The organism is Elusimicrobiota bacterium (genome assembly GCA_026388095.1).
GTDB lineage: Bacteria > Elusimicrobiota > Elusimicrobia > UBA1565 > UBA9628 > UBA9628.
The window spans coordinates 1-57,671 of sequence record JAPLKL010000064.1 but is presented as its reverse complement, the minus strand read 5'-3'; the positions used below and the strand labels follow the sequence as shown (position 1 = coordinate 57,671).

Sequence of the window (57,671 nt, the reverse complement as noted above, 5' to 3'; positions counted from 1 at the left end):
AGCGGGGAGGCGGCCCAGTACGAGCTCGGCCTGCACCGCCTGCCGCGCATGATCGGGACGCAATGGCGCCCGCTCTGGGTCCAGCTCGCGCCCGCGGCTCCCGAGGACAGCGCGCGCGCGGCGGCCGAAGGCGCGCCCGCGGCCGTCCTGCTGCACGTCCACCGCACCCAGGCGGCCGACGCCCTGGCCTTCGCCAACGCCTTGGGCCGGCTCCGGCCCGGACTGCCGCTGATCATGTGCGGCTGGCCGGCGCATCCCCCTTACGTGGACGCCGTGGCCGCGGCCACCGGCGGGCTGACCAGCCCGAGCTTCGCTTTGCTCTGCGGCGAGGTGGAGGCGGTGATGCCGCGGGCGCTGGAGAAGCTCGCGGATGGCGGAGGCATGGACGCCCTGGCCGGCGTGGCCGGCATCGTGGTCTGGGACCAGCGCCGGCGCGCGTGGCGCGGCTCCCAGGAGTACGCGGTCGTCGAGGACCTCGACGCGCTGCCCGACGCCGCGCTGGCGCACATCCCCAAGGCCTGGAAGGACAGCAAGGCCGGCTGGCTGGAGCTGGCCCGCGGCTGCAAATACCGCTGCGCCTTCTGCCTCTGCTGCGCCTTCCCCCGCCCGCGGCTGCGCCGCTTCGGCCCGGAGCGCATCCGCGCGGCGGCGCGCGCCGCGGTCGCGCGGGGCGTGGAGGTGCTGGGCCTGCTCGCGACGAGCAACAGCTTCGACGTCGAGCTGCTGCGCTCGGTGACGGGCGCCCTGCGGGAGCTGGGGCTCGGCCAGCTCAAGGTCGCGGGCCCGGTGCACGCCCGTCACGCCCGGGGCGAGGCGCTCGAGCTGCTGGCGTCCTTGAACTGGGACCTCATGACCATCGGCCTGCAGACGCTCACGCCCGAGGCCCAGCGCCTGCTCAGGCGCAAAGAGGACCCCGAAGACTTCGCCCGCACCATGGAGAGCATCGCAAGCTTCGCCACGCCCGAGGTGGAGATCGTCCTGGGCCTGCCCGGCGACACGCCCGAGGGCTTCCGGAAGACGGTGCGCTTCGTGCTCGGCCTGCCCGTTAAGGTCACCGTGCAGTCGCTCCGGCTCGACCCGTGGTCGGACTTCCTCGCGGACCGGGGGAAGCTCGGGCTCAAGGCCGACTTCGCCCGCGCCGGCGTCATCCGGAGCAGCCCGACTTTCCCGGCCGCGGCGCTGGAGGACTGCCGGGACTGGCTGCGCCGGCTGGGCCGGGCGCCCTGGACCCATCGCGCCCGGACCTTGGCGCTCGACGGCGAGCATCTCAACGCGCGCCCGGCGGGGGGGCCGCGCGCATGAGGACCAAGGCCAGGACCTTGGCCATCGGCTTCTTCCCGCGCAAGTTCTGCGGCGAGGCGGCGCAATTCGAGCTCGGCCTGCACCGCATCCCCTTGCTGGTCGAGGGCTGGGAGGTGGCCTGGGTCCAGCTCGACCACGACGACCAGCAGGCCAACGTCCGCGCCCTGCGCCAGGCCGCGCCCGACCTGGTGCTCCTGCATTCCAACCGGGCCCAGATCGTGGAGACCGTGGACCTCATCGACGCTCTGACCGAGGAGCTCCCGGAGCTGCCCCTCTTCCTGTGCGGCTGGGTGGCTCATCCGCCCTATGTCACCGCCGCCTTCGCGGCCGCCAAGGGCTTGCGCCACCCGAACTTCGCCCTGCTCTGCGGCGAGATCGAGGCGATCGTGCCCGCGCTGCTGGACCGCCTGGCCTCGGGTGGGGCTAGCCTCGCCGGCCTGCCGGGAGTGGTGCCCTGGGACCCGCGCTCGCGCAGGTGGCGGGGGCGGTCCGATTTCGTCCTGGTCGAGGATGTCGGGAGCCTGCCGCCGGTCACCATCGACCACATCCCCAAGCAGCACCGCCAGTCCCAGGCGGGCTGGGTGGACCTCTCGCGGGGCTGCCTGTACCGCTGCGCCTTCTGCTTCCTGTGCTGCTACCGCCGGCCGCGCATGCGCCGCTTGAGCAAGCAGAGCGTGCGCGAGGGCATCCGCGCGGCCGCGGAGAAAGGGGTGAAGGTCCTGGGGCTCTACACCGCCAGCGTGAGCCTCGACATCGAGCTGATGGCCACGGTGGTGGACACCTTCCGCGAGCTGCGGCTCGATGACGTCTCCGTGGTGGGGGCCGTGGGCCCCATCGGCAGGCGCTTCCTCGGCCGGGACCAGCTGGAGCTGCTGGCCCGGCTCAAGTGGAGCGTGATGACGGTGGGGCTGCAGAGCATCACCCCGCAGGCCATCCGCCTGGGCCGCCGGCCGGACGACCCGGAGACCGTGGCCCGGACCATGGAGTTCATCTCCACCTTCGCCACCCCGGAGGTCGAGCTGATCCTGGGCCTGCCCGGAGACACCCCCGAGGGCTTCCGGCGCACCATCGCCTTCGTCCTCAGCCTGCCGGTCAACATCACGGTGCAGACCTTCCGGCTCGACGCCTGGTCGAGCTTCTTCATCGAGCGCAAGAAGTTCGGGCTCAAGGCGGACTTCCGCGACGTGGGGCGCGTGTACGAGAGCGACTCCTTCCCCAAGGGCGCCATCGAGGACTGCCGGCAGTGGCTGCGCCGCTTGGGCCGCGCGCGCTGGCCGTATCGGGCCAAGTCCCTGGCGCTCGACGGCGAGCAGATCAACGACACCCGGGCCGCGGCCGGCCCGGCGGAGGGCGGATGAAGGACTATTGCGTCGGGTGCCCGGTGCTCAAAGCGAGCTTCTTCGCGGCCCTGCGTCCGGAGACGAAGAAGCTGGCCGTCTGCCTGATGGCCTACGGCAGGTACAAGAAGCGGCAGGTCATCTACCAGCAGGGCAATCCCGCCACGCGCATCTTCGCGATCAAGTCCGGACTGCTGAAGTCCTACAAGGCCGGGCCCAACGGCAGGACCCAGCTCATCACGCTCTACGGCCCCGGCTCCGTGTTCGCTCTGGAGAGCCTGGCCTCGGGGGAATACGACGAGACGGTCGAGGTGGTGGCCGACGCGGAGCTCTGCTTCCTGGAGGCCGCGCGCTTCAAGGAGATGCTCGAGGGCAACCGCGCCCTCTCCTTCGAGGTCATCCAGATCCTGTCCAGCGCTTTGGCGGCTTCCCGCAACGCCCTGCTGGACTCCGGGACCAAGAGCGCGGCCGGCCGGCTGGCCGCCTTCCTGCTGCGCCTGCTGCCCGCGCCGGCCGGCGAAGGCGTCCTGCCCCTCTCCCGCGTGGAGATCGGCAGCCTCATCGGCACCAGCATCGAGACCGTGTCGCGCCAGTTCCGCGCTCTGCGCGAGGGCCGCGTCATCGAGCTCAGGGGCCAGCGCCTGCGGGTCCTGGACCGCAGGAAGCTGGAGTCCTTGGCGGCCTAGCAGGCTGCTGATAAAGTCCGTTCTGCGAGCGCCCGGCGGCCGTCTGCCGGGCGCAACCGCCCCGCGCTCCTGCCCGTAAGGAAGGCGGGCAGGTGCCGTGCGGCAAAAGCGCACGGAAGCGGGGCGGCAGAACCCATTCGATAAGTCGCACGAAGGATGGCGCCTTCGGCGCGACTGGCGAGCCTTCGGCTCGCCAGTTCGGGGACGGACTGGTGCCCGCTACCGAAAGGACTGTGTCCGGACACAGTCCTTTCCGCTGGAGGGTTTATCAGCAGCCTGCTGGGCCGCCTCATGACATTTGTCAAGGCCGGTCTTGACCGGCGCCATTCCCCGTCCGAGGCCAGACCGGTACAATCTTCGTGCCCGTCCCCGGGAGGAGATAACATGGCTATCGATTTCACGCTCACCAAGGAACAGAAGGAACTGCAGAAGACGGTGCGCAATTTCGCCCAGAAGGTGCTCAAGCCCATCGTCCAAGAGGCCGATGCCTGCACCGACCCCTGGAAGGGATTCCTCATGACCAAGAAGGCCTATGAGAAGGCTTACGAGCTGGGGCTGGCCTTCTCCTTCGTCCCCAAGGAATACGGCGGCGCCGGAGCCAGCAACCTGGACAGCCAGATCGCCAGCGAGGAGATCTGCGCCGTGGACCCGGGCTTCGGCTGCACCTTGCTGGTCAACGGCCTGGGCCTCATGCCGCTCATCTGGTGGGGCAGCGAGAAGCAGAAGAAGAAGTGGCTGACCATGGCGACCTCGGACCCGCAGAAGGATTTCATCGTGGGCTGGGTGGTCAGCGAGCCGGAAGGCACGGCCGGCTTCGACCATCCGGGCGCGCACCCCTGCGGCATCCAGGTCACCGCGGACTACGACAAGGCCCGGGACGAGTACGTGCTCAACGGCCGCAAGATGTGGAACTCGAACGCCACGGGCTGGGACCAGAAGGGCGCGGACATCAACATCGTGGTGGCCAGGACCGACCGCTCCAAGGGCGGCAAGGAGGGGCTGTCCTGCTTCATCGTCCCCCGGGGGAGCAAGGGCTTCCGCGTGGAGAGCATCCTGGACAAGCTGGGGCACCGCCTCACCGTGCAGCCCCGCATCATCTTCGAGAACTGCCGCGTGCCGGCCGAGAACCTCATCGAGGGGACCAAGGGCAACGGGGACCTGGCCATCACCAAGGCCTTCACCTGGTCCGGCCCGGTGGCCGGCATCGCGGCCGTGGGCGTCATGCGCGCGGCCTTCGACACGGCCCTGGACTGGGCCCGCAGCTACACGGCGGGCGGCCGGCACCCCATCCTCCAGCACCAGAACGTGGGCTATCTCCTCGCCAACATGAAGATGCGCATCGAGGCGGCCCGCTACCTCTCCTGGCGCGCGGCCCACTATCTGGACCAGTACGACTGCGACGGCATGGAGGCCGGCGCCCTCTCCAAGATCTACTGCGGGGAGCTCTCCATCGAGGTCATCAGCGACGCCATGCGCCTGATGGGGATCAACAGCTACATCAAGGATTACCCGCTGGAGAAGCACATGCGCGACGCCCTGTGCTTCCCCATCTACGACGCCGGAAACATGGGCATGCAGCGCCGGCGCCTGCACGGGATCATGGCTCACGCGAGCTACCAGCCCATGGCCCTGGCGCAGAACCTGCGCCAGGAGTTCGTCAAGGCCATGCACGGGTTCGACAGCGACGCCGGCCATGACGTCGCCGGGGCGCCCCGCAAGGCCAAGGGCCGGGAATGCGCGCCTGTGTCCTCCTAAAGCAGGTCCCCGACACCTCGGTGCGGCTCCAGGTCTCCCCGGGAGGCCTGGAGCCCCGCGGCTCGGGCTACCTGCCGGTGGCCAACCCCTACGACGAGTTCGCTCTGGAGGCCGCCCTGCGCCTGCGCGAGGCGGCCGGAAAGGGGGAGGTGATCCTCCTGACCGCCAGCGACGAGCCCGCAGACGAGACCGTGTTCCACGGCCTGGCCATGGGCGCGGACCGGGCCGTCATCTGCGGCTTGCCGGCCGCCCCCGCTCTGGCCGCGCTGGTCCGGTCGCTGTCCGCGGACCTGGTCTGCTGCGGCGAGCGCGCGGTCGATGACGAGGCGGCGCAGGTCGGCGCCTTCGTGGCCGAGGCTCTGGGCTGGCCGCAGGTCTGCGGCGTGGAAACCGCGCAGTGGGAGCCCGGACGCCGCGGCCTGCGCCTGCGCTGCCGGCGCAGCGGCGGCACGCATGTAGTGACCTGCTCTTTGCCCTGCCTGGTCTCTTTCGTGCGCGGGCCGGAGCTGCCGCGCTATCCCTCCATGGCCGACATCTTCGCCGTCAAGTCCAAGCCCGTGGCCCGGGCCGCGGCGGCCGCGCCGGCCGGCGCGGCAAGGCCGCGGCGGCTGCGCCTTTGGCCGCCGAGCGAGGAGCGCGCGCGGAAGATGATACCGGCCGGGCCCGGCGCCGCCGAGTCCTTGCTCGGAGAGATCTTCAAGGCCGTGTCCTGGGACGAGGCATGAGCTCGGTCTGGGCGGTCCTGGAGTTGAGCGCAGGCCGGCCGAGCCCGGCCTCTCTGGAGGCGGTCGGGCAGGCCGCGGCCTTGGCCGGCCGCCTGGGCGCACAGGCCTGGGCCGTGGCTCTGGAGGAAGAAGCCGTCTCCGCCGCCGCTTTGCTCGGGCGCTGCGGCGCCAGCCGGCTTTTGGTCTGCTCAAGCGCCGGGCTGGCCCGCTCCGGGGCCTTCGCGTTCGCCGACGCGCTCGAGCCCGCGGCGCGCGAGGAAAAGCCCCTGGCCGTCCTGGCGGCCGCCACGCCCTGGGGCCAGGAGCGCGCCGCGCGCCTGGCCGCCCGGCTGGGCGCGGACATGGCCAGCTCCATAACGGGCTGGCAGCTGGCTGAATCCGGGATGCTGCGCGTCACGCGCTCGGTCTACGGCGGACGGCTGTGCGAGGAAGTGGAGCTCGGGCCGCGCCGGCCCTGGGTGCTGACCTTGCGGCCGCACCTCTTCCCCATCGCTGTCCGCGCCGGCGGCCGCCCCGCCGAGTGCGAGGTGCGCAAGCTCCAGCCCCTCGGCGCCCTGTGCTGCCGACTGGCGCAGGTCATCGAGGCCCGGAAAGGAGAGCCGCCCCTGGCCGAAGCCTCGGTCGTGGTGTCCGGAGGCCGCGGGCTGGGCGGCAGCCGGCCCTTCGCCATGCTGCGCGAGCTGGCCGAGGCTTTGGGCGGCACGGTCGGCGCGTCCCGGGCCGCGGTGGACGCGGGCTGGATGCCTCCCGAGCGCCAGGTGGGCCAGACCGGCACGGTGGTCTGCCCCAAGCTCTACCTCGCCTGCGGCATCTCCGGCGCCATGCAGCATCGCGCGGGGATACGGGACTCCCGCTTCATCGCGGCCATCAACACGGACCCGCAGGCCCCGATCTTCCGCTGCGCGGACGCGGGCATCGTGGGCGACCTCTTCGAGCTCGTGCCCCGCCTGACCGAGGCCGTGCGCCGCAGGGCCTCCCGATGAGCCTTGCCTTCGACGTGGTGGTGGTGGGCGCCGGCCTGGCCGGCTGCAGCGCGGCCCTGACCGCGGCCCGCCAGGGCCTCAAGGTGGCGGTCATCGACCGGGGCCGCCGGGCGGGGTCCAAGAACGTCATCGGAGGCATCCTCTATTCCCCGGTGCTGGAGCGCCTGCTGCCCGGCTTTTCCGCCCAAGCGCCGGTCGAGCGCCATGTCGTGTCCAAGACCTTGGGGTTCTTGACCGCGACGGCGCAGGCCTCCTTGGAGCTCCGCGCCGAGGAGTTCAACGCGCCGCCGGACTACAACCACAGCTACACGGTCCGGCGCACGGCCTTCGACCCGTGGCTGCTCGACCAGGCGAGGCAGGCCGGGGCCGAGGTCGTGCTGGCCACGACGGTGGAGGCCCTGCTCCACGAAGGCCGCGCCGTGACCGGGGTGCGCTGCGGACGCGAGGGGGGAGAGCTCTTCGGCCGGGTGGTCATCCTGGCCGAGGGGGCCAACGCCTTGCTCGCCGAAGAAGAAGGCCTGCGCCCCCGCACCACCCCGGACCAGGCCATGCTGGGGGTCAAGGAGATCCTGAGCCTCGACCGGGGCCTATTGGAGGACCGCTTCGCCCTCGAAGGGGGGGAGGGGAAGGCTTTCGAGTTCTTCGGCGACCCGGTCCAGGACGGCTTCGGCTCCGGCTTCATCTACACCAACAAGGACAGCCTCTCCGTGGGCCTGGCCATGAGCCTCTCGCACCTGTCGCGGTCTTCCCTGCGGCCGCACGAGCTGCTCGACCGGTTCAAGGCGCACCCCTCGGTGCGCCGCCTCATCCGCGGGGCGGTTCCGGTGGAGTATTGCGCGCACCTGCTGCCCACCAGCAGCGGCCGGGACATGCCCGAGCTGGTCCATGACGGCCTGCTCCTGGCCGGGGACGCCGCGCGCCTGGCCAACATGTCGCATTACAAGGAGCTCACCAACCTGGCCACGGCCTCCGGCCTGGCCGCGGGCGAGACGGCCGTCGAGGCGGTGCGCTCCGGGGACGCGAGCCGCGCGGGCCTGGCCGGCTACCCGGCCCGCCTGGCCGCGGGCTTCGTGCTCAAGGACGTCAGGAAATACGCGCGCCTGGCCGACCTCCTGGAGCGCTGTCCGGAGCTCATCAAGCGCTACCCGCGGCGCGTGGTCGAGTCCTTGGTCGAGCATTTCACCATCTCGGAGAAGCCCAAGGAGGAGGTGGAGCGGGACATCCTGCGCGCCTGGAACCGCGCCGCCAAGCCCGCGGAGCTGCGGCGCGACCTCCTCGACGTCCTGGAGGCCTGCGGCTTCCCTCTGGTGCCGCTCATGCGGGGGGTGCTCCAGCCTTCGCTGCGCGGCGGCTGGGACTGGCTGAAGGCGCTGCGGCTCAAGGGGAAAGGATGAAGGCCGAGCCCATAGACGAGAAGCTCTCCCGGGTGACCTTCGTCAAGGCCCCGGAGCCGCACATCAGCCTCGACGAGGCCGTGTGCGCGCGCTGCCCCGTCGGTTATGCCTGCCTGGCCTGCTGCCCGGCGGGGAACTTCAAGCGCGACGAGAAGTCCGGGCAGGTCAGCGTCTCGACCGAGAGCTGCATGGAGTGCGGGGCCTGCCGCGTCGTGTGCGCGCCGGGCGCCGTGCGCTGGGCTTGGCCCAAGGGCGGGTTCGGGGTGTGCTATCTCCAGGGTTAGGACTACGCTGCTTGCCTCGGAGAATATCTATTACCTAGAATAACGGACCTAGAATAGCGTCTGCACAGAGGTGAAACCATGACCGATACCAACACGACGCTGCGGCGGCACGGCGGGGAACGCAGCCGCACCTACTTCGCCGGCCTGCTCGGGCTCGACCGCGCGGACGACTACCAGGTCCGGGCGGTGGATCTGGGCGGGAAGGAATTCGAGGTCGCGGTGAAGCCCCGCGACGGGCAGGACCTCCGCCTGGCGATCGCGTCGAGGCAGCAGATGCGGCAAGCCTACCTCAGCTCGCTGCATCTGGCCCTGAGCTTCAAGGCCGGGGAATCGCCCATCCCTTCGCAATTCGAGAAGATCCTCCAGCAGAGCGTTCCCTCGCGTTTCGGCAAGCTCACCTTCCAGGTCCTCGAGCAGGTCATGGACAACGACCCGGACACCTGGAGCGACCCTTCTCCCAAGGCTCCGAAACCCGTGCTGCGCCCCGCCAAGAAGCCGGCGCAGGCCAAGCTCCAGCCCGTTGCCGGCCCCGATTTCAGCAACTTCCTAGCCCGAGAGGACATCCTGTGCCAGAAGATCATCTCTCTCTGGGGGTTCAACCCGGTCACCCTCATCCAGCTCGGCGACCGCGAATGCTTCGGGCTGCCCCACCTGGGCCTCTCCATGGTCATGGTCATCAACGCGCCCTGGGACAACCATCTGCGCGACCGGCGCCGCCCGGCCGACGCCCCCGCCCGGTACACCGAGCCGACCCCGGACAACCTCAAGTTCTACTTCTCCGACCTGCGCGAGCAGGACGTCATCGCCGGCTCGGACGCCAAGGAGCGGGCGGTCTGCGACTACGCGTTCCGCCAGAAGCCGGGAGTGGTCATCTTCTTCCATGCCTGCGTCAGCGTGGTGACCGGCTCCAACCTCCAGCGCGTGTATGAACACTACAAGAAGAAGCACAACATGCCCGTCCTCTACTTCCGGGGCGGGGACAACCAGAACCTGAAGGATTTCTTCCGCGAGCTCCTGGTCGACCTGCGCTTGAAGACCAAGCGCTCCGGCGCCGCCGGCTCGCGCCCCGTGAACCTGGTCGGCTACACCGGGATGATGACCGCCGACCTCCTCGCGAGCTTGAAGGCTCTGGGCATCGAGGTCAACGGGCTGCTGCTGCCCACCATCGACGTGGGGGCCATCACCCGCTTCGAGCAGGGGGGCCTCAGCGTCATGCTCCCGAACACCGATTTCCAGAGCTACTACGAGCAGCTCGTCCAGGATTCCCGCGTCCCGCTCGCCATCGCCCCCGACGCGCCTTACGGCTGGGAAGGGACGAAACGCTGGCTGGCGCTCCTGGCCGAGAAGACCGGCAAGACCGCGAGGCTGAAAGCGTCTTTGGCCGCGGTCATGGCCGGCCGGCAGGAGCGCTGGAGAGAGCTGGCGAAGCGGGCCGGGTCCTATACTTTGGGCATCGTGGTGCGCGACTCGGAGGCGGAGCAGTTCGTGGACTCCGCCTACACCTACGGCGTGCCGGTCCTCTCGGCTCTGCAGGAGATGGGCTTCGGCCTGGAGATCTTCATACACTCAGCCAACGAGCAGTCCGCGGCCAAGGCCCGGGCCGTGCTGGAGACCCGTCTCAAGAAGAGCGCCCGGGTCTCCTATTCACGCTTCAATTCGTTCGAGTCGATGATGAGATGCCTCTGCGCGAGCAAGTGCCGGGCCGTCTTCTCGAACTACTTCTTCGACTGGCGGGTCACGAGCGCCGGGAAGGCCATCTTCTCCCTGCAGCACTTCGAGGCCGGATTCGACGGCGCGATCCGGACCGTCGAGCGCCTCATCCAGGCGTGCGAGACCGGGTACTATCGCCGATACGGCCGGTTCCTGCAAAGGGACAAAAATGGCGAACCCCGCTGGATGGCCAAGGCCTTCTGAGGACAATGACCATGAAAACACTCCCGGACGCCGCAGCTCGGACCCCGATCAAGGAAGAGGATTACAGCAGCGTCATCACCCCGCCCTATCTGCTCGGGGCGTACCTGGCGATCAACGCCATCCCCGATGCCGTCATCCTGATGGACAGTCCGCCCTGCTTCCCGCTGAAGACTCCGGCCATCCAGGGCAACCACGATTGGTTCTCCACGCTGAGCACCGTGGCCGGGCAGCAGCGCTGCGTCACCACCGGCGCCCATCCCGACACCGTGGTCTTCTCCCGCCGCAAGGTGATGCTCTCCCAGATCGAGACCCTGGCCAAGTGGAAGGGTTCCGGGGGGATCTTCGTCACCGCCCGTCCCATGGCCGCCTGCGCCGGCGAGGATTACCCGCGCATCCTGCGCGAGGCTCGGGAGAGCACCGCCAAGAAGCTCTTCTTCATCCCGGCCAAATCCCTGAGGAGCAGCTGGCTGGGCGGCTACGAAGAGACGCTGCTGGCCCTGGCCCAGGGACTGGACCTGAAAGCGCCGGCCCCGGCCAAGGACAAGGTGGCCGTGGTCGGCTACCTCTTCGACCGTCATGAGGGCGATCATTCCGGGAACCTGGCCGAGCTGCGCCGGTACCTGGGCGCCCTGGGCTTGAAGCTCGAGACGGTCTGGCTGAGCGGGCAGAAGCTCGCGGACCTGTCCCGGGTCAAGAACGCCGGCTTGATCGTGTCTTTGCCCTATGGGCGCAAGGCGGCCCGCGTCCTGGCCGAAAGGCTCAAGGTGCCGCTGGTCGAGACCTGCCTGCCCTTCGGCTTCTCGGCGACCGAGCAGTTCCTCCGTGACGTGGGGAAGGCTTCGGGCCGGCAGGCCAAGGCCGAGCGCCTCATCGAAGCCGAGCTGTCCCGGACCGCCCCTTTGCTCGAGTGGGTGATCCCCTTCGTGTTCCAGGACGCGGCCATCGGGTTCGTGGGCGACCCCAATCACCTGGCCGGGCTCAAGGATATCGCGCGGATGCTCGGCGCGCGGCTCAGCTTCGCCTTCCTGACCGGATTGGCGTCGCAGTGGCCTCGGAGCGAAGCCGTCGAGGATCCCGTCCCCGAGTTCGACCCGAAGCAGAAGGCGGTGCTCAAGCGGCTGGCCCAGGAGCAGCACGAGGCGGGGTTGGACCTGCTCGTCGCCTGCAACATCGGCACCAGGCTGCCGCGCATGCCGGTCTGCGAGTTCGGCTACCCCTCGTACTTCACTCACGCCCTGGCGCCCTATCCGTTCCTCGGCTTCAACGGCTGCGTGGCCTTCGTCAACTCCATGGCCAACACGATCCGTCACGCCCAGCTCTTCTGAACCGACCTCTCCGGAAGGCTGGCGTCCGCAAGGCCCGCGCGTCCGCGCGGCGCGTGTCGCCTCCGTCCAAAGCGGAGTGGATAGCGACCCTGCGCTGCAACCTGCGCTGCGCGCACTGCCTCGCGGGGGCCGGGCGCAAGGCCGCGGGCGAGCTCGACACCCGCGAGTCGCTCAAGCTCCTGGGAGAACTCGCCGAGCTCGGCGTCCGGGACCTGTGCATCAGCGGCGGCGAGTTCACGCTCCGGCCGGACTGGGAGGAGCTCCTGGCCTGCGCGCTGGCGCGCTTCCCCCGCACGACCGTCATCACCAACGGCTTCCTGGGCCGCAGGCTCGTCGACGCGGCGGCCGCGCTGCGCGGGGGCGAACTCTCCATCACGGTGAGCCTCGACGGCGGGCGCCAGGCTCATGACGCACGCCGCGGGGCCGGGTCGTTCGACAAGGCCGTCGAGGTCCTGGGCGCGCGCACGCGGCGGCGCATGAGCGTGCTGACGGCGGTGGACCGGTCCAACCTCGGCGAGCTCGAGCGCATCGCGGAGATCAACCGCAGCCTCGGCGTGCAGGAGTGGTTCATCCAGCCCTGCCTGCCGCTCGGCCGGATGGCCCCCGAGGGCTTCGTGGGAGAGGCGGGGCTCAAGACCATCGCCGGCTTCGTGCGCCTGGCGCAGCAGCGCTTCGGCTTCAAGGTCGAGCTGGGCCCGAACTGCTGGTTCGGCTACTTCCACCCGATCCGGCAGGGCAGGCCGTGGCGCGGCTGTCCGGCGGGCGTCGACCAGCTCGTGGTCATGCCCGCGGGCGAGCTGCTGGCCTGCACGCTGGTCCCGGCCTGGACCTTCGGCAACGTCCGCTCGCGAGCCCTGCGCGACGCGCGGTACAGCCCGGAGCTGGACGCGGTCCGCCGGTCGCGTCCGTCGGGCTGCGCGTCGTGCTCGCGGTGCCCTAGAGGGTGCGAGGTCATGCAGAGGCTGTTCGGCAGACACTTCTGCGCTATCGCGTGAGCGTCCGGCGGTAGGGTGTCGGGAAACCCGAAGGATAGCCACAGCTGCATGGCGAGTCCGTAAGGACTATGTCCGGACACAGTCGATTCTGCGATTTGTAGCCGGCTGCAGTCCGTCCTTGAACTGGCCCGGACAGGCGCAGCCTGTCTGGGCCAGTCGCGCCGAAGGCGCCATCTTCCGCTCGACCTGACGACGCGCTTCTTCCGCCCCGCTTCCGTGCGTCGGTTGCGGGCGAGCTATCGCTCGCCCGCGCGCAAGACGGACTTCGAGAGCGCCCGGCCGGCCTTCCAGACCCGCGTCTTCCGTCGGGCCCCGCGCAGCCAAAGCGCTCTGAGGTAGGGCTCATGGCTGCGCACGCCCCGCGCCAGGTCCAGCGCGCGCAGCAGGTAGCGGCGCAGGCGTCCGCCTCGCCGATCTCGCGGCCGCGCGGGCCCGAGCCTGGCGCCGAGCAGGTCCCAGTCGCGGCGGCGCACCGCGCGCAGGTCCGCGGCCGCGCCCGGGGCGTCGCCGGCGTCGAGCCTGGCCAGGGCGCGCTCCAGCCGCCCCAGGAGGCAGTCGGGGGCGAAGGCGACGAACACGTCGAGGTCGCGCAGCGCCCGGGCGTGCCGGCCGAGGACCCGGTTGGCCGCCCCCCGCCAGATGTAGGCCTCAAAGTCCCTGGGATCGGCCGCGATAGCGGCGTCGAGGTCGCGCAGGGCTTGGCGGGGCTCGCCGAGCTTGAGCCGCGCGGCGCCGCGGCAGCGCAGGACGAAGGAGCGGCTGCCCCGGCGCCAAGCCTCGTCGAGCTTGGCCAGCGCCGCGCGGTAGCGGCCGAGCCAGAGCAGGGCCTCGGCGTGCGCGGTGAGGACGTCCCCGAGGTCCTCGGCGGCGGCGCCAGCCTCGGCGCGCCGGAACTGCCGCCAGCCGGAGGTGCGGTCCCTTTCGAGCAGATGGACCTGGGCCAGCCGGCAGCGCGCCCACCAGTGCTCCGGGAAGCGGCGCAGGATCCCGCGGCAGAGTCCGCGCGCCGCGGCGAAGTCCCCGGCTTCGAGCTTGAGCTGGACGAAGGCCTGCCGCATCCAGGCGTAGCGGCCGGGGTCAACGGCCGCGACGCGTCGGGACTCGGCCAGCGTGTCCGCAGGGCGCCCGAGGTTGAAGGAGAGCAGGGCGCGCAGGTACGCTGCCCACGGCCCGGTGCGCGCGCCGGGGGGCGCGCGGCGCAGCCGCGCCAGCTCGCGGGAGCAGAACGTCCGGTCGTTGACTGAGCCCCCCTTGAGCAGCCACCAGGGCCAGCGGAAGGCGTGGGAGGCCGCCGCGCCCCAGGGCCGGTCGAGGACGAACTCCCCGAGACGGAACGCCGCGGCGTAGCGGCGCGCGCAGACCAGCGCCGAGAAGAGCCGACGCCAGTCGAGCTGCGCGTCTTCGGGGGCGGCGCAGCGGCCCAGATGGGCCAGGACGGCCCGCTCCGCCGCCCCCTCGTAGCGGCCTTTCTCGACGATGGTGAGGAGGTCGCGCAGGCGGTCCTGGGCAGGGGTCATGTCATTGCCGACGGTGGCGGGGATAGTGTCCCAAATCCGGCCCAGGCCGGACAAGGGGCGCGCTCCCGAGGCCGCCCCGCAGTTGCTATCATAGGAACGACATGGAAGCGCGCGTCCTCCGCTGGCCCGTCACCGACGCGTTCGGCACGAGGCTGTCGCCCGACTATCTGACCAAGGGGCTCTCCGAGGTCCTGCGGGCCGAGTTCCGCCTGGTCCTGCGCGACGACGTGGTGGTGCTGGAGGCCCGGCCCGGCCCGCGGCTGGAACCGGCTCTGGCCTGGCTCAAGGACCGCTTCATCTGGATCCCCATAGACCACGGAGTCCTCAAGGCCTCGGGCAAGAGCATCCGCGACGAGCGCCGGATCCCGCTGAAGACGATACTCCTCCAAGAGCTGCCTCCGCAGGCGCAGACCGAGCCCGCCTTGGACGAGCGCAGACTCACCCTCGCCTGGGGCCGGACCGCATCGCCCGTGGGACGCGCGGCGAGCTTCGTCGCCAGCGCCCAAGGACTTCCCGAACTCCTCTGGCTGGCAGAGGCGCTCAAGGACGATTCAGCAGCGGCACCCAAGGGTTTCCGCGTCCTGCTCGACGGACTCGAATGGGGAGTGCTGCGCCGGCCTATCGTGGCCGCCAAGGCCTCCGGCCCGGCGCAGATCGCGGTAGAGCCGAAGCTCTGCTCCCGCTGCGGCCTCTGCGCCGTGGTCTGCCCCGCGGGCCTGGCCCAGCGCGGGGCCAAGGGCTGCCTGCGCTGTTTCGAGTGCGTGGAGGCTTGTCCCCAGGACGCTTTGCGGCCGGTGTACACGCACACCAGCGCTATGCGCGCGGAGAAGCTGCGGCCCGGCTGGCTCTCCAGGCTCAAGGGCCGGCCCGGGCCGGCCCTGCCCGCCCCGCAGCCGCCGTCCTATCTCCTGCCCAAGCCGGGGCCGCGCCGCAAGCCCCGCTACATCCTCGGTCTCGCTGTCGCGACCATGCAGGAGCACGCGGCCGCGCTGCTCAAGGACGGCCGGCTCGTGGGAGCCGTGGAAGAGGAGAAGCTCGCGCGGGTGCGCCACTACGGCTGGCCGCCTCCGGACGCCCCGCCCTACGTCTATCCCATCGAGGAGTCTTTCTGCCGCCGGGCCATCCGGGGCCTGCTCTCCAAGGAAGGCATCACCCTCGACGACGTGGACCTCATCGCCATCAACGGCCTGCCCGCGCGCTACGCCTTGGCCTATGTCAACGCCCCTCCGGGACGGCCTCTGCCCATCATGCGCAGCGGCCGGCTGATGTTCATCCCCCACCACCTCTGCCACGCCGCGTCCGCCTACCGGCCCAGCGGCATGACCGACGCCTGGGTCCTGACCATGGACGGCCGGGGCGAGCGGGAGACCGCGGCCGTGTTCCGCGCCAAGGGCTCGCGCATCAAGCAGGTCTACGAGCTGCGCTCCTTGATGTGGCGCTCCATCGGAGGCGTCTACGAGTCCGTGACCAGGCTGCTCGGCTTCGGCTCGCACGGCCAGGGCATCGTCATGGCGCTGGCCAGCCTGGGCAAGCCCCGCGTCCCCATGGCGCGCTACCTCTCTTGGAAGAGCCCGCAATCTCTGTCCGTCAGCGAAACTGTATCTTCGGACCTGCGCCGGCTCTCCCGCCACGAGGACGCCCCTCTCAAGCCCGCGCATCGCGACCTGGCCGCCTCCTTGCAGGCGGCGCTGGAGCGCGTGGCGCGGAACATCCTGGCCCGCTTCGTCAGGCCCCGTCCCCAAGGCCTCTGCCTGTCGGGCGGCGTGGCCTTGAACTGCCGGATGAACCAGCTCCTCAAAGACCGTTTCCAGCCGAAAGGCATGTTCATCCAGCCCGCGGCCAACGACGCGGGCACGGCTCTAGGCGCCGCTCTGGAGGCTTGCGCCCTCCTCGACCCGAGGTCCAGGCCCGCCGTCATGGAGGACGCCTTGCTTGGCCCGGAGTTCTCCGACGCTGACATCGCGGCCGCCCTGGAGAAAGCGGGCCTCGATGTCCGAAAGCCCAAGGACCTCTGCGCCGAGGCCGCTGGCCTTCTCGCGGAAGGCAAAGTCCTGGGCTGGTTCCAAGGCCGTCTGGAGTTCGGCCCGCGGGCCCTGGGCGCGCGGAGCATACTCGCGGACCCGCGTCCCGCGGGCATGCACGACCGGGTCAACCGGGTCAAGAGCAGGCACCCCTGGCGGCCCTTCGGGCCTTCGATCCTGGCCGGCCGGGAGGGCGAGTGGTTCGCAGACGGCTTCGACTCGCGCTTCATGCTCTTCACAATGCCGGTGCTCAAGGACCGGGCCCCTGCCATCCCGGCCGTGCTCCACGTAGACGGCACCACCCGGCCGCAGTCCGTGCACCGGGAGCGCCAGCCCCTCTACCACCGCCTCATCTCCGAGTTCGAGCGCCTGACCGGCGTGCCCATGGTCCTCAACACCTCGTTCAACCGCAAGGGCGAGCCTATCGTGTGCACGCCGCGGGACGCGGCCGTGGCGTTCGGCGCCATGGACCTCGACGCCTTGGTCATCGGCCCCTTCATCGCGATCAAGCGCATAAAGCCGCGTCCGATGGCGGCGCTCCCGCCCGGCCTGCCCGGCGGCCGCCGCTTGGCGCTGCGGGTCACCACGGACTGCGACTGCGACTGCGGCCACTGCACCATGCGGGAGCTGCGCGGCCTGCCGGCCCGGAGCCTCGCAGACGCCCTGAGCGCCGCGGCCGAGGGCCGGCGGGCCGGCTGCGACGAACTCGTGCTCCTGCGCGGAGAGCCCGCGCTCTGGCCGCACTTGGAGGAGTTCTCGGCGCGCGCGCGAGCCATGGGCTACCGGTTCATCCAAGTCCAGACCAGCGGCCGGGCCTTCTCGCGGCCCGGCTTGCGCGAGCGCCTGCTCAAAGCCGTGGACGCCGCGGAGGTGACTCTGCTGGGAGCGGACGCCGACACCCACGACAGCCTATCCGGCGCGCCCGGCTCCTTCCGCGAGACCTTGATGGGCATGAAGGTCCTCCTGGCCGCGGGCAAGGAAGTCCTGCCCAGCGTCGCGGTCCTGCGCCGCAACCTCGACGGGCTCGCGGCCGTGGCGCCCCTGCTGCGCAAGCTCGGCGCGCGCCGCGTCCAGTTCAATTTCCCCCGGCCGGTGCAGATGCCGCGCGACGTGGTCACGGGGCCCCTGGCGCGGCTGTCCGAGGCCGGTCCAGCCGTGGCGCGCGCCGCGCAGGCCGCGGCTGCCTTGGGCCTGTCGGTCTCCACGGAGGGCTTGCCCTGGTGCCACCTGCCGCGGGCCCTGCGCCAAGGCAGCGAGAGCGCGGCGCAGTGGGACCGCTTCCGGGTGGACGACCTGCAGCTGCTCCAGGACGCATTCGGCTCCCAGATCCGCGAGGGCAGGCCGGAGGCTCCTCCCTGCCGCCGCTGCGCCGCCCGCGCGGCTTGCCCGCGCACCTGGGCGCTCTACCTCGAGATCTTCGGCTCCTCCGAGCTGAGGCCCATCCGCCATGGCTGAGCTGGCCTATCTGCAGGTCTCCCGGGTCTGCAACCAGAAGTGCGTGTTCTGCTCCAACCCGGAGAACGGCCGGGTCATCCCCTGGCTCGAGGCCAAGAAGCTGATCGACCGCTTCAAGGTCCAGAAGGCCGCGGGCGTCATCATGACCGGCGGAGAGCCGACCATGAACCCGCGCCTGTCCCGGCTCATCGCCTATTCCCTGTCCCAGGGCCTGCCCGTGCGGCTCATCACCAACGGCCAGAAGACCGCCGACCTGAGATACTTCAAGTCCCTCCATGCGGCCGGCCTGCGGCACATGCACGTCTCCGTGCACTCGCCCCGCGCCGAGGTGCAGGCCGGCTTCTCCCAGAACCCGGACTCCTTGCCGAACATCATGCGCACCTTGGACAACGCGGGCCGGCTCGGCGTCCGGGTGGACATCAACACCACCATCAACCGCAAGAACGCCCCGGAGCTCTGCCTCCTGGCGCGCTGGATCGTGGAGCGCTGGCCCTTCGTGCGCCACTATGTCTGGAACAATTTCGACCCGCGCATGAACCCGGTCTCGCTCAACCCGGAGCTGGTGCCGCGCCTGCGCGACTTCGAGGTCAGCCTGCACCAGGCCATGACCTATCTGGATTCGGTCGGCCGCACCTTCCGTGCCGAGCGCGTGCCCCTCTGCTTCATGTCCGAGTTCCCGCACCGTTCCACGGAGACGCGCAAGTTCGTCAAGAAGGAGGCGCGCAGCATCTACTTCCTCGACGAGAAGGGCCTGCGGGACCAGGACCGGACCTCCTGGACCTACGGCAAGTGCGCTCGCTGCCGGCAGTGCCGCCTCGACCCGATCTGCGCCGGTCTCTACGAGATGGACGTCTACTACTCGTCGAACGAGCTGTGCCCGTCGCTGCGCGACCCGAAAGAGGTGGCGCGCCTGGTGCTGGAGGACCGGGATGGCTGAAGCGCGCTCGCCCATGAAGAAAGCGCTCGATCTGGACTTATCCACGGACTTGCCCCGGGGCGAGTCCGTGGATGACTCATCGCGGCCCATGACGCCAGAACGGAACGCGCCTGGGCGGACAGTGCCTCACGTCACCGCTGGACCGGCCGCACTTTCCTCCTTGTCGCGCCTCCTGCGCATCCCGCTCAAGGGCGCCTGCGCTCAGGCCCGGGAGAATGTGCGATTCGACTTCGGGAAGCTGGCCGTGGTCCTCGACCGGTCCGGCCTCAAGGTCGAGGAAAGTCCGACTGGGCCGGCCGCAGAGAGACTGTTGGCAGTCATGCGAAAACGGCTAGGCGGCCGAGGGCTTGCCGAGGTCTTAGGCCTCATCGCGGCGGACCCCCGATCCTTCCGCGAGGAGATCGATCCCGGCCAGGAAGGCGACCAGCTGCGCGTGCCCTGCGTGGGGCAGCCCATCGGGCTCCAGGAAGCCGGCTGGCGCAACTTCTTCGCGGACCAGGACTTCGAGATCATTTTGGGCGTGCCGGAATGCGTGGCCGCCGGCACGGTCACCATCCAGTACTGCGACATGGAGTGCTACTACGCCCGGCCCCGGCGCAGCTTCCGCAAGTGGACCTTCCTGGACTGGCCCGAGATCGGGCTCGACGAGCTGCCCCGCGGCAAGGCCGAGACCGCGCCCGCGCTTCTGGTCACCGAGCTTGAGGAGCGGGACATGATCCTGGGCACCGGCGAGCGCGCCGACCGCCTGGTGGAGGAGGCCAAGCGGCTCTCGGCCGAGGGCAAGTTCCTCATCTTCACGCACCTGTGCACGCCCATCATCATGGGAGAGGACTTCCAGGGCCTGGCGCGCCGTTGCGAGAAGGAGATCGGAGGCACCAGCGTGAGCTGGAGCCAGAAGGACCGCGACGAGAACAACAACTTCGGGGCCTTTCTCAAGTCTTTGCTCGGCCGCCCCGGCTTCTTCAAGTCCCCGGCCCGGCCGGCCGCGGTGAATCTCTTTCATTTCCCCATGGGCTTGCGCGACGAGGAGCTCAAGCCCTTCCTTAGGAGCGTCGGCATCGAGACCAATATCAGCGTGTTCCCGGACGTGGACTTCCCGGCTCTGGAAGGTCTGGCCAAGGCCGCCTGCCAGGTCTTCTGCGAGCGCAGCTCGTATCCGAGCAAGGCCCGGGAGCTTCTGGCCGCCTCGCCGCGCAAGGTCATAACCGTGCCCGCTCCTTACGGGCTTGAGAGGACCAAGCAGTGCCTGCAGGCCATCGCCGCGGCCTTGGGCAAGCAGCGGCGCTTCAAAGACGCTTGGAGCCGGAAGATGGCGGCCTTCTTGCCCGACTGGGAGGCCATGCGCAAGCAGGCGGCCGCCTATCGCCTGGCTTTCGTGGTGTCGGAGGCCACCTTGCCCAGGCTCCTGGAGCTGCGCTACGGGCACGGCGCCCCGTTGGCCGCCATGGTCAAGGAGATGGGCTTCGGCATAGACCTGCTCTACTACGACCGGCACGGCCAGGCCCCGCGGCTCCCCGAGCCCCTGCGCCACGCGCGCGTGAGCGTGGTGCGCAGTCCCTGGGAGCTGGAGCAGGCGCTCAAGGCCGGCGATTTTGCGGCCGTGTTCTCGGACATCTTCCTCGACTGGCGCATCAGCCGGGCCGGCAAGGCCCGGTTCTCCAGCCGGGATTTCGAGATGGGCCTGGAGGGCGCGCGGCGCACCTTCCGCCGCCTGCTCCAAGTCTGCAGCTTGCGTTTCTACCAGCGCTACGGCGCTCACCTGGCCCCCCATGCAGAATAAGATCGGCGTGCGCATCAACATCCCCTACCTCCAGGGCGCTTACCTGGCCTTCAACGCCATCCCGGACGCCTACTTCCTGGGCGACGGGCCCAGCTGCATCTTCGCCAAGGGCGAGCACATCGTGGGCCGCCACGACCTCTTCTCCACGCTCTTGTCCTGCGACAACAACCACCGGGTCCAGCACACCGGGGTCAACGTCTTCAACATCGCCGGGGACTGCGAGGGGAAGATCGCCCAGGGCCTCAAGCGTCTGGCCGCCAGCCCGGGCTGCGGCGCGGTCTTTTTGGGCTGCATGCCCATGTGCGCGATCGCGGGCACGGACTACGAGAGGGTGCTGCGCGAGGCCATGGCCAAGGCCGGCCTGCGCCTGCCCCATTTCGCGCTGCCGCGCAAGTCGGCCATATCCGGCGACTGGCTGGACGGCTACGCCGCGGTCCTGGAGACGCTGGCCGCGGGCATGGACCTGCGCGGCGCCGCGCCCAGGCCGGATACCGCGGCGGTCGTGGGCTACCTCATGGACCGCAACGAAGGGGAGCACCAGGGCAACCTCAAGGAGCTCGAGCGCATGCTGGCCGCGCTCGGGCTCAAGACGGCTTCGATCTGGCTCTCGGGCCGGCCCTACGAGGAGCTCCGCAAGGTCCGCCGCGCCGGGGCCGTCATCTCGCTGGCGCACGGCCGCAAGGCCGGCAAGGTGCTGGCGCGGCGGCTGGGCGTCAAGCTCGTGGAGGCGGAGCTGCCCTTCGGGCTCGAAGCCAGCCGGCGCTTCATGGAGCAGCTCGGCCGCGAGTTCGGCCGGCAAGCGCAGGCCGCCCGCTTCATCGCGCGCGAGCTCGACGCGGTCGCGCCGAAGCTGGAATGGGTGGTGCCGCACTCGTTCTTGCACCGGCGCTTCGCGTATGCCGGCGACCCGCACTACGCCCCCGGTTTCGTGGAGCAGCTGGAGGACCTGGGCGCCGAGGTGAGCGGCCTGGTCCTCATGGGCGGGCCGCACCATCTGCCCGAGGCGCAGCGCACGGCCTTGCAGAAACGGCCCGGGGCCGCCTTCGAGCCGGTGCAGGGCGAAATGCTCAAGCTCGCGCAAGAGCGGTTCGTAGGCGCGGACCTCATCGTGGGCAACGGCTTCCTGTTCCGCGAGTTCAAGCTGGGCTGCAAGCGCATGGAGTTCGGCTTCCCCTCGGAGTTCACGCACTTCCTCAGGGAAGAGCCGTTCTTGGGCTTCCAGGGCGCCTTGGCCTTCCTGGCGCGCATGTCCAACGACGTGGTCAGGGGAATGTCTTTGGAAGTGGACAGCTGACGGGCCCGATGATATCCAGCAGGGCTTGGGCGAAGGCCAGAGGCGTGACGCGGGACCTGGCGTAGAAGCGGCTGACGCGGCGGAATTCTCGGTCGCCCCGGAAGAAGGGGCAGGCGGCGCCCTCCCGGTCCGCGGCGCAGAGGCGCACGAGCAGGGCGAAGAAGTCGGCGACCCGCGGCGACTGGAAGCGCCAGGGGACCATGGGCCCCGCCTCCCCCTGGTTCTTGTAGAGCCCGTAGCCCATGCCCCGGTCCGGCCAGCGCCCGGCCAGGAGCCCGTCCCGACGGGCCAGCAGGTAGATGGGCGCGTTGGAGTGGACGTGCAGAGTCGAGTACAGCCAGTCGCCCCGTTCCGGGAAGCCGCGCTCCCGCGCCCGGGCCAGGTTGAGCCGCAGGTCCGCGAGCGTAGTCCAGGGCGTGAACAGGATGAGCCCCAATTCGACCTTGTCGTGTCCCGCCTTGAAGGGTTTGAACACGCCGGGATAGGAGGCGTCCCATTCCTTGGTCAGGGCCAGGAACTCGTCCACCTGGGCCAAAGAGATGCCTTTGTTGAGCCGCGCGTTCTCGCGCTCCGAGAAGTTCTCGATGCCCATGCTCAGGCAGCGCACCTCGTGTCCGGCCCGGGCCAGCGCGGGCAGCGTCTTGCGGATGCGGCGGCGCGCGCGCAGGACCTCGTCGAGCCTGGGGTTGAACAGGAAGACCGACGGCGGCATCTTCAGGCGCAGGACGAGGGCGAAGACCTCGTCGAAGCGCCGCATGGCCTGGAAGTCGTAGAACTCGAAGATGCGCTTGTCCCGGCCCGCGGGCCCGGCCGTGTCCAGGACGCCCCGCAGCTGGCTCTCCACGACCGCCAGCATGTCCTTGCCGGGCGGGGTCAGCGACGGGGTGGACGGGCTGCGGCAGAAGGAGCAGCCGCGGTGCTCCCGGACCGCGCGGGCGTCCAGGCCGCGGAAGCAAAGATTGCGCGCGAGCGTGCGCCGGTTGCCGCAGAGCCGGCCGCTGACGATGGTGATCTGCTGGGCCGCGCTGCGCGCCTCGGGGTTGGCCAGCAGGGCGGCGTAGTCGGGGCGGGCTCCCACGACCAGGTACTTGCGGGCCAGCGCCGGAGCCGCGACGCCCAGCCAGTCGAGGAACCAGGCGCACCGGCCGAAGTAGTCGCGGCGCCGCGGGTCGCCCGAGACCAGGGCCAGATGCCGTCCCATCTCGGTGCCGGCAGGCGCGCCCCGGGCCGCCTCCTGCAGCATGGGCATCACCAGGAGCTTGGGCGGCGGCGTCCGGTCGCGCAGGACGGCCTTCACCTCGGGGGCCAGGACCTCGCTGGACACCACGTGGGAAGGGCGGAACCGGCCCAAATGGGCGGAGAGGACGCGCAGGTCCGCCGGGCTCAGGCGGGCCTGGCTGGTCCGTCCGGACGGCTTGCCCGAGGCCGGCGCGAGCGCGCCTGCGAAGCAGAGCCAGGACGTCTGGAAGCCGCCGGCGCGGGCCAGGCCCTTGAGGAACGGGAAGAGCATGGTGTTCTCGCCGTAGCGCAGGGCCTTCGGGAAGAACTCGACGAGCAGCAGGCGCATCGGATCAGAGGGAGGCCATCCGGCGCGCGCGGATGAAGGCCCAGAACTCGTCGTTGCGCATGGGCGTGGCCGGCTTGTCCGCCGGCGCCCGCACGCGCCGCTCGATGGCCGCGGCCACGGCGGCGAACTGGCCGGCGGCGCGGGAGCGCGGCGCATGGGCGATGACCGTCAGCCCCTTCTCCTCGGCTTCCATGATGAGCCGGTCCCGCTCGATGACCCCGGTGATCTTGATGTTCAGGCGCGCCGCGAACTCCCGCAGCAGGCGCTGCGGCGCCTTGTTGTCGCGCAGGTTCAGGATGATGCCTCCGACTCCCACGGGAGGGCCGAACGGCCGCGCCGCCATGCGGGCGATGTTGTTGGCGGCGAACAGGGACGCGGCTTCCTCCGACGAGACGATGAACAGGCAGTTGCCCGAGCCGAACCTCAGGGGCGCGACGAAGCCGCCGCAGACCAGGTCCCCCAGGACGTCGAAGATGATGACGTCGTAGCCGCTCAGCTCCAGGGTATGCGCCTCGAGGAATTGGCACAGGGTCGCCACGCCCCGGCCGCCGCAGCCCACGCCGGGCTCGGGTCCCCCGGTCTCCATGACGTCGACCCCCGCCGCGGTCCGGGTGAGCAGGTCCTCGAACTTCTTCTCGATCTTGCCGCCCACCATGTCGACGATGGTCGGCGGCCTGCGGCCGGACAGGAAGCGCGTGGAGGTGTCCGCCTTGGGGTCGCAGCCGAGCAGCAGGACCTTCTTGCCGCCCTTGGCGTAGTGCGCGGCCAGATGCGAGGAGACCGTGGTCTTCCCGATGCCCCCCTTGCCGTAGAGGATGATGGTCATCTTGCGCGGACGGCGCCCGGTCTTCATCCGCGGTCTCCTTGTCCCGGCAGGCCCGCCGGCGCCTGCGGCGCGGCCTCGCATTGCAGCGCCGCCGCGGAGATGCGGTCCACCCAATGGCGGAACCCGGCGAAACCCAGGAAGGGCTTTTCCAGGACCGGATGGTCGATGAAGTTGGGGAATCCGAAATGGATGGGGACGAAGGCCGCGCGCGGGTGCTGTTCGAGCAGCGAGCCGATGAGCAGCGGCGCCTGGGCCCCGGACGTCTGCGCGCCGGGAGCCTCCAATGAATCGACCACGGCGACCCCCAGGTCCGCGCAGAGCCCGGCCACGGCGCCGCGCAAGTGGGGGTCCTGCAGCGGCTGCAGACAGGCCGAGCGGCCGCGGATCACCCGCCACACATGGGTCTGCGTGTCCCGGATGGCCGCGGCGAGCTCGCGGCGGATGAAGCGGCTGGCCGCCTCCCGGCGTTTCAACGCGGCGCCCAACGTGGTCAGGAACCGTTCCGTGCCGGTCAAGCCCAGCGGCAGCTCGGCTTCTATGACCCGCGCGCCCAGGCGCGCGCCCAGCACGCGGGCGGCTTCCCGCGCGTAGGGGAAGGATAGGATGACGGAGGCGCGCTCCACGGCCTTAAGCTGAGGCAGTCCCTTGCCCTCCAGCCAGACCGAGCCCAGCTTCAGACCCAGGGCCTTGAGCAGGCGCTTAAGCTCGCGGAGGTTCCCGGCGTGGTCCGGCTCCCGGCGGTCGCAGAGATAGCCCACGATGGCGACATTGTTTTTCTCGGCCTTGCCGCGGGACAGGGGGAGCTGTTTCGCCAAGGCCTCGCAGGCGCGGGCATAGCCATCCAGCCAGTCGCCGGTCAAAGACGCGGAAGGGATATGGCAGACCGGCTTGCCGGACTTGGCGGCGTACTCGCGCGCGATCTCCGGCAGGGGGAAGTTCAGCAGCTGGTGGAAATCGAACGTGGTCGTGAACACGACCTTGGCCTCGGCGTACCCGCAGACCTCGGCGAAGAGCTTCGCCACGCTCGCGCGGCGGTCGAGGGAGAGGCTGGTCACCTCCTCCATCCCGGTCTTGACCGCCGTATGCACGACGCGGGAGCGTCCCAGAGGGGGGATGAGCCGGCAGTGGATGTCGTGCCCGTACTGCATCTCGGCCTTGGTGAAGACGCAATAGGGCCCGTCCACGATGAGGAAGGCCCCGTCCACCGCGTCGACGGCGATGTAGACCCCGTTGAGGAAGGGGAGCCGGGCGGCTTCGGGGCGGCGCTCCATGCTCACGGCCGAAGACCCAGGTAGGCGCGCTGGCCCGGGAAAGGGCGCGTCCGGCAGAGATGCAGCAGGCGTTCGGCGCTCTGCTGGAAGCCCGAGACCCCGATGTCGAAAGCGGTCTCGCAGAACCCGGCGATCCCGAGGGCGGCCAGGCGGGGGTCATGGTTGAAATGCGTGAACGCCAAGTCGATCCCGTCGCGCAGCAGGCCGTCGAGCTCGGCGCGCGCGCGGAAGGGGCGGAACTCGATGTCGCCCGGACCGGCGGGCTCGGCCGGCCGCAGCGCGTCGTCCGCCGGCCCCGGGGAGTAGACCAGGCACTTCACGCTGAACCCCATCTCGCAGAGCAGCCTCCCGATCGAGAAGCCCAGCGGCGTGCGGGAGGCCAGCGCCGAAAGATCGGCGCGGTCCCCGATGAGCGCCACCTTCCGTCCGCGGCAGCCGCGGCGCAGGGAGGCTAGGGCGGCTCTCTGGTCCGCGGAGAAGCCCAGCGGGCGGGCCTTCCGGAGTCCGAGCACGGAGCGGATGCGCTCCAGCCAGGCCCGGGTCCCCTCGAGGCCGAAGGGCGGGTGGGACCGGACGATGGCGAGTCCCTTGGCGATGAAATGCTCGTCGCCCAGCCTCTCCCAGCCGGCGGGATTGACCCAGATCAAAGCGCTGGCCGAACCGGCTTGCGGCATGCTGCGCAGGTCGAGCTTCGGGTAGAGGAAGCCGACGGACCGCAGGCCGAGCCCGGCCACGAGCCGCTCCGCCTCATGCTGGGCCTCCGGGGAGACCGCGCCCGCGAGGATCACCGCTTTGGGGTCGCGCCTGGCGGAGAACTTGATCCTGCCGAGCATCAGCCGGAGCATGGTCTGGATGGACTCTCCCGCGTCCCGGGTCTTCGCGGTCCAGAAGACCGGGATCTTGAACTCCTTCTCGACGGCCGCGATGAGCGGCCGCGGGTCTTCGCCCAGCAGTTCGGGCAGGCAGGTGGAATTGAGGTGGATGCTCTCGGGGTGATGCTTCTGCGCCGCCTCGCGCAGGGCCGCGCGCAGGGCCTCGAGCGTCTTGCCGCCCAAGACCTCCTTTTCGCCCAAGCCCGTGTGGATCTCCTTGATGCCGCCCCCGCGGTCTGCGCCGCAGTCGTCCGCGAAGAAGCGCAGCGCCGCCAGGCGGTGGTCCACGCTGTTGAAGCGGCATTCCCAGCTGCCGTGGTTGACCTTCACGCATCTCGCGCCCAGGCGCATCTCCTGGTCGAGGAAATTGTTCTTGCGGTAGAAGAACTTCCACCAGTCGGGAGTGTGGTCGGCGATGCGGTAGTAGCGCTCCAGCCGCGACTCCGGCTGCGTCCCGCTGCAGTCCGAATAAAGGAGCGCGTCCCGCATGAGCCGGCGCAGCAGCTCCGGGAAGGATGCGCCGGCCAGCGCTTGGAACACGGCCTGTGCGGCCCGGATGTCCTCGGGCGGCAGGCCCCGGTCGCCGCCGTGGAAGCGCAGGCCCAGGCCGCGGTTGGAGAAGAGGCAGCGCCGCTCTTGCGGGCGGGGCAGGACGGCCTCCAGACGCAGCCGCTTGGCGTCCTTGACCAAGGAGAATTCCAGGGCTTCGACGCTGAAGCGGAGCGACTCCAGGCGCCACGGCCGGGCTCCGGTCTCGACGAGCTTCCTGAAGAAATCGAGCCCCGCCTTGCCGGGCTTGCATTTCATCATCTATGGGGAATTCTACCAATATTGCCCGGGCGAGCGGGCGAGCTTTGCTCGCCCGCCACCGGCCGGACACGAAGTTTCCGGCCGGCAGATGCTGTCTGGCTGGCCTAGTTCCCCAGAGACCAGCTTATCCCGACTGCAATCTGCGCGACCCAGTACATCCGCAGCGTAAGCTGTCAAAATGCCCCTTGCCAATCCGGCGTCCGGGGGCTATACTATCGCTATACCGATACTTTATCGGTTAACCGATATGACGACCATAGCGCCACAGACCAAGCTCCGCATCTCCATCGGCCAGAAAGTGCGCCAGCTGCGGCAAGACCGTCGCTGGACCCAGACCCAACTGGCCGAGCTGCTTGGTTTGTCTCAGAACAGGCTCTCCGAGATAGAACACGGGAAGGGCTCTTTGACCGCCGAGCAACTGCTGACCATCCTTAAGACCTTCAACGTCTCTCTGGATCAGTTCGTGCCCGCGAAAACAGAGACCGTAGGCGAGCTGCAGAACGCCCTGGCCCGTCTGGGCGCCGCCCACCTTGTGGAGAGCCATGATGTTCTGCCTACGGAGCGGCTGAAGGACGCGCTGGACGTCATCCGGGAGACGCTGGCCTCCTACGAATCCCCTCGCCAGATCGTCGCCCTGGCTCCGGTCCTCGCCAACCATGCCGAAGGACTCAATCTCGCGAAGCTGAAGTTCGATCTCGATCAAGTCGGCCTGGGCCTTCGCCTGGGTTGGGTCCTCGAAAACACCCTTGCAGCGCTCAAGGCCGAGTTGGCAGGCAAGCCTACAGCCGAATGGGCCAGGAAGTATGGGACCGCGGGCTTCCTGCTGTCCGATTTCTTGTCGGACGCATGGCCCAAGGCCGGGCCCTCCCGACCCGGCGCGGGGAAAGCCGACAAGATCATCGACCGCGGCATTGCCAGCGAGAAGACATTGGAGGAAGTCCGCGCCGCCGCATCGAGCATCTCGCGGAGATGGGGGATCGTCAGCCGGATACATGTGGCTGATTTCGTGGAAGCATTGAGGGCAGCGCGTGGCATTCATTGAACGGTTCCTGACGGAGATCGACCGCCGCTGGACCCCGATAGCGCCCGGCAGGATACCGCTGCGTGTGATCGGCTCCGCGGCCTTGATGCTGCAGGCACAATACGAGCGCGGGACCAAGGACGGCGATGTGCTTGAGACTCAGGCCATCACGCCGTTGGTCAAAGAACGGCTGCTGGCCTTGGCCGGGAAGAACACGGATTTCCACAAACGGTTCGGGATGTACCTGGATGTCGTCACCCATTCCCTGCCATTCATGCCTCAGCGCGCCCTCTTCCATGAGGTCGGGACGCTCCATGGCCTAAAGCATTTCTCCGTGCAGGCGCTCGACATCGTGGACGTGGTGGTCAGCAAGCTCAAGCGCTTCAACATGAGCGATGTCGCCGACATCCGCGAGATGGTCAGCCGCGGGCTGGTGGACCACCGGCGGCTCATCAAGCGCTTCGAGGAGGCTGTTGACCGGTTTTCCATCGATGCCCGGATCGAAGATGTGCCGAAGGTCATCAAGAATCTGCATGCCGTCGAACGGGACTACCTGCGTGTCCCCGAGTCAAAAATCGACCTGCCAGATTGGATGGACGACCGATGAGTCTTTTTGGGGCTGTGGAGCTATCGACATCATGACGGCACCGGAAGCCCGCCGGCTCCGGGGCCGCATTTTACTACTATAGGTCCTGCGGGGCCCGGCGCAAAACCGATGACAAGAGAGAAGATGGTCGCTTACCTGCGCAAGCACATCCCCATCCACGGCTTGCAGGCCGTCAAGGACGACCTCGTCAACCGGCAGGGCTACCCCCGGCTCGAGGTCGAGGCGGCGTGCGTCGAGGCGCTCAGGCCCCAGCCTACGTTCCTCAGGCGCAAGCCCGCCTTGATCGTCGAAGTGACGGCATGCCTGCTCACCGCCGGCATCCTCATGAGCATACGCCGGGGGCACCGGCCTGTGGACGCCGCCCCCCGTGCCGAGCTTCCGGCTTTTCCCCTCGTCGCCCCCGCGAGCATGGCTGTGCCGGCCGCGCCCGCGGCCTCAGCGGCCGACCAGCTCTGCCAGCGCGGCCTGGCGCAGCTGCGCCTCTGGCGCGGCCAGAAGGCCCCCGTCGAACAGGGCGCGCTGGCCGGCGCGGCCGGCGCGCAGTTCATGAAAGGCAGGCAGGATCTGGCCGACTGCGCGGCGCTCGACGCCAAGCTCGGCCGCGAGACGGCGCGCGCGCTGGCCGTCGACGGCGCCGACTGGGTCCGGCGCGAGCAGGGGGCCGGCCATCGGCCGATCGACACCAGTTTCATCACCCTGGCCCTGGATCTCGCGGGCAACGACCCTCAGGTGCTCACCGAGTCCGCCGCGGCCTTCTTGCGCCTGGGCCGGCACGCCGACGCCCTGGCCGCCCTGACCGCCGCCGAGAAGCTCGATCCGTCCCGGCCCGAGATCAAGCAGCTGCGGGCGCAGATCGGCGCCTCTCTGCCGCCTTGAATCCCTTGTCCCCTTCCGGCCCGCTCGTTGCGGGATACTGAAATGCTAAGTTATGCGGGATGCGGCGCGCCCTGCTCTGCCTGCTGCTGGCGGCGGGCGGTTTCCAGGTCTGGATGGCCTGGCACGCCCCGGTGGGGCTGTACAACGACGACGCCCTGAACATCCTGCTGGCCCGCTCGCTCGCCAGCGGCGCCTTCGCTCTTCCGGACGGCGCGCCGGCTACCGAGCCGCTGCCCGGCTTCGCCCTCCTGCTCGCCCTCCCCGTCCGGCTCGTGGATCCGCGCTGGGGCCTGCTGCGCTGGCTGTGCCTGGCGGCGGGCTGGGCCGCGGTCTGGCTGACCTGGCGCCTGGCCCGGCGGGTCCTGGCTGAGGAAGCCGCTTTGGCCGCCGCCCTCTTGGTCGCCCTCAACCCGGTCTTCCTGCGCAACGCCGGCCTGGTGCGGCCGGACGTCGCCTTCCTCGCGGCTTCCCTGGCGGTCCTTGAGTGCCTGGCCCTGGGCAGGCTCTGGCCGGCGGCTTTGCTGGCCGCCGGGGCCGCGCTCCTGCGGCCGCACGGGGCGCTGCTCGCCGCGGCCGCGGGCCTGGCCCTGTGGCGGCGTCAGGGCTGGAGGCCGGCGCTGGGCTTCGTCGCGACGGCTCTGCTGCCTTCGTGCCTCTGGGCGGCGCGCAACCTGCTGGTCGCGGGCACGGTCACGGGCTACGCCTCCTGCTGGCTCTGGCGCAGCGCGCCGCTGCGCGAGCCGGCCGGACTGGCGCGCCATCTGGCGCGGCTGACGGGAACGCTCTTCGGCCACGGCCTGGCCGGGCTGCGCGGCGGGCCGGGCGTCCTGGTCCCGGCCGGCGCCGCCGTCCTGGGACTGGCCGCGGCGGGCGCCGTCCGGCTCTGGCGGCGGGAGGCCGGGGCTTGGGCCCAGGCCGCGGCCGTGTACTCCGCCGCGGTCCTGGCCCTGCACGCGGCCTGGGGCTCGGTCGACTCCAGATATCTCCTGCCGCTGCTGCCTCTGGCATGTCTCTTCATGCTCAGCGCGGGGCGGGCGGCGGGGCTCGTCCTGGCCGCGGGCTTGCTCATGCTCGGGGCGCGGGAGGACCTGGTCTACGCGCGGGAGCGGCGGCAGCAGCCCCCCGAGCTCTGGCCGCGGACCATGGCCTGGATACGCCGGGAGACCCCGCCCCAGGCGCGCTTCCAGAGCATGTTCAGCCCCGCGCTGACCCTGCTGACCGGCCGCCGCGCCGAGCCGCTGCCGGCCGCGGAGGACCGGGATTCCTGGCTGGCCGACTGCCAGCGGCGCGGCGTCGATTATCTCCACCTGGACCGGCAGACCGGGCGGTGGAGCGCTTTGCCCCCGGCGCGCCTCGCCGCGCTCCTGCGTCTGCCGGACTGGGCCGCGTCAACGCCCTACGTCCGGCGGGTCTACAGCGACCCGGAGGAGGGCAGCACGATCTGGCGCATCTCCCGCGGGGCCCGCTCCAGCGGCTCACTCTGACGCAGAGTGTCTGGGCTGACTTTTTCATGGTCCATCTCTAAAACGTCTTGACTTTTTCAAGTTGCTATTATAAATTAGTCATATGCTGAAGCGCGGCCTTTATCGCGGCATATGGGATGCCCTGTCCCGCGACAAGCAGATGATCTTCCTTTCCGGCCCTCGGCAGACAGGCAAGACGACCTTCGCCCGCCAGATCGCCGACTCGTTTCCCAACAACTTCTACTTCAATTGGGACTACCTCTCCCATAAGCGCCTGATCCATGAGAAGCCCGCCTTCTTCACGGAGATCAACAGGAAAGACGCCTCGCAGCCGCTCGTCATATTGGACGAGATACACAAATACTCCGGCTGGAAGAACTATCTCAAGGGCGTCTATGACGAGTTCTCCGGCGCCTACAAGTTCCTGGTCTCCGGAAGCGGGAGGCTGGACGTCTATCAGAAGGGAGGCGATTCTCTCGCCGGCAGATATTTCCATCTGCACATGTTTCCCCTGACCATCGCCGAGCTCAGCGGGCAGCGGCGGGCATTCAAGGAATTCACTCGCGATCCGCTTTCAGAATTCGATCTCAACGACAAGACCGTCACGGCCGGTCTGTGGCGCACGCTTTTCAACGCCAGCGGGTTTCCCGAGCCCTACCTCAAGGGGGAAAGCGCGTTCTGGACGCGCTGGTCCGCCAATTATCTGAAACAGCTCATACGCGAAGATATCCGCGACCTCAGCGGCCTCAAGAAGATGGATGCGGTCGAAGCCCTGTTCTCCCTCCTGCCGTCCCGGGTGGGGAGTCCGGTCTCCGTCAACAACCTCGCCGGCGACTTGCGGACCAATTTCGACACCGTCAACCGCTGGCTCTCGCTTTTCGATTCCTTCTTCCTCACCTTCAGGATCTCGCCGTGGACCCGCAAGATATCCAGGGCCATACTCAAAGAGAAGAAGATATACCTCTACGACTATCCGGAGATCGGCGACCGGGCCGCCAGGGTCGAGAACATGGCGGCGCTCGAGCTTTTCCGCGCGGTCCGCAACTGGAATGAGCTCGGCCTGGGCAGGTTCTCCCTGAATTACCTGCGCAACAAGGAGAAGGAGGAGGTCGATTTCCTGGTCGCCGAGGGCAACAGGCCGCTGCTGCTGGTCGAAGTCAAATCATCGGACGACGCTCCGGCGCCGAGCCTGATGAAGTTCCAGCGGATGCTCGGTGTTCCCGCGGTGCAGTTGGTCGACCGCGACGGCGTCTTCAAATACCACCAGAACGGGAACCACAGGATCCTCATCGCGACGGCCAGCCGCTGGCTCTCATCCCTGCCCTGAACGCGCTCTCCCTTGTAGGAATCTAAAGCATGACTCGGCTTAGACTATAGGTAAGCTATTGCAATCCCGAGGGTCTAAGCAGCCCGCCGGCTCCGGGGCTGGCGGGTCCGCGGCGCGCGCGCGCGCAGCGCCTGCAGGCGGCCTTCGATCAAGGCGACCAGCAGGCGCAGCCGCCGCGTCTGCTCCGGCGTCCGCGGCGGGGTCTCGCTCCAATAGATGACCTTGAAGAGCCGCGACGTGAAGAACGCGGACTCCGGGCTCCTGCGCCCCAGCAGGCTGATGACCATCTCCCGCCCGTCCATGAGCAAGGACAGGCGCAGCCCCGAGCCGGGCAGGCTCCCCGCGGCGGTGATGGCGAGCCGGCCCAGCTGCGGAGCCCCGCGGGTCTTGAGCAGGCGGCTGACGTCGTCGATGGCCGTCCGTTCCAGCCGGCCCAAAGCGCCCACGGCCTCCGGGCCGGACAGGCCGGCTCCGCCGGGACCCTGGCCGGCCGCCTCCGGGGGCGGCGGCGGGGGGGACTTCTCCTTGACCCGGGCGACGGCCGTGCGCAGCAGCTCCTCCCGCGAGGGCGGCGCGGGGGAGGCTTCGAGGAGCCGGATCATCTCCAGCGCGACGTCCAGCAGGGACCAGGGGGGGCGCCGCTGGGGCGGCGGCGCGCCCTCCGGCGCGTCGCAATAGATCCGGTGGAGCAGGTCGAACTCGGGGTCGCCGCGGAACAGCGGGCGGGCGTCGCCGTGCTCCACGGCCGCGAAGACGCGCACCAGGACGCGGAAGAAGTCGGCCACTTTTGGGTCCTTGAACCGCCAGGGGGTGGACCCCCAGAGCATCCGGATGCCCAAAGCCGGGAAGAACAGGAGGCCGCGGTCCTCGAACTCGGGCACGATGATGCCGCCCTCGCGCTTGGCCAGCGCCTCCAGCGCCGTGCCCTTGCGCAGGAGCAGGCTTGAGCAGATCCAGAGCTGCTCTCCCGCGAAGCCCCGCCGGGCGGCCTCGGTGAAGTTCACGCGCAGCTCGGCCAGAGTGGTCCAGGGGGTGAACAGGAGCATCAGCCAGTTCTTCCCGCCCTTGAAGAGGGAGAACACGCCCGGCCATCCCTTGTTCCAGCGGTCCATGAGGGCGATCAGCTCGTCGACCTGGGCCACGGTGACCTTCTTGTTGTAGAGCTCCATCACCTCGGGGGAGAAGTTCTCGATGCCCATGATCTCGAGACGCAGCCGGTGTCCGCCGGCCGCCGCCACCGGAAGGACCGCCTCGATGCGCTCGCGGGCGCCCAGCACGTCGTCGATCCGGGGGCAGAAGATGAACAGCCCCGGCCGGAACCCGTTGCGGCGGACCATGGCGAAGAACTCGTCCATCTTGAAGAACAGCCCGAGGTCGTGCACGATGAAGGTGGCGCGGCTGCGCCGGCGGCCGGGGTCGGTCGCCTCGTGCCGGCGCAGCTGCAGCTCCGCCAGGGCCAGCGAGTCCCGCCGGTGGCCGTCGCGGGGGTTCTCCTCGATCGAGCCGCCGCAGAAGCTGCAGCCCCGCGCGAGGCGGGCGGCATCCAGGCCCCGGAAGCGCGGGTTGCCGGCGACGCTGGGGCGGCCCTTGCAGCTCCGGCCGCCCACGAGGATCAGCGGGAAATCGGTGTCGCCGGCCCCGGCCGCGCCGCCTGCGGTGGCCTCGTAGTCCGGCTCGGCGGCGTCGAAGAGGTGCGCTTGCGCCCGCGGGTGGCCGCCCGCGCCCAGCCAATCGAGGAACCAGCCCGGCCGCTGGAGCTCGTTGCGCCGGGCGCGGCCGACGAGGGAGAGGTACGGGCCCATCCCCGGGTCGTCCTGCTCCCCCCAGTGGAAGGCCTCGGTGTCCCATTCGGAAGGCAGGACCAGCAGCTTGGCGCCGCGGGCGGCGCGCAGCGCCCGGCGCAGCCCAGGGGCGGGGATCTCGTTGACCACGATATGGGTGGGCCGGAATTCCTCGACTTGGCCGCGCAGCAAGGCGAGCTCGGGCCCGGGGAGGTCGGCGCGCAGCACCCGGCCGGCGGGCTTCTCCCAGCAGATGTTCGGCGTGACCACGAAGTACAGCCAGCGCGCCGGCACGCCGAGGTCCCGCGCCAGCCCCTTCAAGAAGGGGTAGGTCATGGAGGTCTCGCACCGCTCTTCGTAGCGGCAGAGGAACTCCAGAAAAAGCAGGCGGGGGGTCACGCGCATCGGCGAGCCGGGTCCAAGCTCATAATATATCAAACCCACCGGGGCTATGGTATGATGGCTCTCGCCGGGTCCGGAGGCAACGGAGAGACGATGCCGCGCCTGATGCTGTTGGAGTTCTTCCCGAGCGCTCTGCAGCGCAACGAGAGAAGCCTGCTGTTCCCGTTCCTGCAGGGACTGGCCCGGCGGTTCAACGTCCCGGCGCAATGGCTTTGTTTCGGCAAAGACGCCGAAGGGGCGGGCCTGGAGCTCTCCGCGGCCGATCTCAAGGCTCTGGCCGCCCGCATCGGCCGTTTCCGGCCCACCCACATCCTTAGCAGCGAGCCTCTGGCGGGGGCGGCTCTCGGCTGCCTCCAGGCCGCCAGTCCGCGGCCCGCGTTCGCGGTCATGGGCGTGGCGGGCTCCCGCAGGAGGATCCCGGGTTCCCCTCACACGGACAGCATCATCCCGGGTCCCCGCGGAGGCGTCCGCAGGGGCCGCAGTCCCGAGGGGGAGCCGTCTTCCCAGGTCATGGCGAGCAGCCCCGACGACCCGCGCTATTTCGCGAGATGCGGCTGGTTCCTCGATTGGCTGGGGCTGGCCGCTCCGGACCTGGAGCGCGGCTACCTCATCGAGGCCGTGGCGCCCGATTATGCCGCGGTGATGGCCAACGCGACCGCCCGGGCTTCGCGGGCCCACATCTCGATCGTGAGCGGGGTGCTCTGCGCGAACCGGCGCCTGGTGCGCGCCAATCCTTGGTTCCGGGGCGTGCTGCGGGCGGCGGCATCCCCCGCGCAGGAGCCTCGCGGCTGCGCTTTCTGCGACAGCCAGCGGGAGTCGCTGACCTCGCCCCGCGCCGACCTGCTGGAGTTGGTGGAGAAGCAGCTGCGCGGCATCCTGAAGACCTCCGGCCGAGGCGGCCGGGACAAAGGCGTCTACGAGTTCTACGACATCCGCGCCTTCGAGAGGTTCGACGAGGTCTTCGACATCGTGCTGCGCCTGCGGCTCCCGCCGGCGGTGTTCTTGTTCAATCCGCGGATCGACCACGTGCTCCGCGCCCGCCGCCGCATCGAGCGCGCCCTGCCCGCGCTGGCGCGGGCGGGGCACGAGGTGCGCATCCTCAGCATGGGCGTGGAGAACTTCTCCGAGTCGGAGAACGCGCGCTTCAACAAGGACATCATCGCGGCCCAGGTGGACAGGCTCCTGGCCCTGACCAGGAAGTGGGAGGGCTCCTATCCCGGCGTGTTCCGGCCGTTCAAGGGCGGCGGCGAGCTGGTGGAGTTCGGGTTCATCCTGTTCACGCCTTGGACGACCTTGGCCGACATCCGCGTCAACCTGGAGGCCGCGACTAAGAGGAGCTTCGGCGAGAGGGGCTACTGGCTGTATTCGACGCTGATCATCTACCGGTACAGCCCCATGTTCTTCCTGGCCCGGGATGGGAAGGTCCTCGTGGACCGCTTCCCCGACCGGGGACAGCGCTACGGCCTGGTCAAGAACGAGGATGACCCCGGCAGAGTCTCTCCCTGGAGGTTCAAGGATGCGAAGGTCGCGGAGTATTTCTCGGTGCTCGTGCGGATCTGCGCGGCCGACCGGGAGGGCGGCGGCTGCGTCTTCTTCCGCGGCGACCGGGACTATAAGCTGGCCCGCGGCCTCTACGCGCAGGTCGATCAGCGGGTCCGGATATCCCCGCTGGCGGTCGCCTTCGCTTTGCTCGAGCTGATGGAATCGGCCCGGCCGCCGCATCCCCGCAGGGAGCTGCTGCGGCGGGCCCTGGCGCGCGCCGCCATCCAGGCCGCGGAGACACGATGCCGCGCCTGATGCTCCTGGAGTTCTTCCCGCGCGCTCTGCAGCGCAACGACAGGAGCCTGCTGTTCCCGTTCTTAAAGGGATTCGCACGGCGATCCGGCGTCCCGGCGCGCTGGCTGTGTTTCGGCAAGGACGTCGAGGGGGCGCATCGCGAGCCCGGCGCCCAGGGGCCGGGCCTGGACCTCTCCGCGGCCGACCGTCGGGCTCTGGCCGCGCACATCCGCCGTTTCCGGCCTACCCACATCGTCAGCAGCGAGCCTCTGGCGGGGGCGGCTCTCGGCTGCCTCAAGGCCGCGAGTCCCCGGCCCAAGTTCGCGGTCATGGAGCTCCCCGGCCCCGGCAGTCTCGTGCCGGAGCCGCCTGCCTTCGTGATGGCGAGCCGGCCAGACGACCGGCGCTATTTCGCGAAATGCGGCTGGTTCCTCGATTGGCTGGGGTTGACCTCTCCGGCCCTGGTCCGCCGGTACCTCATCGAGGCCGTGGCGCCCGATTATGCCGCGGTGATGGCCGATGCGGCCGCCTGCGCCTCGCAGGCCCATGTCCCCATCGTGAGCGGGGTGCTCTGCGCCAACCGCCGCCTGGTGCGCGCCAATCCCCGGTTCCGGGGCGTGCTGCCCGCGGCGGCATCTGCCGCGCAAGAGCCGCGCGGCTGCTCCTTCTGCGGCAGCCGGCGGGAGTCGCTGACCTCGCCCCGTGCCGACCTGCTGGAGTTGGTGGAGAAGCAGTTCCGCGGCGTCCTTAAGAGCGGCCGGGGGGGCCGGGACAAAGGCAGCTACGAGTTCTACGACATCCGCGCCTTCGAGAGGTTCGACGAGGTCTTCAAGATCGTGCTGCGCCTGAAGATGCCGCCGGCGGTGTTCCTGTTCAATCCGCGGATCGACCACGTGCTCCGCGCCCGCCGCCGCATCGAGCGCGTCCTGCCCGGGCTGGCCCGGGCGGGGCACGAGGTGCGCATCCTCAGCATGGGCATAGAGAACTTCTCGGTGCGGGAGAATACGCGCTTCAACAAGGATATCACCGTGGCCCAGGTGGACAGGCTCCTGGCCCTGACCAGGAAGTGGGAGCGCTCCTATCCCGGCGTCTTTCGGCCGTTCAAGGGCGGCGGCGAGCTGGTGGAGTTCGGGTTCATCCTGTTCACGCCTTGGACGACCTTGGCCGACATCCGCGTCAACCTGGAGGCCGCGGCGAAGAGGGACTTCGGCGAGAGGGGCTACTGGCTGTACTCGACCTTGGTCATATACGCGGACAACCCCATCTACCAGCTCGCCCGGCGGGACGGGAAGATCCTCGTGGACCGCTTCCCCGACCGGGGGCAATGCTACGGTCCGGTCAAGAACGAGGACAACCCCGACGAAGTCGCCGCCTGGAGGTTCCGGGACGCGAAGGTCGCGGAGTACTTCGCCGTGCTCGTGCGGGTCTGCGCAGCCGAGCGGGAGGGCCGCGACTGCTTCTTCTTCCGCGGCGACCGGGACTTCGAGCTGGCCTGCGGGCTCTACGCGCGGGTCAATCAGCGGGTCCGGATATCCCCGCTGGCAGTCGCCTTCGCTTTGCTCGAGCTGATGGAAGCGGCCCGGCCGCCGCATCCCCGCAGGGAGCTGCTGCGGCGGGCCCTGGCGCGCGCAGCCATCCAGGCCGCGGCCGCCGGGCGCGCCTCACGGGATTCCCGCCAAGAAAGCCGCCGCCGGTAGCGCCTTCACTCCAGCCTCCTCCCCCACCGCCTTCCTTCCCGCCGCGACCAACACCCCCGGCACTTTGAGCCGCTCGCTGAAATATTTAAGATGCCCTACGGCTCCCGCCTCGCCGGCCGCCGTCGCCACCAGCAATCGAGGCTTCCCATCCAAAGTCAAAAGGAACGGCACGGACCGCCGCTCCTTGTCGCGGACAAAGCGCAGCTCCAGCTCCTCCCCGCCCCAATCCTGGGCGAAATGACACCATCGCAGCAGCGCGCACGCCACCAGATTCTCGAACCGCAAAGGCGGATCAGCCACCCCTGACCAATCCCAAAGATAGAGCTTGCTCGCATGCCGCAAGGTCCGCGGCAGCCTTCCCGCGTACGGCTCGATGCGGAAACAATAATGGAGACGCTCCAGATGCCCCAGCCATAGCCGGACCGTCGCCCCATTCACGCCAAGATTCAACTTAAAGGAATTAAAGGAAAGGAGGGAACCCGGAACGACCATGTCCATCAAGGACTCCACCCCGGGAAGCTGCTGGATCCGGGTCATCTCGCGCAAGTCTTCCCGGATCAATACATCGCGCCGCATCTTGAGCCATATTTCGTGCTTTTTCTCGCTCTGGCCAAGGAACGGCTCTGGAAAACCTCCGAATCTCAAGAGCAGTTCAAGCAGATTGGCGCCCCTTCTTCCTGGGTCTGGAGGAGAAAAAATGATTGAATTTATTACCTTATTGCACTTATCCTTCGCTGGCAGGAATCCTACTTTAAGCAATTCTGAAATAGATATGGGGTGGATACGGTATCTGCTGCATTTTGATTTTATAAAACGCTTATTTTGTAATGATAAATTAGATAAATAGCTTGAAGTGGCGATAAAATCGACCTTTTCGCTCTGCGCATTGTAAAGATCGGTAATATGATCCCAACATCTGGGCGCTTTTGAGAATTCATCAATCAATGCAAGCACTTTCTTAAAAAGAAGGGTCTGCTGCTGATCCAGGAAAGAATATGGAGATGAAATGGCCTTCTTTCTGAAATCCCAATCATCCCAGAAAGCCGAGGAACCCTGGCTTCCCCGCCGCCTTTGTTGCTCCACGGCAAGGAACGTCTTGCCCACCCCGCGCGGACCCAACAGCACCGCGATGCGCGGCTTCGCGGAGCGGAAATGGACCGATTCCAGCAGAGCTCCGGCCAGCCTCTCCATGCGACCATTATAACATATATATGTAAAAAAGTCATGCCTGGGGGCCGCCCCGCGCGACCCCCGGTCCTGCGCCTTTGCGCGCCGTGCGCCCAATCTGTCAAGCGAAAAAAACGCCGTTCTCAGACGGAGAAAATAATCCTTGACACCGAGTGGCGGTTTCGTGCTATAATGTCCCAGTCAGCTTGTGAAGTCAAGCGGACGGCAAAGCAATTTGCCGCTAGCGGCTTCCGAAGTCGGGATGACCGCTTAGGGCAAATTTCGCTCTTTGAAAAATCGGGTTTGACAGCGAATAGGCGTTCCGTCCTCCATCAGCATCCGCAAGGATGCGAAGCGGGGCGAGAGCGCTAAGGTAAAATTGGTGTGTTCTGCTGCGGAAGCGTCCTGACGTTGGGGCGCGGAAGCGGCGGAAACAAGGAAGAGCTTAAAAGTCAATTCGCTCCATTTGGGTGCAAAACGGAAGTACCTTCCTCCTTAGGGAAGGGAAAACGTCCAAACATTTAATGGAGAGTTTGATCCTGGCTCAGAATTAACGCTGGCAGAGTGCATAACACATGCAAGTCGAGCGGGGTTTGCAGCGTATCGCAGACCTAGCGGCAGACGAGTGAGTAACACGTAAGCAACCTGCCCCTGAATGGTGGATAACGCCGCGAAAGCGGTGCTAATACGCCGTATGATCCCTGGAGGGCATCCTCCGGGGATGAGAGATCCGCAAGGATCGTTCGGGGAGGGGCTTGCGGCCCATCAGCTAGTTGGTGAGGTAACGGCCCACCAAGGCTATGACGGGTACCCGGCCTGAAAGGGCGAACGGGCACGAAGGCACTGAGACACGGGCCTTACTCCTACGGGAGGCAGCAGTGGGGAATTTTGGACAATGGGCGAAAGCCTGATCCAGCAACTCTGCGTGAGGGACGAAGTCCTTCGGGATGTAAACCTCTTTTGCTAGGGACGAACGCCCGCAAGGGTCTGACGGTACCTGGCGAATAAGCCACGGCTAACTACGTGCCAGCAGCCGCGGTAAGACGTAGGTGGCGAGCGTTATTCGGAATTACTAGGCGTAAAGCGAGTGTAGGCGGGTGCTTAAGTCCGTCGTGAAATCTCCCGGCTCAACCGGGATAGGTCGATGGATACTGGGCGCCTAGAGTGGGGTAGGGGGCAGTGGAATTCCCGGTGTAGCGGTGAAATGCGTAGATATCGGGAGGAACACCTATGGCGAAAGCAGCTGCCTGGGCCCTTACTGACGCTGAGGCTCGAAAGCTAGGGGAGCAAACAGGATTAGATACCCTGGTAGTCCTAGCTGTAAACGATGCTGACTAGGTGTGGGAGGTATCGACCCCTCCCGTGCCGCCGCTAACGCTTTAAGTCAGCCGCCTGGGGAGTACGGCCGCAAGGTTAAAACTCAAAGGAATTGACGGGGGCCCGCACAAGCGGTGGAGCATGTGGTTTAATTCGACGCTACGCGAAGAACCTTACCTGGGCTCGAACGACTGGTAGTAGTCCGGTGGAAACACTGGGCGACCCGCAAGGGAGCCAGCCGAGGTGCTGCATGGCTGTCGTCAGCTCGTGTCGTGAGATGTTGGGTTAAGTCCCGCAACGAGCGCAACCCCTATCCCATGTTGCTACTCAGCAATGAGAGGACTCTTGGGAGACTGCCGCGGATAACGTGGAGGAAGGCGGGGATGACGTCAAGTCATCATGGCCTTTATGTCCAGGGCTACACACGTGCTACAATGGCGTACACAGAGGGAAGCAAGACCGCAAGGTGGAGCAAATCCCCAAAGTACGTCTCAGTTCAGATCGAGGGCTGCAACTCGCCCTCGTGAAGTTGGAATCGCTAGTAATCGCGGATCAGCACGGCCGCGGTGAATACGTTCCCGGGCCTTGTACACACCGCCCGTCACACCACGAAAGCCCATTGCAACAGAAGTGGCAGCCTGGCTGCCATGAAATTGTGATTGGTGATTGGGGTGAAGTCGTAACAAGGTAGCCGTACGGGAACGTGCGGCTGGATCACCTCCTTTCTATTCCTCATCTCACGATGAGGGGTAGGTCGAGCTTTCTAAGACGGAGCGCCTATTGGCTGGCAAAACCGGAGTCGGGCCCTTAGCTCAGCTGGGAGAGCGCCTGCTTTGCAAGCAGGAGGTCAGCGGTTCGATCCCGCTAGGGTCCAAGGGAAGCAGAATCCGGCCACCGATTTGGATCTTTCAAAAATCATGCGTATTCTCTCGAAACACCGCGTTCCATAATGACCCCCTGAGGGGCGGGAAGCGGAAAGCCGAGGGATGCTTAGCAACAAAGAATAATATGTAGGCGTCTCACTCAAGCCTGGCCCTTTTGACCGGGGACCGGGCTCGATGGAAGAATATGGTCAAGCTACATAGTGCATATGGTGAATGCCTTGGTACCAGAAGCCGATGAAGGACGTGATAAGCTGCGATAAGCTCCGGGGAACCGCAAATAGGTTTTGATCCGGAGATTTCCGAATTGGGCAACCACCGCAGACGAAAGCCTGCGGACCCTTGAGTAAAGGCCTGGCCTTCGGGTCAGGAGATAGCGCAAGGGGGACAACCCGGGGAAGCGAAACATCCCAGTACCCGGAGGAAAAGACATCAACCGAGATTCCCCTAGTAGTGGCGAGCGAACGGGGAATAGCCTAAACCCTGACGGCGTGCCGTCGGGGTGTTGCAGGGCTCATCCGGTGCAGAACCGGGGAGTTACAAATCAGCGGATAGCGGAACGGTCCTGGAAAGGCCGACCAAAGAGAGTGCTAGTCTCGTACGCGAAATCCAGCTGACTCCCGATGAGTTCCTAAGTACCACGGGTCACGTGCAATCTCGTGGGAATCCGGGGGGACCACCCTCCAAGGCTAAATACTCTCTGGTAACCGATAGTGAACCAGTACCGCGAGGGAAAGGCGAAAAGAACCCCTGACGGGGAGTGAAATAGAACCTGAAACCGTATGCATACAAGCTACACGGGGGCTATGCCCGAGCCGCAAGGCGAGGGAATGCCTGAGTGTGTGCCTGTTGAAGAATGATCCGGCGAGTTGATGGGTCGAGCGAGGTTAAGGGCGGTACTAACGTTCCGTCCGAAGCCGTAGCGAAAGCGAGTCTGAAAGGGCGCTCAGTTCGACACATCAGACCCGAAGCCAAGTGATCTAACCATGGCCAGAGTGAAACGACGGTAAAACGTCGTGGAGGCTCGGAGTGTTAATCGTTGAAAAGATTCTACATGAGCTGTGGTTAGGGGTGAAAGGCCAATCGAACTTGGTGATAGCTGGTTCTCTCCGAAATAGCTTTAGGGCTAGCGTCCGCCGTTAAACCGCGGGGGTAGAGCACTGGTAGATGTAGGGGAGGCAACCCCTCCTCCGAAGTCTGTCAAACTCCGAATACCGCGGCGTACTAGCGGGCAGTCAGTTCGTGGGGGATAAGCTCCACGTGCAAGAGGGAAACAACCCAGAACGTCGATCTAGGTCCCAAAGTACATGCTAAGTGGAAAACGCTGTGGATTTGCTCAAACAGCCAGGAGGTTGGCTTAGAAGCAGCCATCCTTCAAAGAGTGCGTAACAGCTCACTGGTCTAGCGAATCTGCGCGGAAAATGACACGGGGCTCAAGCATGTCACCGCAATCGCGTCTGCATCGAGGATCCGTCCTTGATGCGGGGTAGGAGAGCGTTCACAATGCAGTGAAGGCATACCGTAAGGAGTGCTGGAGCGTTGTGAAGTGAGGATGTCGGAATAAGTAGCGAGAAACAAGGTGAGAATCCTTGTCGCCGAAAACCTAAGGGTTCCTTGAGCAACGTTCGTCGGCTCAGGGTTAGTCGGTCCTAAGGCGAGGCCGAAGGGCGTAGCCGATGGGCATCCGGTTAAAATTCCGGAACTAGGTCATGGGCGTTAACTTAAGAGGTGACGCAGAAAGGTAAGCGGTCCTGGGTAAAGGTTGTCCCAGGCCAAAGCCGTAGGGGTGCTCTTCCAGGAAAAGTCCGGAGGGGCGTTAACCTGAAAGCCGATGGGGACTGCCGGGTGACCGGCGGGTAGTCGCTGAACTACGCTGCCTAGAAAACCCTCGTAAGTTGCTTATGATCTAACCGTACCGTAATCCGACACAGGTAGGTGGGGTGAAAATCCTAAGGCGCGCGAGTGAGACTTGGTCAAGGAACTAGGCAAAATGATCCCGTAACTTCGGAAGAAGGGATGCTCCTCGCAAGAGGAGCCGCAGTGAAAGGGGGACCGTGACTGTTTAGCAAAAACACAGCACTCTGCTGAAATCGCAAGATGAGGTATAGGGTGTGACACCTGCCCGGTGCCGGAAGGTCAAGGGGAGCCGTCAGCTCGCAAGGGCGAAGCGGCGAACTCAAGCCCCGGTAAACGGCGGCGGTAACTATAACCGTCCTAAGGTAGCGAAATTCCTTGTCGGGTAAGTTCCGACCTGCACGAATGGTGTAACAAAGGTCCCGCTGTCTCGACCAAGTGCTCGGCGAAATTGTGGTACGAGTGAAGACGCTCGTTACGCGTGGTTAGACGAAAAGACCCCGTGGAGCTTTACTGTAACTTGACATCGTTTTATGGTTTTGATTGCGTAGCATAGCTGGGAGCCTTTGAAACCCGGGTTGTGGCCTGGGTGGAGGCAAAACATGAAATACCAGCCTATCGAGACTGTAAAACTAACCCACGGCCGTGATCCGGCCGGGGAACAGTGTCAGGCGGGCAGTTTGACTGGGGCGGTCGCCTCCCAAAGAGTAACGGAGGCGTTCCAAGGTTCCCTCAGGGCGTATAGTAATCGCCTATTGAGCGCAATAGCAGAAGGGAGCTTGACTGCAAGGCCTACAAGCCGAGCAGGGACGAAAGTCGGATATAGTGATCCGGTGGTCCCTCGTGGGAGGGCCATCGCTCAACGGATAAAAGCTACCCCGGGGATAACAGGCTGATCGGGTCCAAGAGTTCACATCGACGACCCGGTTTGGCACCTCGATGTCGGCTCATCGCATCCTCCCGCTGGAGCAGGTGGGAAGGGTTGGGCTGTTCGCCCATTAAAGCGGTACGTGAGCTGGGTTCAGTACGTCGTGAGACAGTACGGTCTCTATCTACCATGCGCGCAAGGAAACTTGAGGGGAGTCGTCCATAGTACGAGAGGACCTGGATGAACGGACCTCCTGTGTACCAGTTATCCTGCCAAGGGTATCGCTGGGTAGCGGTGTTCGGAAGGGATAAACGCTGAAAGCATCTAAGCGTGAAACCCGCCCCAAGATTAGGTTTCCCGGGCCGCAAGGCCCCTGAAGGACCCTGGAAGACTACCAGGTTGATAGGCCGCACGTGTAAGAGCCGCGAGGCTTTAAGCAAAGCGGTACTAATCGTCCGAGAGGCTTGGCCATATTCTTCGATCGTGTGTGGACGCCTTAATTATTCTTTGACAATGTTTCGACCCAGGCGAGTTCGCCCCGAATAGGAATCGGAGCGATGTATGTCCCGGAAAACAATATCGGGATGTCCAACCATACTCCCACCATAATAGGGTCGAGGGGCGAATGAGACCGGTGATATTTCCGGCAGGGATACACCCGTTCCCATTCCGAACACGGCAGTTAAGCCTGCCAGGGCCGATGGTACTAACGCCCATCTCGGCGTTGGGAGAGTAGGTCGTTGCCGGTCTCGTCCGCCCCTTGACCGCCCGCACCTTCGGGTGCGCAATTTGAAGTTCACGAAAGCCGTCCCCGGCACCTCGCTCTTCTGTCGTGTGTACTGGAAGAACGGGGCTGTTTTTGCCGAGGCGTGATTTGAGAGGATGCCATGAAACTGACCAAGGTTCAGAAGACCGAGAAGGCGAAGACGCTGGCTGAGAAGCTGAAGGTCGCGCCGCACCTGTTCTTCACGGAGTATCAGGGGCTCAAGTTCAAGGAGCTCGACGAGCTGCGCGCCAAGCTGCGCCCCCTGCACTGCCGCTACGCGGTGGTCAAGAACAGCCTGGTGCGCTACGCCCTCAAGAACGCCGGCCTGGAAGGGCCGGATGCCAAGCTCCTTAAAGGCCCCGTGGGCATGGTGGTCTCGGACGGCGACGATCCGATCGCGCCGGCCAAGGTCCTGGCCGCTTTCGCCAAACAGTTCCCAAAATTGAAGGTCAAGGCCGGCGTGGTCAGCCAGAAGTGGATGACCCCGGCTGAATGCGCGCAGCTCTCGACGCTGGGCTCGCGGCAGGAAGTGCTGGGCAGGGCCGTCAGCATCCTGTACAATATGATCAGCCAGCCCCTGGCCGTGATGCAGGCCCCGACGCGGGACGTGCTGCTGGTCGTCAAGGCTTTGGAGCAGAAGAAGCAGTCGGAATCAGGCGCGGCCGCCGCCTCAAAGGAGCAGCCGGCAGTCCCCGCGTAGGGGATAAATCCGAAAGGAGCTGCCAGAAAAAAGGAGAACGCATGCCGACCAAGTTGTCGCCCGCAGAAGCCGTGGACGTGATGGGGGCCTGGACCGTGCTCGAGGCCGCCGAGTTCGTCAAGCTCGCCGAGGAGAAGTTCGGCGTCAAGGCCGCCGCCGTGGGCGTGGCCGCCGCCGCTCCCGCCGCGGGCGGAGCCGCCGCCGCCGCCGTCGAGGAGAAGACGGATTTCAACGTGTTCCTGGTCAGCGCCGGGGACAAGAAGATCCAGGTCATCAAGACCGTCCGTGAGCTCACAGGTCTGGGCCTAAAGGAAGCCAAGGACTTGGTCGAAGCCGCGCCCAAGGCCGTGAAGGAAGGCGTGGCCAAGGCCCAGGCCGAAGAGATGAAGAAGAAGCTCGTCGAGTCCGGCGCCGTCGTCGAGTTGAGGTAACGCAGGGACTGATGCCGTTCTTTTTGTAGAAACGCCGAGGCAAACTGTCCCTGGCCCCGCAACGGGCCAGGGGCGGTTTCCTTTTTTAGAAAGCAGCGAGGGGTGAACGCGTGAAACAGATCAAATTCGGAAAGATTCCCCAGGCGATGGAGCTTCCCGATCTGCTCGAGATGCAGAAGAAGTCTTTCCGCGACTTCCTGCAGCTCGGCGGCGAGCCCGACCAGCGCAAGCTGATGGGGCTGCAGGCCTCTTTCCTCGACGTCTTCCCCATCGAATCCAGCGACGGCAGCATGGTCCTGGACTTCGTGCGCTACGAGTTCGCCCCGCCGCGCTACGAGACCCCCGAGGAGGCGCAGGCCCACGACTCGTCCTGGTCCCGGCCGCTCAAGGCGATCTTGCGCCTGTCCTCGCGCCAGCCCTCCGGCAAGCTCAAGCAGATCCTGGAGCAGGAGGTCGTGCTCTGCGAAGTCCCCATGATGACGGAGACCGCCTCCTTCATAATCAACGGGGCCGAGCGCGTGGTGGTCAGCCAGCTGCACCGCTCCCCCGGCATCATCTTCGAGGAGGACGAGGAGAAGAAGATCTCGTCCTTGGGCAAGAGGCTGTTCTTCGCCAAGATCATCCCCTACCGGGGCGCCTGGGTCGAGTTCGAGTTCGACCTCAACAACATCCTCTATGTGCGCATCGACCGCAAGAAGAAGTTCGAGGCCACCACCTTCCTGCGCGCCTGCGGCATCGAGTCGGACGCCGACATCCTCAAGACCTTCTACGAGTACGAGTCGGTCCCCGTCAACGCCCAGACCATGGTCGGCCTGCTGCACCGCACCTCGATCGAGGACGTGGTCGATCAGAACTCGGGAGAGGTGCTCCTGGAGGCCGGCAAGAAGGTCACCCACGAGGCCATCAAGCGCATGCTCGACAAGGGCGTGCAGACGGTCAAGCTCCTCACCGGCGACCCGGAGAAGGAAGACCCCACCATCCTGGAGACCCTGCGCAAGGACAAGATCAAGAGCGTCAAGGAAGCCCAGCAGGACATCTACAAGAAGCTGCGCGGCCAGGAGTTCATCGTCCCCGGCCAGGCCGAGGCCTACCTCGACAACCTCATCTTCAAGAACCTGCGCAAATACGACCTCTCCAACGTCGGCCGGCACAAGATCCACGGCAAGCTGCACCATTTCCTCTGGAAGCTGGCCACCCGGCACGACGTGGTCTGCCGTCCCGACAACCGGCGCCACAAATACTTCGCCCTGCCCGCCTACAACCGCCGCACCCTCTGCACCGAGGACATCGTGGCCACGATGCAGTACCTCATCGCGCTGAACTGCGGCACGTCGCACTACGCCGACGGACTGCCCAAGACCACGGCCATGCCCATCCGGCCCCAGCCTTACGAGGGCACCGGCGAGTTCAAGGCGCTGCTGCAGGAGTACGCCAAGAAGATCAATAAGGAGCCGCTGGAGAACTTCCCGGTCATCGACCTGCATGAGAAGGACTCCGACGACGACCCGGAGGCCGCCAAGCAGGGGCTCAAGAAGGACCGCATCTCCTTCCTGGAGCTGGGCGAGGCCATCACCCGCTGGCGCACGGCCGTGCCCACCTTCTTCGACCACAACTTCGCGGTCAAGCTCGATGACATCGACCACCTCGGCAACCGCCGCGTGCGCGGCGTGGGCGAGCTCCTCGAGAACCAGGTCCGCGTGGGCCTGGCCCAGATGTCGCGCGTCATCCGCGACCGCATGAGCGTGCAGGACAAGACCACCTTGACCCCGCGCAACCTGCTCAACACCGCGCCCATGGTCGGCATCCTGCGCAAGTTCTTCGGGACCTCGCAGCTCTCGCAGTTCATGGACCAGATCAACCCGCTCTCCGAGATCACGCACAAGCGGCGGCTCTCGGCCCTGGGGCCCGGAGGCCTCAACCGCAAGCGCGCGGGGTTCGAGGTCCGCGACGTGCACCACACGCACTACGGCCGCATCTGCCCCATCGAGACCCCGGAGGGGCCGAACATCGGCCTCATCACGAGTTTGGCGACCTATGCCCGCATCAACGAGTTCGGACTCATCGAATCGCCTTACCAAAAAGTCATCAAGGGCAAGCTGACCGGCGAGGTCCTTTACCTCGGCGCCGATGAGGAGGCCGGGCAGATCGTGGCCCAGGCCAACACTCCGCTGGAGAAGGACCGCCTGGCCTCGGACCTGGTCGCCTGCCGTTCCCGGGGCGACTTCCCGCTGGTCGAGCCCGCCAAGGTCGACTACATGGACATCTCGCCCCTGCAGGTGGTCTCGGTGTCGGCCGGCTTGGTCCCCTTCCTGGAGCACGACGACGCCAACCGCGCGCTGATGGGCTGCAACATGCAGCGCCAGGCCGTGCCCCTGCTGGTCGCCGAGGCCCCGCTGGTCACCACCGGAATCGAGGAGGCCGTGGCCAAGGATTCCGGAGCCTGCGTCACGGCCAAGCGCGCCGGCCGGGTCATCTACTCGGCGGGCGACCTCATCGCGGTGCACGCCGAAGGCGCCAAGGACGGCGACGGCGCCATCGACCTCTTCCAGCTGCGCAAGTACCGCCGGTCCAACCAGGACACCTGCATCAATCAGGCGCCCGCGGTCAAGACCGGGGACCGCGTCAAGGCCGGCGACGTGCTGGCCGACGGACCGGGCACCGCGGGGGGCATGCTCGCGCTGGGGCGCAACCTCCTGGTGGGCTTCATGCCCTGGGAGGGCTACAACTTCGAGGACGCCATCCTGATCTCCGAGCGCCTGGTCAAGGAAGACCTCTTCACCTCCATCCACATCACCGAGTTCGAGGTGGAGGCGCGCGACACCAAGCTCGGCGCCGAGGAGATCACCCGGGACATCCCCAACGTGGGCGCCGAGGCCCTGGAGGCTCTCGACGAGCAGGGCATCGTCATCCCCTCCACCAACGTCGCCCAGGGCGACATCCTGGTCGGCAAGGTGACGCCCAAGGGCGAGCAGCAGCTCACCCCCGAGGAGCGGCTTTTGAAGGTCATCTTCGGCAAGAAGGCCGAGGACGTGCAGGACGCCTCGCTGCGCGTGCCGCCGGGCGTCTCGGGCAAGGTCATCGGCGTGCGCGTCTTCGTGCGCCGCGAGAAGCTCTCCAAGCCCGAAGAGCGCAAGCGTCTCGACGTCGTCACGGAGCGCCTGGACAAGGCCCTGGGCGCCCTGCGCCAGCACCGCAAGGACTCGTTGGCCGCGCTCGAGGAGATGCCCGCCGCCAAGCGCCGCGACGAGGAAGAGCGGCTCACCCTGTTCTACAAGATCATGGAGAAGAAGCTCCGCGACGACGCCTCCCGGGAGAAGGAAGGCGTCAAGCAGGGCGACGAGTTGGCCGTCACGGTCAACAAGGTGGTCAAGGTCTACATCGCCTCCCGCCGCAAGGTGCAGGTCGGCGACAAGCTGGCCGGCCGGCACGGCAACAAGGGCGTGGTGGCCAAGATCCTGCCCGAAGAGGACATGCCGTTCCTGCCGGACGGAACGGCGCTCGACGTCGTGCTCTCCCCGTTGGGCGTGCCCTCGCGCATGAACATCGGACAGCTCCTGGAGATGATGATGGGCTGGGCGGCCCATCACCTCGAGGTGCAGACCATCAATCCGGTCTTCGACAGCGCCACCGAGAAGGACGTCATCGAGATGGTCCAGAGCGCCAAGAAAGAGCTGCGCGAGAAGGGCGTCCCGGAGAAGTACCTCCCCTCCGACGATTGCCGCATCACGCTCTTCGACGGCCGGACCGGCGAGCCCTTCCATGAGAAGATCTCGGTGGGCTACATGTACATCCTCAAGCTCAACCATCTGGTGGAAGACAAGGTCCACGCCCGGTCCACGGGGCCTTACAGCCTCATCACCCGCCAACCGCTGGGCGGCAAGGCCCAGTTCGGCGGCCAGCGCTTCGGCGAGATGGAGGTGTGGGCCATCGAGGGCTACGGCGCGGCTTACGCCCTGCAGGAGTTCCTGACGGTCAAGTCCGACGATGTGGCCGGCCGCACCAAGATGTACGAGGCCATCATCAAGGGCGAGCCTCCGGCCCAGCCGGGGGTGCCGGAGTCGTTCAAGGTCCTGGTCCGGGAGCTGCAGGCCCTGGGCCTCAACGTCGAACTCCTCAAGCTCGGCAAGGACGCTGAGGCGGTAGCGGCGGCGGCCAAGCGGGGCAAGGAAAAGGAAGCGGGCGCGGCAACCGCGAGGAAGGCCTAAACCATGGGATATCTAGCGGTCGCGGAAAAGAAGCTGTCCTTGGGCGGCAAGAAGAAGAAGAAATCCGACAGCCTCGATTTCTTCGACTTTGACGCCATCCGTCTCTCCATGGCCTCCCCGGACCAGATCCTGTCCTGGTCCTACGGCGAGGTCAAGAAGCCCGAGACCATCAACTACCGGACGCTGAAGCCCGAGCGCGACGGCCTGTTCTGCGAGCGCATCTTCGGCCCGGCGCACGACTACGAGTGCGCCTGCGGCAAGTACCGCTGGGTCAAGTTCAAGGGCATCGTCTGCGACCGCTGCGGCGTCGAGGTGACCGAGGCCAAGGTGCGCCGCGAGCGCATGGGCCACATCGAGCTGGCCGTGCCGGTGTCCCACATCTGGTTCTTGAAGAAGACGCCTTCGCGCATCGGCATCGTCCTCAACATGAAGACGGTCGACCTCGAGCGGGTCATCTATTACGCCATGTACATCGTGCTGGAGGACTTCGTGGACTCCACCGGCCGCACCGTGTACAAGGCCTGCGACCTGCTCTCCGAGGAAGAGGTGCGCAAGGCCAAGGCCGAGTACAAGAGCAAGCTCAAGGTGGACATCGGCGCCGGGGCCATCCACACGCTCCTCTCCCGGGTCAAGCCCAAGGAGGAAGCGGCCAAGATCCTTGAAGACATCCAGGGCGTGGCCTCCGAGGCCGAGCGTTCGCGGCTGATCCGCCGTCTGCGCATCCTGCAGGGCTTCGCCGAGTCCGGCAACGAGCCGCAATGGATGATCCTCACCCAGCTGCCGGTCATCCCGCCCGAGCTGCGCCCCCTGGTCCCCCTGGAAGGCGGCCGCTTCGCCACCTCGGACCTCAACGACCTCTACCGCCGCATCATCAACCGCAACAACCGCCTCAAGCACATCGAGGCCCTGCGCGCGCCCGAGGTCATGGTCTTCAACGAGAAGCGCCTCCTGCAGGAGGCCGTCGACGCCCTCTTCGAGAACGGCGCCCGCGGCCGCGTGGTGGTCGGCGCGGGCAACCGGCCCTTGAAGTCGCTCTCCGACATCCTCAAGGGCAAGCAGGGCCGCTTCCGGCAGAACCTGCTGGGCAAGCGCGTGGACTACTCCGGCCGCTCCGTCATCGTGGTCGGCCCCTACCTCAAGCTCAACCAGTGCGGGCTGCCCAAGGAGATGGCCCTCGAGCTTTTCAAGCCCTTCATCATCCGCGAGCTCATGAAGACCGAGAGCCTCACCCTCAAGGCCGCCAAGCGCATGTTCGAGAAGGTGCGCCCGGAGATCTGGGACATCCTGGAGTTCGTGACCAAGAAGCACCCGGTCATGCTCAACCGCGCCCCGACCCTGCACCGGCTGGGCATCCAGGCCTTCGAGCCCGTGCTCATCGAGGGCAAGGCCATCCAGCTGCATCCCCTGACCTGCGCGGCCTTCAACGCCGACTTCGACGGCGACCAGATGGCCGTGCACGTGCCGCTCTCCCAGGAGGCCCAGCTCGAGGCCAAGGTCCTCATGATGGCCTCCAACAACATCATGTCCCCCGCCTCCGGCAAGCCCATCGCGGTGCCGTCCCATGACATGGTCCTGGGGATCAATTATCTCACCAAATACAAGCAAGGCGAGAAAGGGGAAGGGATGGTCTTCTCCGACGCCGGCGAGGTGATCACCGCCCACCAGAACTTCCGGGTCGACCTGCACGCCCGCATCAAGGTGCGCGGCATCACCATGGACCTCACCGAGGTCGAAGGCAAGGGCAAGAAGGCCGAGCCCGTGCCCGTCGACCAATGGAAGGACTCGACCACGGTCGGACGCGTGATCTTCAACCAGATCATCCCCCGGGAGCTGGGCTACCTCAACGCCCCGCAGGGCAAGAAGGAGCTCTCCAAGCTGGTGGAAAAGTGCTACAAGCAGCTGGGGCACTACCGCACCGTCCTGCTCCTCGACGACCTCAAGAGCATCGGCTTCCACTACGCCACCGCCGCCGGCCTGTCCATCTCCATCTCGGACATGCACATCCCGACGCTCAAGAAGGAGGCCATCCTGGAGGCCCGCCGCAAGGTCAAGGAGATCGAGAAGCAGGCCAAGAACGCCCTCATCACCGAGGCCGAGCGCTACAACAAGATCATCGACATCTGGACCCATGTCACGGACAAGATCTCGGACGTCATGTTCGACGAGATGAAGAAGGAGGAGTCCGAGAAGTTCGTCGCCGGCCGGCCGCGCTTCAACTCCGTCTTCCTCATGGCCGACTCCGGCGCCCGCGGCAGCCGCCAGCAGATCCGGCAGCTGGCCGGCATGCGCGGCCTCATGGCCAAGCCCCAGAAGAAGCTCACCGGCGGCGTGGGCGAGATCATCGAGCAGCCCGTCGTCTCCAACTTCCGCGAGGGCCTCACGGTGCTGGAGTACTTCATCTCCACGCACGGCGGCCGCAAGGGCCTGGCCGACACCGCCTTGAAGACGGCGGACGCCGGCTATCTCACCCGGCGGCTGGTCGACGTGGCCCACGACCTGGTCATCACCGAGGCCGACTGCGGCACCATCAACGGCGTGCGCCTGGGCGACCTCACCGCCGGCGACGAGACCATCGAGCCGCTCGACGAGCGGGTCCTGGGCCGGGTGGCCCTGGAGGACATCGTGGTCTCCGGCGCCGACGCCAAGGGCAAGCCGGCCGAGAATACCCTGGTCAAGGCGGGCGAGCACATCACCGCCGAGATCGCGGTCCAGATCAAGGAGGCGGGCCTGGACGTCGTGCGCGCCCGCTCCGTGCTGACCTGCGAGAGCCGCCAGGGCGTCTGCGCCAAGTGCTACGGCATGAACAATTCCAACGGCCGCATGGTCGAGATCGGCGAGGCCGTAGGCATCATCGCGGCCCAGTCCATCGGCGAGCCGGGCACGCAGCTGACCCTGCGCACCTTCCACATCGGCGGCACGGCCTCGCGCGTGACCAAGCGTTCGCATGCCCTGACGCTCAAGGGCGGCAAGGTGGAGTTCCGCAACATCCGGACCGTGGTCAATCGCGACGGCGAGAACGTCTGCGTCTCGCGCACCGGCGCGCTCCTGGTCGCCGACCGCACCACCGGCGCCGTCGAGGAGCACAAGTCTCCTTACGGCGCGCGCCTGAAGGTCAAGGACGGCTCTTCGGCTGAGCCGCGCTCCTTGCTGGCGGAGTGGGATCCCTACACCATGCCGATCATCGCCGAGGTCGAAGGGCACGTGCGGCTCATGGACGTCAAGGAAGGCGTCACCTTGCACGAGGAGCGCAACAAGATCACCGGCATCATCGAGCGCCGCATCATCGAGCAGGAGACCCGGCGCTCGGACCGCAGCGAGGGCGGCAGCTCCAAGCGCCTCAACCCGCGGGTCGTCATCGAGAAGGGCGGCAAGGACGTGACCAACTACCCTCTGCCCACGGACACCATCCTCACGGTGGAGGCCGGACAAGAGGTGCGCCCGGGCGACGTCATGGCCAAGATCCCGCAAGAGGTCACCAAGTCCAAGGACATCACGGGCGGCCTGCCCCGCGTCTCCGAGCTCTTCGAAGCCCGGCGGCCCAAGAGCTCGGCCGTCATCTCCGAGATCGAAGGCATCGTGTCGTTGGGCGTCGGACCCAAGGACCAGCGCATGGTCTCGGTGCGCAACGAGGAGACCGACCTGGTGCGCGAATACCTCATCCCACAGGGCAAGCATCTGGTGGTCTACGAGGGCGACCGGGTCGGCGTGGGTGAGGCCATCACGGACGGGGCCATCAACCCCCACGATATCCTGCACGTCAAGGGCGTCAAGGAGGTGCAGGAATTCCTGGTCAACGCCATCCAGGAGGTCTACCGCCTGCAGGGCGTGAACATCTCCGACCGGCATATCGAGTGCATCGTGCGCCAGATGCTGGAGAACGTCAAGATCGTCAACTCCGGCGACACGGCGTTCCTCAAGGGCGAGATCGTCAACCGGTTCACCTTCGCCGACGATAACCGGCAGATCAAAGCCAAGGGCGGCAAGGAGGCCCAGGCCGAGCCGGTGCTCTTGGGCATCACCAAGGCGTCGCTGGCCTCGAACTCCTTCGTCTCCGCGGCGAGCTTCCAGGAGACGACCCGCGTCTTGACCGAAGCCGCCACCACCTCCAAGATCGACTACCTCCGGGGCCTGAAAGAGAACGTCATCATCGGCCACATGATCCCGGCGGGGACGGGCTTGGCGCCGCAAGTGAAGCTCCAGGAGCTGTTGCAGTCCCAGGCCGAGGCCAAGCCGTAAGAGAGGAACCATGCCGACCATCAACCAACTCATCCGCATCGGGCGCAGCAAGAACCGCACTCATCCCAAGGCGCCCGCCCTCATGGGCTGCCCGCAGAGGCGCGGGGTGTGCACGCAGGTGAAGACCACCACCCCCAAGAAGCCGAATTCGGCCCTGCGCAAGATCGCCCGCATCAAGCTGACCAACGGCATCGAGGTCACGGGCTACATCCCGGGCGTCGGCCACAACCTGCAGGAGCACTCCATCGTGATGATCCGCGGGGGCCGCGTCAAGGACCTGCCCGGCGTGCGCTACCACATCATCCGGGGCGTGCTCGACACGGCCGGAGTCGAAGGCCGCCGGCAAGGCCGCTCCCTCTACGGCGCCAAGCGGCCCAAAGAAGCGGCCAAGGCTTAAGGAGAACATCGCATGCCTAGAAAAGGACTCAGACCGCGAGACCGCCGGGGCCTGCCCCCCGCGGACTTCAAGTACAATTCCGTGCTGGTCTCCCGGCTCATCAACAAGCTCAACTACCGGGGACAGAAGCACGCCGCCGAGCACATCATGTACGGCGCCATGGACATCATGGCCGAGCGCACCAAGGAAGACGCCTTGAACGTGCTGACCAAGGCCATCGAGAACGTGCGGCCGCTGCTGGAGGTCAAGGCCCGGCGCGTCGGCGGCGCGACCTACCAGGTCCCCATCGAAGTCAACCCGACGCGGTCCTCGACCTTGGCGATGCGCTGGATCCTCGACGCGGCCCGCGCCAAGTCGGGCAAGCCCATGGCCGTGCGGCTCGCCGAGGAGCTCCTGGCCGCGGCCAAGAAGGAAGGCGTGGCGTTCAAAAAGCGGGAGGACACCCACAAGATGGCGGAGTCCAACCGCGCCTTCGCCCATTACCGGTGGTAGACGAATGAACCGGAAATTCCCGCTCGAGAAAGTGCGCAACATCGGCATCATCGCGCACATCGACGCGGGCAAGACCACCACGACGGAGCGCATCCTCTATTACACGGGGCGCATCCATAAGATCGGGGAGGTCCACGACGGGGCGACCACTACGGACTGGATGCCCCAGGAGCGCGAGCGCGGCATCACCATCACCGCGGCCGCCACCTACTGCCAATGGCGGGACTGCGGCATCAACATCATCGATACCCCGGGCCATGTGGACTTCACGGCCGAGGTGGAGCGTTCCCTGCGCGTGCTGGACGGCGCCGTGGTGTGCTTCGACGGCGTGCAAGGCGTCGAGCCCCAATCCGAGACGGTCTGGCGGCAGGCCGACAAGTACAAGGTCCCGCGCATCGCCTACATCAACAAGATGGACCGCACCGGCGCGGACTTCACGATGTCCTTCAACTCCATCCGCAAACTGCTCGGGGCCAACGCCTGCGCCATCCAGCTCCCCATCGGCGCCGAGTCCAAGTTCTCCGGGGTCATCGACCTCATCGAGATGAAGGCCCTGGTCTGGCACGGCGAGGAGCTGGGCGCCAAGTGGGACGTCACCGAGATCCCGGCCGCGCTCAAGGCCAAGGCCAAGCAGTGGCATGAGAAGATGATCGAGCAGATCGTGGAGTTCGACGAGCACGCCATGGATAAGTACATCCACGGCAAGCACGGCAGCCACGATTTCCCTGCCGCCGACCTGCGCCGCATCCTGCGCAAGGGCGTGCTGCAGTCCAAGATCTTCCCGGTCCTGGCCGCTTCCTCCTATAAGAACAAGGGCGTGCAGCCCATGCTCGACGCCGTCTGCGACTTCCTGCCCTCCCCGCTGGACAAGCCGACGGTCATGGGCCTCGACCCGCGCACGGACGAGCCGGTCGAGCGGAAGGCCTCGGATGCGGAGCCTTTCTCGGCCCTGATGTTCAAGATCCAGACCGACCCCTTCGTGGGCAAGCTGGCCTTCTTCCGGGTCTATTCCGGCAAGCTCAAGACCGGCGACATGGTCTACTTCGCCAACAAGCGGGCCTCGGAGCGCGTGGGGCGCTTGCTGCGCATGCACGCCAACCACCGCGAGGAGATCAAGGAGGTCCGCGCCGGCGAGATCGCGGCCACGGTGGCCATGAAGAACTCCGCCGTGGGCATGACCCTTTGCGATGAGGACCACCCCATCATCTTCGAGCAGATCACCTTCCCGGAGCCGGTCATCTCGGTCGCCATCGAGCCCAAGAGCAAGGCGGACGAGGAGAAGATGGCCGTGGCCCTGGGCCGCTTGGCCGAAGAGGACCAGACTTTCCGCATGCGGACCGACATCGATACCGGCCAGACCATCATCTCCGGCATGGGCGAGCTGCACCTCGACATCATCGTGGACCGCATGAAGCGCGAGTTCAACGTGGCCGGCAACGTGGGCATGCCTCAGGTGGCCTACAAGGAGACGGTGCGCAAGAAGATCACCGAGGAAGGCAAGTTCATCCGGCAGACCGGCGGGCACGGCCAGTACGGGCACTGCGTCCTGCAGATCGAGCCCAACCCGGTCGGCAAGGGCTTCGAGTTCGTCAACGACGTCAAGCAGGGGCGCATCCCGCGGGAATACATCCCGGCCGTGGAGAAGGGCGTGCGCGAGGCCTTGCCGGGCGGCGCCCTGGCGGGCTTCCCCATCGTGGACGTGAAGGTGACGCTGCTGGACGGCTCCTATCATGACGTGGATTCCTCCGAGATGGCGTTCAAGATCGCGGGCGGCATGGCGCTGCGCGCGGGCTGCAAGAGGGCCAACCCCACCATCCTCGAGCCCATCATGAAGTTCGAGGTGGTCACCCCCCAGGAGTACATGGGCAACGTCATCGGCGACCTCAATTCCCGCCGCGCCCATATCCTGGAGATGGGAGACCGGGCGCATTTGAAGTTCGTCAGGGCCACGGTGCCGCTGTCCGAGCTGTTCGGCTACGCGACCGTGGTCCGCTCCATCTCGCAGGGGCGGGCGTCCTTCACGATGGAGCCCAGCCATTACGACGAGGTCCCCAGCAGCGTGAAGAAGGCGATCGTGGAGAAGAACGTCAAGAAATAAGGAGAGATCGAACATGGCCAAGGCGAAATTCGAGCGCACCAAGCCGCACGTCAACATCGGGACGATCGGGCACGTGGACCACGGCAAGACGACCCTGACCGCGGCGATCACCCTCTATCTCTCCAAGAAGGGCTTGGCGACGGCCAAGCGCTACGACGAGATCGACAACGCTCCGGAAGAGAAGGCGCGGGGCGTGACGATCAACGTGCACCACGCGGAGTACCAGACGGACAAGCGGCACTACGCGCACGTGGACTGC

Annotated in this window: 36 protein-coding genes, 1 tRNA gene, 3 rRNA genes and 1 pseudogene (1 of these 41 running past the window's edge); 34 read left to right on the top strand and 7 right to left on the bottom strand. The window is 67.0% G+C overall.

The features are described from left to right. The 11 genes and pseudogenes from NTY77_15920 to NTY77_15870 all read left to right on the top strand — a co-directional run. Positions 1 to 1,302 carry the 3' portion of a radical SAM protein gene (locus tag NTY77_15920; GenBank protein ID MCX5796979.1) on the top strand. 51 nt of this gene lie to the left of the window's left edge, so 1,302 of the gene's 1,353 nt are visible here — the last part of the coding sequence; its start codon lies beyond the left edge, outside the window; its stop codon occupies positions 1,300 to 1,302. Beyond that, the gene (locus NTY77_15915; GenBank protein MCX5796978.1) at positions 1,299 to 2,660 is read left to right on the top strand and encodes a radical SAM protein; all 1,362 of its coding nucleotides are present in this window, start codon (positions 1,299 to 1,301) and stop codon (positions 2,658 to 2,660) included. The genes NTY77_15920 and NTY77_15915 overlap by 4 nt, the downstream gene beginning before the upstream one ends. Beyond that, entirely contained in the window at positions 2,657 to 3,325 is a 669-nt protein-coding gene (locus tag NTY77_15910; protein ID MCX5796977.1) for a Crp/Fnr family transcriptional regulator, read from the top strand. The genes NTY77_15915 and NTY77_15910 overlap by 4 nt, the downstream gene beginning before the upstream one ends. 384 nt (positions 3,326 to 3,709) lie before the next feature. After that, complete coding sequence (locus tag NTY77_15905) at positions 3,710 to 5,080, top strand: acyl-CoA/acyl-ACP dehydrogenase (GenBank protein ID MCX5796976.1); 1,371 nt, start codon at positions 3,710 to 3,712, stop codon at positions 5,078 to 5,080. After that, positions 5,059 to 5,805 carry an electron transfer flavoprotein subunit beta gene (locus NTY77_15900; GenBank protein MCX5796975.1) on the top strand — a complete coding sequence of 249 codons (747 nt, stop codon included), beginning with the start codon at positions 5,059 to 5,061 and terminating at the stop codon, positions 5,803 to 5,805. The genes NTY77_15905 and NTY77_15900 overlap by 22 nt, the downstream gene beginning before the upstream one ends. Next, positions 5,802 to 6,788 (top strand): electron transfer flavoprotein subunit alpha/FixB family protein, encoded by a 987-nt coding sequence (locus NTY77_15895; protein ID MCX5796974.1) that lies wholly within the window; start codon positions 5,802 to 5,804, stop codon positions 6,786 to 6,788. Before NTY77_15900 ends, NTY77_15895 begins: the two co-directional genes overlap by 4 nt. Next, positions 6,788 to 8,182, top strand: a pseudogene (locus NTY77_15890) (FAD-dependent oxidoreductase). The gene NTY77_15895 and the pseudogene NTY77_15890 overlap by 1 nt, the downstream one beginning before the upstream one ends. Beyond that, on the top strand, positions 8,179 to 8,466 hold the full coding sequence (locus tag NTY77_15885; protein MCX5796973.1) for a ferredoxin family protein: 288 nt from the start codon (positions 8,179 to 8,181) through the stop codon (positions 8,464 to 8,466). Before NTY77_15890 ends, NTY77_15885 begins: the two are co-directional and overlap by 4 nt. Positions 8,467 to 8,544: 78 nt before the next feature. Next, positions 8,545 to 10,380 (top strand): hypothetical protein, encoded by a 1,836-nt coding sequence (locus tag NTY77_15880; GenBank protein ID MCX5796972.1) that lies wholly within the window; start codon positions 8,545 to 8,547, stop codon positions 10,378 to 10,380. Positions 10,381 to 10,391: 11 nt separating this feature from the next. Further along, positions 10,392 to 11,705: a hypothetical protein gene (locus NTY77_15875; GenBank protein MCX5796971.1), complete on the top strand. Its 1,314-nt coding sequence runs from the start codon at positions 10,392 to 10,394 to the stop codon at positions 11,703 to 11,705. A gap of 53 nt (positions 11,706 to 11,758) precedes the next feature. Continuing rightward, positions 11,759 to 12,700: a radical SAM protein gene (locus NTY77_15870; GenBank protein MCX5796970.1), complete on the top strand. Its 942-nt coding sequence runs from the start codon at positions 11,759 to 11,761 to the stop codon at positions 12,698 to 12,700. Between the two features lie 236 nt (positions 12,701 to 12,936). Here NTY77_15870 and NTY77_15865 read toward each other — a convergent pair whose 3' ends face one another. Next, positions 12,937 to 14,217 carry a hypothetical protein gene (locus tag NTY77_15865; protein ID MCX5796969.1) on the bottom strand — a complete coding sequence of 427 codons (1,281 nt, stop codon included), beginning with the start codon at positions 14,215 to 14,217 and terminating at the stop codon, positions 12,937 to 12,939. 101 nt (positions 14,218 to 14,318) lie between these two features. Between NTY77_15865 and NTY77_15860 the strand changes: the two genes are divergently transcribed. The 4 genes from NTY77_15860 to NTY77_15845 are packed head-to-tail and all read left to right on the top strand — an operon-like array spanning position 14,319 to position 21,704. After that, a complete protein-coding gene (locus tag NTY77_15860; protein ID MCX5796968.1) occupies positions 14,319 to 17,693 on the top strand; it encodes a radical SAM protein in 3,375 nt (1,124 codons plus the stop codon). Continuing rightward, positions 17,686 to 18,630: a radical SAM protein gene (locus NTY77_15855; GenBank protein ID MCX5796967.1), complete on the top strand. Its 945-nt coding sequence runs from the start codon at positions 17,686 to 17,688 to the stop codon at positions 18,628 to 18,630. The genes NTY77_15860 and NTY77_15855 overlap by 8 nt, the downstream gene beginning before the upstream one ends. Further along, positions 18,623 to 20,410 carry a hypothetical protein gene (locus tag NTY77_15850; protein ID MCX5796966.1) on the top strand — a complete coding sequence of 596 codons (1,788 nt, stop codon included), beginning with the start codon at positions 18,623 to 18,625 and terminating at the stop codon, positions 20,408 to 20,410. Before NTY77_15855 ends, NTY77_15850 begins: the two co-directional genes overlap by 8 nt. Continuing rightward, positions 20,400 to 21,704: a hypothetical protein gene (locus NTY77_15845; protein ID MCX5796965.1), complete on the top strand. Its 1,305-nt coding sequence runs from the start codon at positions 20,400 to 20,402 to the stop codon at positions 21,702 to 21,704. Before NTY77_15850 ends, NTY77_15845 begins: the two co-directional genes overlap by 11 nt. On the opposite strand, the gene NTY77_15840 is transcribed toward NTY77_15845, so the two are convergent. From NTY77_15840 to NTY77_15825, 4 genes are read right to left on the bottom strand one after another with little or no spacing between them, the layout of a single operon-like run. Then, complete coding sequence (locus NTY77_15840) at positions 21,673 to 23,271, bottom strand: hypothetical protein (GenBank protein MCX5796964.1); 1,599 nt, start codon at positions 23,269 to 23,271, stop codon at positions 21,673 to 21,675. The two genes, NTY77_15845 and NTY77_15840, sit on opposite strands and share 32 nt — an antisense overlap. 4 nt (positions 23,272 to 23,275) lie before the next feature. After that, the gene (locus NTY77_15835; protein ID MCX5796963.1) at positions 23,276 to 24,124 is read right to left on the bottom strand and encodes an AAA family ATPase; all 849 of its coding nucleotides are present in this window, start codon (positions 24,122 to 24,124) and stop codon (positions 23,276 to 23,278) included. Continuing rightward, the gene (locus NTY77_15830; protein MCX5796962.1) at positions 24,121 to 25,368 is read right to left on the bottom strand and encodes a hypothetical protein; all 1,248 of its coding nucleotides are present in this window, start codon (positions 25,366 to 25,368) and stop codon (positions 24,121 to 24,123) included. Before NTY77_15830 ends, NTY77_15835 begins: the two co-directional genes overlap by 4 nt. A gap of 2 nt (positions 25,369 to 25,370) precedes the next feature. Continuing rightward, positions 25,371 to 27,050: a hypothetical protein gene (locus NTY77_15825; GenBank protein MCX5796961.1), complete on the bottom strand. Its 1,680-nt coding sequence runs from the start codon at positions 27,048 to 27,050 to the stop codon at positions 25,371 to 25,373. A gap of 247 nt (positions 27,051 to 27,297) precedes the next feature. On the opposite strand from NTY77_15825, the gene NTY77_15820 reads away from it, so the two are divergent. The 5 genes from NTY77_15820 to NTY77_15800 all read left to right on the top strand — a co-directional run bounded on the left by NTY77_15820 (position 27,298) and on the right by NTY77_15800 (position 32,344). Further along, positions 27,298 to 28,092, top strand: a complete 795-nt coding sequence (locus NTY77_15820; protein MCX5796960.1) for a helix-turn-helix transcriptional regulator — start codon at positions 27,298 to 27,300, stop codon at positions 28,090 to 28,092. Next, positions 28,079 to 28,678, top strand: coding sequence for a hypothetical protein (locus NTY77_15815; GenBank protein ID MCX5796959.1), 600 nt, complete (start codon positions 28,079 to 28,081; stop codon positions 28,676 to 28,678). The genes NTY77_15820 and NTY77_15815 overlap by 14 nt, the downstream gene beginning before the upstream one ends. A 108-nt stretch (positions 28,679 to 28,786) precedes the next feature. Continuing rightward, entirely contained in the window at positions 28,787 to 29,554 is a 768-nt protein-coding gene (locus NTY77_15810) for a hypothetical protein (protein ID MCX5796958.1), read from the top strand. A gap of 59 nt (positions 29,555 to 29,613) precedes the next feature. Further along, positions 29,614 to 31,038 (top strand): glycosyltransferase family 39 protein, encoded by a 1,425-nt coding sequence (locus NTY77_15805; protein ID MCX5796957.1) that lies wholly within the window; start codon positions 29,614 to 29,616, stop codon positions 31,036 to 31,038. Positions 31,039 to 31,120: 82 nt separating this feature from the next. Continuing rightward, the gene (locus NTY77_15800) at positions 31,121 to 32,344 is read left to right on the top strand and encodes an ATP-binding protein (GenBank protein ID MCX5796956.1); all 1,224 of its coding nucleotides are present in this window, start codon (positions 31,121 to 31,123) and stop codon (positions 32,342 to 32,344) included. Positions 32,345 to 32,418: 74 nt separating this feature from the next. On the opposite strand, the gene NTY77_15795 is transcribed toward NTY77_15800, so the two are convergent. Next, on the bottom strand, positions 32,419 to 34,530 hold the full coding sequence (locus tag NTY77_15795; GenBank protein MCX5796955.1) for a hypothetical protein: 2,112 nt from the start codon (positions 34,528 to 34,530) through the stop codon (positions 32,419 to 32,421). A 90-nt stretch (positions 34,531 to 34,620) separates the two neighbouring features. Between NTY77_15795 and NTY77_15790 the strand changes: the two genes are divergently transcribed. Further along, positions 34,621 to 36,324, top strand: coding sequence for a hypothetical protein (locus NTY77_15790; protein ID MCX5796954.1), 1,704 nt, complete (start codon positions 34,621 to 34,623; stop codon positions 36,322 to 36,324). Further along, positions 36,312 to 38,000 (top strand): hypothetical protein, encoded by a 1,689-nt coding sequence (locus NTY77_15785; GenBank protein ID MCX5796953.1) that lies wholly within the window; start codon positions 36,312 to 36,314, stop codon positions 37,998 to 38,000. The genes NTY77_15790 and NTY77_15785 overlap by 13 nt, the downstream gene beginning before the upstream one ends. Here the strand turns inward: NTY77_15785 and NTY77_15780 are convergent. After that, positions 37,965 to 39,191, bottom strand: a complete 1,227-nt coding sequence (locus NTY77_15780) for an AAA family ATPase (protein MCX5796952.1) — start codon at positions 39,189 to 39,191, stop codon at positions 37,965 to 37,967. The genes NTY77_15785 and NTY77_15780 overlap by 36 nt on opposite strands. Positions 39,192 to 39,688: 497 nt before the next feature. Here NTY77_15780 and NTY77_15775 point away from each other — a divergent pair. The 12 genes from NTY77_15775 to NTY77_15720 all read left to right on the top strand — a co-directional run. Next, positions 39,689 to 41,209, top strand: a 16S ribosomal RNA gene (locus NTY77_15775). A gap of 76 nt (positions 41,210 to 41,285) precedes the next feature. Further along, positions 41,286 to 41,358, top strand: a tRNA-Ala gene (locus NTY77_15770). A gap of 196 nt (positions 41,359 to 41,554) precedes the next feature. After that, positions 41,555 to 44,559: ribosomal RNA gene (locus tag NTY77_15765) — 23S ribosomal RNA — on the top strand. Between the two features lie 158 nt (positions 44,560 to 44,717). After that, a 5S ribosomal RNA gene (gene rrf, locus NTY77_15760) occupies positions 44,718 to 44,836 on the top strand. Together the 16S, 23S and 5S rRNA genes with 1 tRNA gene alongside form the textbook arrangement of a ribosomal RNA operon. Positions 44,837 to 44,974: 138 nt before the next feature. After that, on the top strand, positions 44,975 to 45,553 hold the full coding sequence (rplJ, locus tag NTY77_15755; GenBank protein MCX5796951.1) for a 50S ribosomal protein L10: 579 nt from the start codon (positions 44,975 to 44,977) through the stop codon (positions 45,551 to 45,553). Positions 45,554 to 45,594: 41 nt separating this feature from the next. Next, the gene (gene rplL / locus NTY77_15750) at positions 45,595 to 45,984 is read left to right on the top strand and encodes a 50S ribosomal protein L7/L12 (protein ID MCX5796950.1); all 390 of its coding nucleotides are present in this window, start codon (positions 45,595 to 45,597) and stop codon (positions 45,982 to 45,984) included. Positions 45,985 to 46,094: 110 nt separating this feature from the next. Further along, positions 46,095 to 50,189: a DNA-directed RNA polymerase subunit beta gene (gene rpoB, locus NTY77_15745; protein ID MCX5796949.1), complete on the top strand. Its 4,095-nt coding sequence runs from the start codon at positions 46,095 to 46,097 to the stop codon at positions 50,187 to 50,189. A gap of 3 nt (positions 50,190 to 50,192) precedes the next feature. After that, positions 50,193 to 54,425, top strand: coding sequence for a DNA-directed RNA polymerase subunit beta' (rpoC, locus tag NTY77_15740; protein ID MCX5796948.1), 4,233 nt, complete (start codon positions 50,193 to 50,195; stop codon positions 54,423 to 54,425). A gap of 10 nt (positions 54,426 to 54,435) precedes the next feature. Continuing rightward, positions 54,436 to 54,822, top strand: coding sequence for a 30S ribosomal protein S12 (rpsL, locus tag NTY77_15735; protein ID MCX5796947.1), 387 nt, complete (start codon positions 54,436 to 54,438; stop codon positions 54,820 to 54,822). Between the two features lie 12 nt (positions 54,823 to 54,834). After that, positions 54,835 to 55,314 (top strand): 30S ribosomal protein S7, encoded by a 480-nt coding sequence (rpsG, locus tag NTY77_15730; protein ID MCX5796946.1) that lies wholly within the window; start codon positions 54,835 to 54,837, stop codon positions 55,312 to 55,314. 4 nt (positions 55,315 to 55,318) lie between these two features. Next, on the top strand, positions 55,319 to 57,412 hold the full coding sequence (gene fusA / locus NTY77_15725; protein MCX5796945.1) for an elongation factor G: 2,094 nt from the start codon (positions 55,319 to 55,321) through the stop codon (positions 57,410 to 57,412). Between the two features lie 13 nt (positions 57,413 to 57,425). Next, the coding region (locus tag NTY77_15720; GenBank protein MCX5796944.1) for a GTP-binding protein at positions 57,426 to 57,671 on the top strand (246 nt) is incomplete at its 3' end.

What these genes read in the sequence shown, in the direction of transcription:
- NTY77_15825 (MCX5796961.1), bottom strand. Translation starts at nt 27,050, where the DNA reads ATGATGAAATGCAAGCCCGGCAAGGCGGGGCTCGATTTCTTCAGGAAG.
- NTY77_15840 (MCX5796964.1), bottom strand. Translation starts at nt 23,271, where the DNA reads ATGCGCCTGCTGCTCGTCGAGTTCTTCCCGAAGGCCCTGCGCTACGGC.
- rplL (MCX5796950.1), top strand. Translation starts at nt 45,595, where the DNA reads ATGCCGACCAAGTTGTCGCCCGCAGAAGCCGTGGACGTGATGGGGGCC.
- rpsL (MCX5796947.1), top strand. Translation starts at nt 54,436, where the DNA reads ATGCCGACCATCAACCAACTCATCCGCATCGGGCGCAGCAAGAACCGC.
- NTY77_15795 (MCX5796955.1), bottom strand. Translation starts at nt 34,530, where the DNA reads ATGCGCGTGACCCCCCGCCTGCTTTTTCTGGAGTTCCTCTGCCGCTAC.
- NTY77_15880 (MCX5796972.1), top strand. Translation starts at nt 8,545, where the DNA reads ATGACCGATACCAACACGACGCTGCGGCGGCACGGCGGGGAACGCAGC.
- NTY77_15865 (MCX5796969.1), bottom strand. Translation starts at nt 14,217, where the DNA reads ATGACCCCTGCCCAGGACCGCCTGCGCGACCTCCTCACCATCGTCGAG.
- NTY77_15780 (MCX5796952.1), bottom strand. Translation starts at nt 39,191, where the DNA reads ATGGAGAGGCTGGCCGGAGCTCTGCTGGAATCGGTCCATTTCCGCTCC.
- NTY77_15830 (MCX5796962.1), bottom strand. Translation starts at nt 25,368, where the DNA reads ATGGAGCGCCGCCCCGAAGCCGCCCGGCTCCCCTTCCTCAACGGGGTC.
- NTY77_15910 (MCX5796977.1), top strand. Translation starts at nt 2,657, where the DNA reads ATGAAGGACTATTGCGTCGGGTGCCCGGTGCTCAAAGCGAGCTTCTTC.
- NTY77_15805 (MCX5796957.1), top strand. Translation starts at nt 29,614, where the DNA reads ATGCGGCGCGCCCTGCTCTGCCTGCTGCTGGCGGCGGGCGGTTTCCAG.
- NTY77_15875 (MCX5796971.1), top strand. Translation starts at nt 10,392, where the DNA reads ATGAAAACACTCCCGGACGCCGCAGCTCGGACCCCGATCAAGGAAGAG.
- rplJ (MCX5796951.1), top strand. Translation starts at nt 44,975, where the DNA reads ATGAAACTGACCAAGGTTCAGAAGACCGAGAAGGCGAAGACGCTGGCT.
- NTY77_15850 (MCX5796966.1), top strand. Translation starts at nt 18,623, where the DNA reads ATGGCTGAAGCGCGCTCGCCCATGAAGAAAGCGCTCGATCTGGACTTA.
- rpsG (MCX5796946.1), top strand. Translation starts at nt 54,835, where the DNA reads ATGCCTAGAAAAGGACTCAGACCGCGAGACCGCCGGGGCCTGCCCCCC.
- NTY77_15900 (MCX5796975.1), top strand. Translation starts at nt 5,059, where the DNA reads ATGCGCGCCTGTGTCCTCCTAAAGCAGGTCCCCGACACCTCGGTGCGG.
- NTY77_15790 (MCX5796954.1), top strand. Translation starts at nt 34,621, where the DNA reads ATGCCGCGCCTGATGCTGTTGGAGTTCTTCCCGAGCGCTCTGCAGCGC.
- NTY77_15885 (MCX5796973.1), top strand. Translation starts at nt 8,179, where the DNA reads ATGAAGGCCGAGCCCATAGACGAGAAGCTCTCCCGGGTGACCTTCGTC.
- NTY77_15895 (MCX5796974.1), top strand. Translation starts at nt 5,802, where the DNA reads ATGAGCTCGGTCTGGGCGGTCCTGGAGTTGAGCGCAGGCCGGCCGAGC.
- NTY77_15810 (MCX5796958.1), top strand. Translation starts at nt 28,787, where the DNA reads ATGACAAGAGAGAAGATGGTCGCTTACCTGCGCAAGCACATCCCCATC.
- NTY77_15800 (MCX5796956.1), top strand. Translation starts at nt 31,121, where the DNA reads ATGCTGAAGCGCGGCCTTTATCGCGGCATATGGGATGCCCTGTCCCGC.
- NTY77_15845 (MCX5796965.1), top strand. Translation starts at nt 20,400, where the DNA reads ATGCAGAATAAGATCGGCGTGCGCATCAACATCCCCTACCTCCAGGGC.
- NTY77_15820 (MCX5796960.1), top strand. Translation starts at nt 27,298, where the DNA reads ATGACGACCATAGCGCCACAGACCAAGCTCCGCATCTCCATCGGCCAG.
- NTY77_15905 (MCX5796976.1), top strand. Translation starts at nt 3,710, where the DNA reads ATGGCTATCGATTTCACGCTCACCAAGGAACAGAAGGAACTGCAGAAG.
- fusA (MCX5796945.1), top strand. Translation starts at nt 55,319, where the DNA reads ATGAACCGGAAATTCCCGCTCGAGAAAGTGCGCAACATCGGCATCATC.
- NTY77_15835 (MCX5796963.1), bottom strand. Translation starts at nt 24,124, where the DNA reads ATGAAGACCGGGCGCCGTCCGCGCAAGATGACCATCATCCTCTACGGC.
- NTY77_15785 (MCX5796953.1), top strand. Translation starts at nt 36,312, where the DNA reads ATGCCGCGCCTGATGCTCCTGGAGTTCTTCCCGCGCGCTCTGCAGCGC.
- NTY77_15915 (MCX5796978.1), top strand. Translation starts at nt 1,299, where the DNA reads ATGAGGACCAAGGCCAGGACCTTGGCCATCGGCTTCTTCCCGCGCAAG.
- NTY77_15860 (MCX5796968.1), top strand. Translation starts at nt 14,319, where the DNA reads ATGGAAGCGCGCGTCCTCCGCTGGCCCGTCACCGACGCGTTCGGCACG.
- NTY77_15855 (MCX5796967.1), top strand. Translation starts at nt 17,686, where the DNA reads ATGGCTGAGCTGGCCTATCTGCAGGTCTCCCGGGTCTGCAACCAGAAG.
- rpoC (MCX5796948.1), top strand. Translation starts at nt 50,193, where the DNA reads ATGGGATATCTAGCGGTCGCGGAAAAGAAGCTGTCCTTGGGCGGCAAG.